The sequence below is a fragment of the Streptomyces sp. AV19 genome, assembly GCF_015999245.1.
Classification (GTDB): domain Bacteria; phylum Actinomycetota; class Actinomycetes; order Streptomycetales; family Streptomycetaceae; genus Streptomyces.
Genome location: NZ_JAEAMR010000007.1, coordinates 641,605 through 694,955, shown reverse-complemented (window position 1 = coordinate 694,955; position 53,351 = coordinate 641,605). Strand labels below are relative to the sequence as shown.

58 protein-coding genes, 4 tRNA genes and 1 pseudogene (1 of these 63 running past the window's edge) are annotated in these 53,351 nt (G+C 69.9%); 18 read left to right on the top strand and 45 right to left on the bottom strand.

Translation table 11 applies throughout. The features are described 5' to 3' along the window. The 7 genes in view from rplV to rpsJ are tightly spaced (at most 41 nt apart) and all read right to left on the bottom strand, a layout consistent with a single transcriptional unit that may run on beyond the window. Positions 1-179, bottom strand: the 5' portion of a protein-coding gene (gene rplV, locus I5Q34_RS12825; RefSeq protein ID WP_199892308.1) for a 50S ribosomal protein L22. 169 nt of this gene lie to the left of the window's left edge; 179 of the gene's 348 nt are visible here — the first part of the coding sequence; the start codon lies at positions 177-179; its stop codon lies beyond the left edge, outside the window. 41 nt (positions 180-220) lie between these two features. Continuing rightward, complete coding sequence (gene rpsS / locus I5Q34_RS12820; RefSeq protein ID WP_004950443.1) at positions 221-502, bottom strand: 30S ribosomal protein S19; 282 nt, start codon at positions 500-502, stop codon at positions 221-223. A gap of 12 nt (positions 503-514) precedes the next feature. Continuing rightward, positions 515-1,351: a 50S ribosomal protein L2 gene (gene rplB, locus I5Q34_RS12815; RefSeq protein WP_199892307.1), complete on the bottom strand. Its 837-nt coding sequence runs from the start codon at positions 1,349-1,351 to the stop codon at positions 515-517. A 39-nt stretch (positions 1,352-1,390) separates the two neighbouring features. Next, positions 1,391-1,714, bottom strand: coding sequence for a 50S ribosomal protein L23 (gene rplW, locus I5Q34_RS12810; RefSeq protein WP_058046827.1), 324 nt, complete (start codon positions 1,712-1,714; stop codon positions 1,391-1,393). After that, on the bottom strand, positions 1,714-2,364 hold the full coding sequence (gene rplD / locus I5Q34_RS12805) for a 50S ribosomal protein L4 (RefSeq protein ID WP_199892306.1): 651 nt from the start codon (positions 2,362-2,364) through the stop codon (positions 1,714-1,716). The genes rplW and rplD overlap by 1 nt, the downstream gene beginning before the upstream one ends. Before the next feature lie 8 nt (positions 2,365-2,372). Beyond that, positions 2,373-3,017 (bottom strand): 50S ribosomal protein L3, encoded by a 645-nt coding sequence (gene rplC, locus I5Q34_RS12800; protein ID WP_199892305.1) that lies wholly within the window; start codon positions 3,015-3,017, stop codon positions 2,373-2,375. A 13-nt stretch (positions 3,018-3,030) separates the two neighbouring features. After that, positions 3,031-3,339, bottom strand: a complete 309-nt coding sequence (gene rpsJ / locus I5Q34_RS12795; RefSeq protein WP_003948644.1) for a 30S ribosomal protein S10 — start codon at positions 3,337-3,339, stop codon at positions 3,031-3,033. Between the two features lie 681 nt (positions 3,340-4,020). Here rpsJ and I5Q34_RS12790 point away from each other — a divergent pair. Further along, positions 4,021-6,081, top strand: coding sequence for a PIG-L family deacetylase (locus I5Q34_RS12790; RefSeq protein WP_277965254.1), 2,061 nt, complete (start codon positions 4,021-4,023; stop codon positions 6,079-6,081). 308 nt (positions 6,082-6,389) lie between these two features. Here I5Q34_RS12790 and tuf read toward each other — a convergent pair whose 3' ends face one another. From tuf to I5Q34_RS12765, 5 genes are all read right to left on the bottom strand, one after another. Further along, positions 6,390-7,583 (bottom strand): elongation factor Tu, encoded by a 1,194-nt coding sequence (gene tuf / locus I5Q34_RS12785; protein WP_185943959.1) that lies wholly within the window; start codon positions 7,581-7,583, stop codon positions 6,390-6,392. A gap of 171 nt (positions 7,584-7,754) precedes the next feature. Next, positions 7,755-9,878, bottom strand: a complete 2,124-nt coding sequence (fusA, locus tag I5Q34_RS12780) for an elongation factor G (RefSeq protein WP_199892304.1) — start codon at positions 9,876-9,878, stop codon at positions 7,755-7,757. A gap of 39 nt (positions 9,879-9,917) precedes the next feature. Next, a complete protein-coding gene (gene rpsG, locus I5Q34_RS12775) occupies positions 9,918-10,388 on the bottom strand; it encodes a 30S ribosomal protein S7 (RefSeq protein WP_030368420.1) in 471 nt (156 codons plus the stop codon). Positions 10,389-10,390: 2 nt separating this feature from the next. Further along, a complete protein-coding gene (gene rpsL, locus I5Q34_RS12770; RefSeq protein WP_003948652.1) occupies positions 10,391-10,762 on the bottom strand; it encodes a 30S ribosomal protein S12 in 372 nt (123 codons plus the stop codon). Positions 10,763-11,077: 315 nt separating this feature from the next. Continuing rightward, positions 11,078-11,449, bottom strand: a complete 372-nt coding sequence (locus I5Q34_RS12765) for a hypothetical protein (RefSeq protein WP_199892303.1) — start codon at positions 11,447-11,449, stop codon at positions 11,078-11,080. Positions 11,450-11,469: 20 nt separating this feature from the next. Here I5Q34_RS12765 and I5Q34_RS12760 point away from each other — a divergent pair, with 20 nt between their 5' ends. From I5Q34_RS12760 to I5Q34_RS12745, 4 genes are all read left to right on the top strand, one after another. Next, entirely contained in the window at positions 11,470-11,682 is a 213-nt protein-coding gene (locus I5Q34_RS12760) for a hypothetical protein (protein WP_199892302.1), read from the top strand. A gap of 80 nt (positions 11,683-11,762) precedes the next feature. Next, positions 11,763-11,978, top strand: coding sequence for a hypothetical protein (locus I5Q34_RS12755; protein ID WP_199892301.1), 216 nt, complete (start codon positions 11,763-11,765; stop codon positions 11,976-11,978). A 181-nt stretch (positions 11,979-12,159) separates the two neighbouring features. Continuing rightward, positions 12,160-12,777 carry a hypothetical protein gene (locus tag I5Q34_RS12750; RefSeq protein ID WP_199892300.1) on the top strand — a complete coding sequence of 206 codons (618 nt, stop codon included), beginning with the start codon at positions 12,160-12,162 and terminating at the stop codon, positions 12,775-12,777. A gap of 109 nt (positions 12,778-12,886) precedes the next feature. Next, positions 12,887-13,522, top strand: a complete 636-nt coding sequence (locus tag I5Q34_RS12745; RefSeq protein WP_199892299.1) for a hypothetical protein — start codon at positions 12,887-12,889, stop codon at positions 13,520-13,522. Here the strand turns inward: I5Q34_RS12745 and I5Q34_RS12740 are convergent. Both I5Q34_RS12740 and I5Q34_RS12735 read right to left on the bottom strand, forming a co-directional pair. Beyond that, positions 13,494-13,709 carry a DUF397 domain-containing protein gene (locus tag I5Q34_RS12740; RefSeq protein ID WP_199892298.1) on the bottom strand — a complete coding sequence of 72 codons (216 nt, stop codon included), beginning with the start codon at positions 13,707-13,709 and terminating at the stop codon, positions 13,494-13,496. The two genes, I5Q34_RS12745 and I5Q34_RS12740, sit on opposite strands and share 29 nt — an antisense overlap. Beyond that, a complete protein-coding gene (locus tag I5Q34_RS12735; protein ID WP_199892297.1) occupies positions 13,624-14,544 on the bottom strand; it encodes a helix-turn-helix transcriptional regulator in 921 nt (306 codons plus the stop codon). Before I5Q34_RS12735 ends, I5Q34_RS12740 begins: the two co-directional genes overlap by 86 nt. A gap of 143 nt (positions 14,545-14,687) precedes the next feature. On the opposite strand from I5Q34_RS12735, the gene I5Q34_RS12730 reads away from it, so the two are divergent. The 5 genes and pseudogenes from I5Q34_RS12730 (at position 14,688) to I5Q34_RS12715 (ending at position 16,813) form a co-directional block, all read left to right on the top strand. Then, the gene (locus I5Q34_RS12730; protein ID WP_199892992.1) at positions 14,688-14,834 is read left to right on the top strand and encodes a hypothetical protein; all 147 of its coding nucleotides are present in this window, start codon (positions 14,688-14,690) and stop codon (positions 14,832-14,834) included. After that, a complete protein-coding gene (locus I5Q34_RS12725; RefSeq protein WP_199892296.1) occupies positions 14,831-15,085 on the top strand; it encodes a DUF6255 family natural product biosynthesis protein in 255 nt (84 codons plus the stop codon). Before I5Q34_RS12730 ends, I5Q34_RS12725 begins: the two co-directional genes overlap by 4 nt. Further along, a complete protein-coding gene (locus I5Q34_RS12720) occupies positions 15,082-15,642 on the top strand; it encodes a hypothetical protein (protein WP_199892295.1) in 561 nt (186 codons plus the stop codon). Before I5Q34_RS12725 ends, I5Q34_RS12720 begins: the two co-directional genes overlap by 4 nt. Positions 15,643-15,790: 148 nt before the next feature. Further along, positions 15,791-15,976: pseudogene (locus I5Q34_RS34635) on the top strand (hypothetical protein); the annotation flags it as partial. Positions 15,977-16,090: 114 nt separating this feature from the next. Then, entirely contained in the window at positions 16,091-16,813 is a 723-nt protein-coding gene (locus I5Q34_RS12715) for a fibronectin type III domain-containing protein (protein ID WP_199892294.1), read from the top strand. 79 nt (positions 16,814-16,892) lie between these two features. On the opposite strand, the gene I5Q34_RS12710 is transcribed toward I5Q34_RS12715, so the two are convergent. The 10 genes from I5Q34_RS12710 to I5Q34_RS12665 all read right to left on the bottom strand — a co-directional run bounded on the left by I5Q34_RS12710 (position 16,893) and on the right by I5Q34_RS12665 (position 30,269). After that, positions 16,893-20,792 carry a DNA-directed RNA polymerase subunit beta' gene (locus I5Q34_RS12710; protein ID WP_199892293.1) on the bottom strand — a complete coding sequence of 1,300 codons (3,900 nt, stop codon included), beginning with the start codon at positions 20,790-20,792 and terminating at the stop codon, positions 16,893-16,895. Between the two features lie 124 nt (positions 20,793-20,916). Beyond that, on the bottom strand, positions 20,917-24,399 hold the full coding sequence (rpoB, locus tag I5Q34_RS12705; RefSeq protein WP_199892292.1) for a DNA-directed RNA polymerase subunit beta: 3,483 nt from the start codon (positions 24,397-24,399) through the stop codon (positions 20,917-20,919). Positions 24,400-25,034: 635 nt separating this feature from the next. Beyond that, positions 25,035-25,421 carry a 50S ribosomal protein L7/L12 gene (gene rplL, locus I5Q34_RS12700; RefSeq protein WP_199892291.1) on the bottom strand — a complete coding sequence of 129 codons (387 nt, stop codon included), beginning with the start codon at positions 25,419-25,421 and terminating at the stop codon, positions 25,035-25,037. A 110-nt stretch (positions 25,422-25,531) separates the two neighbouring features. Beyond that, positions 25,532-26,062 (bottom strand): 50S ribosomal protein L10, encoded by a 531-nt coding sequence (gene rplJ, locus I5Q34_RS12695; RefSeq protein WP_199892290.1) that lies wholly within the window; start codon positions 26,060-26,062, stop codon positions 25,532-25,534. 292 nt (positions 26,063-26,354) lie between these two features. Further along, on the bottom strand, positions 26,355-27,320 hold the full coding sequence (locus I5Q34_RS12690; RefSeq protein WP_199892289.1) for a hypothetical protein: 966 nt from the start codon (positions 27,318-27,320) through the stop codon (positions 26,355-26,357). A 149-nt stretch (positions 27,321-27,469) separates the two neighbouring features. Further along, positions 27,470-28,186, bottom strand: a complete 717-nt coding sequence (gene rplA, locus I5Q34_RS12685) for a 50S ribosomal protein L1 (RefSeq protein WP_199892288.1) — start codon at positions 28,184-28,186, stop codon at positions 27,470-27,472. A 104-nt stretch (positions 28,187-28,290) separates the two neighbouring features. Beyond that, positions 28,291-28,725, bottom strand: a complete 435-nt coding sequence (gene rplK, locus I5Q34_RS12680) for a 50S ribosomal protein L11 (protein WP_016571043.1) — start codon at positions 28,723-28,725, stop codon at positions 28,291-28,293. A gap of 142 nt (positions 28,726-28,867) precedes the next feature. After that, a complete protein-coding gene (gene nusG / locus I5Q34_RS12675) occupies positions 28,868-29,707 on the bottom strand; it encodes a transcription termination/antitermination protein NusG (protein ID WP_199892287.1) in 840 nt (279 codons plus the stop codon). Between the two features lie 98 nt (positions 29,708-29,805). Next, positions 29,806-30,093: a preprotein translocase subunit SecE gene (secE, locus tag I5Q34_RS12670; protein WP_199892286.1), complete on the bottom strand. Its 288-nt coding sequence runs from the start codon at positions 30,091-30,093 to the stop codon at positions 29,806-29,808. A gap of 103 nt (positions 30,094-30,196) precedes the next feature. Next, positions 30,197-30,269 (bottom strand) — tRNA-Trp (locus tag I5Q34_RS12665). Between the two features lie 206 nt (positions 30,270-30,475). Here I5Q34_RS12665 and I5Q34_RS12660 point away from each other — a divergent pair. Next, positions 30,476-31,723: a pyridoxal phosphate-dependent aminotransferase gene (locus tag I5Q34_RS12660; protein ID WP_199892285.1), complete on the top strand. Its 1,248-nt coding sequence runs from the start codon at positions 30,476-30,478 to the stop codon at positions 31,721-31,723. A gap of 98 nt (positions 31,724-31,821) precedes the next feature. After that, positions 31,822-32,847: an adenosine deaminase gene (locus tag I5Q34_RS12655; RefSeq protein ID WP_199892284.1), complete on the top strand. Its 1,026-nt coding sequence runs from the start codon at positions 31,822-31,824 to the stop codon at positions 32,845-32,847. A gap of 326 nt (positions 32,848-33,173) precedes the next feature. Here I5Q34_RS12655 and I5Q34_RS12650 read toward each other — a convergent pair whose 3' ends face one another. The 8 genes from I5Q34_RS12650 to I5Q34_RS12615 form a co-directional block, all read right to left on the bottom strand. Continuing rightward, positions 33,174-34,229 carry a UDP-N-acetylmuramate dehydrogenase gene (locus tag I5Q34_RS12650; RefSeq protein WP_199892283.1) on the bottom strand — a complete coding sequence of 352 codons (1,056 nt, stop codon included), beginning with the start codon at positions 34,227-34,229 and terminating at the stop codon, positions 33,174-33,176. 24 nt (positions 34,230-34,253) lie between these two features. Next, complete coding sequence (locus tag I5Q34_RS12645; protein WP_277965253.1) at positions 34,254-35,669, bottom strand: DHA2 family efflux MFS transporter permease subunit; 1,416 nt, start codon at positions 35,667-35,669, stop codon at positions 34,254-34,256. 98 nt (positions 35,670-35,767) lie between these two features. Beyond that, positions 35,768-36,310, bottom strand: a complete 543-nt coding sequence (locus tag I5Q34_RS12640; RefSeq protein ID WP_199892282.1) for a TetR/AcrR family transcriptional regulator — start codon at positions 36,308-36,310, stop codon at positions 35,768-35,770. A 53-nt stretch (positions 36,311-36,363) separates the two neighbouring features. Further along, positions 36,364-36,798 carry a MaoC family dehydratase gene (locus I5Q34_RS12635; protein WP_199892281.1) on the bottom strand — a complete coding sequence of 145 codons (435 nt, stop codon included), beginning with the start codon at positions 36,796-36,798 and terminating at the stop codon, positions 36,364-36,366. Then, complete coding sequence (locus tag I5Q34_RS12630; protein WP_199892280.1) at positions 36,798-37,250, bottom strand: MaoC family dehydratase N-terminal domain-containing protein; 453 nt, start codon at positions 37,248-37,250, stop codon at positions 36,798-36,800. Before I5Q34_RS12630 ends, I5Q34_RS12635 begins: the two co-directional genes overlap by 1 nt. A gap of 97 nt (positions 37,251-37,347) precedes the next feature. After that, positions 37,348-37,512: a 50S ribosomal protein L33 gene (rpmG, locus tag I5Q34_RS12625; protein ID WP_004571794.1), complete on the bottom strand. Its 165-nt coding sequence runs from the start codon at positions 37,510-37,512 to the stop codon at positions 37,348-37,350. An 85-nt stretch (positions 37,513-37,597) separates the two neighbouring features. After that, positions 37,598-37,670: transfer RNA gene (locus I5Q34_RS12620), tRNA-Met, on the bottom strand. A gap of 51 nt (positions 37,671-37,721) precedes the next feature. Further along, positions 37,722-37,794: transfer RNA gene (locus I5Q34_RS12615), tRNA-Thr, on the bottom strand. A gap of 226 nt (positions 37,795-38,020) precedes the next feature. Between I5Q34_RS12615 and I5Q34_RS12610 the strand changes: the two genes are divergently transcribed. Together I5Q34_RS12610 and I5Q34_RS12605 are read left to right on the top strand one after the other, a co-directional pair. Next, entirely contained in the window at positions 38,021-39,298 is a 1,278-nt protein-coding gene (locus I5Q34_RS12610) for an amidohydrolase family protein (protein WP_199892279.1), read from the top strand. Between the two features lie 32 nt (positions 39,299-39,330). Further along, a complete protein-coding gene (locus I5Q34_RS12605) occupies positions 39,331-39,990 on the top strand; it encodes an NAD(P)H-binding protein (RefSeq protein ID WP_199892278.1) in 660 nt (219 codons plus the stop codon). 82 nt (positions 39,991-40,072) lie between these two features. Here the strand turns inward: I5Q34_RS12605 and I5Q34_RS12600 are convergent. Further along, a tRNA-Tyr gene (locus I5Q34_RS12600) sits at positions 40,073-40,154 on the bottom strand. Positions 40,155-40,388: 234 nt separating this feature from the next. On the opposite strand from I5Q34_RS12600, the gene I5Q34_RS12595 reads away from it, so the two are divergent. Further along, positions 40,389-40,877, top strand: a complete 489-nt coding sequence (locus I5Q34_RS12595; protein WP_199892277.1) for a YajQ family cyclic di-GMP-binding protein — start codon at positions 40,389-40,391, stop codon at positions 40,875-40,877. 98 nt (positions 40,878-40,975) lie between these two features. On the opposite strand, the gene I5Q34_RS12590 is transcribed toward I5Q34_RS12595, so the two are convergent. The 4 genes from I5Q34_RS12590 to I5Q34_RS12575 form a co-directional block, all read right to left on the bottom strand. Further along, positions 40,976-41,470: a cupin domain-containing protein gene (locus I5Q34_RS12590; RefSeq protein WP_199892276.1), complete on the bottom strand. Its 495-nt coding sequence runs from the start codon at positions 41,468-41,470 to the stop codon at positions 40,976-40,978. Positions 41,471-41,624: 154 nt separating this feature from the next. After that, complete coding sequence (locus I5Q34_RS12585; RefSeq protein WP_374193006.1) at positions 41,625-42,095, bottom strand: DUF3574 domain-containing protein; 471 nt, start codon at positions 42,093-42,095, stop codon at positions 41,625-41,627. 110 nt (positions 42,096-42,205) lie between these two features. Next, positions 42,206-42,844 carry a hypothetical protein gene (locus tag I5Q34_RS12580; protein ID WP_199892275.1) on the bottom strand — a complete coding sequence of 213 codons (639 nt, stop codon included), beginning with the start codon at positions 42,842-42,844 and terminating at the stop codon, positions 42,206-42,208. A 38-nt stretch (positions 42,845-42,882) separates the two neighbouring features. Continuing rightward, positions 42,883-43,275 (bottom strand): YccF domain-containing protein, encoded by a 393-nt coding sequence (locus tag I5Q34_RS12575; protein WP_199892274.1) that lies wholly within the window; start codon positions 43,273-43,275, stop codon positions 42,883-42,885. Between the two features lie 317 nt (positions 43,276-43,592). Here I5Q34_RS12575 and I5Q34_RS12570 point away from each other — a divergent pair, with 317 nt between their 5' ends. The 3 genes from I5Q34_RS12570 (at position 43,593) to I5Q34_RS12560 (ending at position 44,468) form a co-directional block, all read left to right on the top strand. Beyond that, the gene (locus I5Q34_RS12570) at positions 43,593-43,829 is read left to right on the top strand and encodes an alcohol dehydrogenase catalytic domain-containing protein (protein ID WP_307811669.1); all 237 of its coding nucleotides are present in this window, start codon (positions 43,593-43,595) and stop codon (positions 43,827-43,829) included. Further along, the gene (locus tag I5Q34_RS12565) at positions 43,801-44,151 is read left to right on the top strand and encodes a helix-turn-helix transcriptional regulator (RefSeq protein WP_374193005.1); all 351 of its coding nucleotides are present in this window, start codon (positions 43,801-43,803) and stop codon (positions 44,149-44,151) included. The genes I5Q34_RS12570 and I5Q34_RS12565 overlap by 29 nt, the downstream gene beginning before the upstream one ends. 110 nt (positions 44,152-44,261) lie before the next feature. Beyond that, complete coding sequence (locus I5Q34_RS12560) at positions 44,262-44,468, top strand: hypothetical protein (RefSeq protein ID WP_199892273.1); 207 nt, start codon at positions 44,262-44,264, stop codon at positions 44,466-44,468. On the opposite strand, the gene htpX is transcribed toward I5Q34_RS12560, so the two are convergent. The 8 genes from htpX to I5Q34_RS12520 form a co-directional block, all read right to left on the bottom strand. Then, entirely contained in the window at positions 44,465-45,334 is an 870-nt protein-coding gene (htpX, locus tag I5Q34_RS12555) for a zinc metalloprotease HtpX (protein ID WP_199892272.1), read from the bottom strand. The genes I5Q34_RS12560 and htpX overlap by 4 nt on opposite strands. A gap of 282 nt (positions 45,335-45,616) precedes the next feature. Next, positions 45,617-47,161: an NADH-quinone oxidoreductase subunit N gene (locus I5Q34_RS12550; RefSeq protein WP_199892271.1), complete on the bottom strand. Its 1,545-nt coding sequence runs from the start codon at positions 47,159-47,161 to the stop codon at positions 45,617-45,619. After that, positions 47,161-48,741 (bottom strand): NuoM family protein, encoded by a 1,581-nt coding sequence (locus I5Q34_RS12545; RefSeq protein ID WP_199892270.1) that lies wholly within the window; start codon positions 48,739-48,741, stop codon positions 47,161-47,163. The genes I5Q34_RS12550 and I5Q34_RS12545 overlap by 1 nt, the downstream gene beginning before the upstream one ends. 40 nt (positions 48,742-48,781) lie before the next feature. Further along, positions 48,782-50,773: an NADH-quinone oxidoreductase subunit L gene (locus I5Q34_RS12540; RefSeq protein WP_199892269.1), complete on the bottom strand. Its 1,992-nt coding sequence runs from the start codon at positions 50,771-50,773 to the stop codon at positions 48,782-48,784. Then, entirely contained in the window at positions 50,770-51,150 is a 381-nt protein-coding gene (nuoK, locus tag I5Q34_RS12535; protein ID WP_199892268.1) for an NADH-quinone oxidoreductase subunit NuoK, read from the bottom strand. Before nuoK ends, I5Q34_RS12540 begins: the two co-directional genes overlap by 4 nt. 5 nt (positions 51,151-51,155) lie before the next feature. Next, a complete protein-coding gene (locus I5Q34_RS12530) occupies positions 51,156-51,716 on the bottom strand; it encodes an NADH-quinone oxidoreductase subunit J (protein ID WP_199892267.1) in 561 nt (186 codons plus the stop codon). Further along, a complete protein-coding gene (locus tag I5Q34_RS12525; RefSeq protein ID WP_199892266.1) occupies positions 51,713-52,243 on the bottom strand; it encodes an NADH-quinone oxidoreductase subunit I in 531 nt (176 codons plus the stop codon). The genes I5Q34_RS12530 and I5Q34_RS12525 overlap by 4 nt, the downstream gene beginning before the upstream one ends. Then, positions 52,240-53,211 carry a complex I subunit 1 family protein gene (locus tag I5Q34_RS12520; protein WP_199892265.1) on the bottom strand — a complete coding sequence of 324 codons (972 nt, stop codon included), beginning with the start codon at positions 53,209-53,211 and terminating at the stop codon, positions 52,240-52,242. The genes I5Q34_RS12525 and I5Q34_RS12520 overlap by 4 nt, the downstream gene beginning before the upstream one ends. Positions 53,212-53,351 lie beyond the last annotated feature (140 nt).

Here is a 53,351-nt window from a genome sequence, read left to right as displayed (position 1 = left end):
TGCGCGGCGTTGGCAATGGCGCTGTCCAGCACCTTGCCCACCGGCACGCTCGCGGCCTGCGGGGCGAAACGCAGGACCGCCTGAGCCTCCGTGGCGTCCATGCCACGGATGAGGTCCACCACGCGGCGGGCCTTCATGGGCGTGACGCGGATGTACCGCGCCTGGGCCCTGGCTTCCATGGTTGTCCCTTCGGTGTCAGTCATAGTCGTTCGCACCCCGCTTAGCGGCGCTTCGACTTGCGGTCGTCCTTGACGTGGCCGCGGAAGGTGCGGGTCGGCGAGAACTCGCCGAGCTTGTGGCCGACCATCGACTCGGTGACGAACACCGGGACGTGCGTCTTGCCGTTGTGCACCGCGAGCGTGTGGCCGAGCATGGCCGGCACGATCATGGAGCGACGGGACCAGGTCTTGATGACGTTCTTGGTACCAGCCTCGTTCTGAGCGTCCACCTTCTTGATGAGGTGTCCGTCGACGAAGGGTCCCTTCTTGAGACTACGCGGCATCTAAACCCGCTCCTAGCGCTTCTTGTTCGTCTTGCGGCGGCGGACGATGTACTTGCTCGATGCCTTCTTCGGCGAGCGAGTACGACCCTCCTTCTGACCCCACGGGGAGACCGGGTGGCGACCACCGGAGGTCTTGCCCTCACCACCACCGTGCGGGTGGTCAACCGGGTTCATCGCGACACCGCGGACGGTCGGGCGAACGCCCTTCCAGCGCATACGGCCGGCCTTGCCCCAGTTGATGTTCGACTGCTCGGCGTTGCCGACCTCGCCGACGGTGGCGCGGCAGCGGACGTCGACCAGGCGGATCTCACCGGACGGCATGCGCAGGTGGGCCATGACGCCCTCCTTCGCCAGCAGCTGCACGGAGGAACCGGCGGAGCGGGCGATCTTCGCACCGCCGCCGGGACGCAGCTCGATGGCGTGGATGGTCGTACCCACGGGGATGTTGCGCAGCGGCAGGTTGTTGCCCGGCTTGATGTCGGCCCCGGGGCCGTTCTCAATACGGTCGCCCTGGCCGAGGCCGCGCGGAGCGATGATGTAGCGCTTCTCGCCGTCCACGTAGTGGAGCAGCGCGATGCGCGCGGTGCGGTTCGGGTCGTACTCGATGTGAGCGACCTTGGCCGGCACGCCGTCCTTGTCGTGACGACGGAAGTCGATCACACGGTAGGCGCGCTTGTGGCCACCGCCCTGGTGGCGAACGGTCACACGACCGGCGTTGTTACGGCCGCCCTTGCTGTGCAGCGGGCGGACCAGCGACTTCTCCGGCGTGGACCGCGTGATCTCGACAAAGTCGGCGACGCTGGAGCCACGACGGCCCGGGGTCGTCGGCTTGTACTTGCGGATACCCATTTCTCAGTCCTCGTCCGATTCCGGACGACTCGGACTCCGTTAGGAGACCGGGCCGCCGAAGATGTCGATTCGGTCGCCCTCGGCGAGGGTCACGATGGCGCGCTTGGTGTTGGCGCGCTTGCCGAAACCGGTCTTGGTGCGCTTGCGCTTACCCTGACGGTTGATCGTGTTGACCCCGGTGACCTTGACCGAGAAGACCGCCTCGACGGCCTGCTTGATCTGGGTCTTGTTGGCGCGCGGGTCGACGATGAACGTGTACTTGTTCTCGTCCAGCAGCGCGTAGCTCTTCTCGGAGACGACCGGCTTGACCAGGAGGTCGCGCGGGTCCGAGAACGTCTTGCTGGTGACGACGGCCTCAGTCATCAGGCCTCGCTCCCTTCGGTCTCAACGGCCTTGGGGCCAGACACGAAGGACTCGAAGGCGGCCTGGGTGAAGACCACGTCGTCGGAGACGAGCACGTCGTACGTGTTCAGCTGGCCCGGCTCCAGGATGTGCACCTGGGGCAGGTTGCGGGCGGACAGCCACGCGGCCTCGTCCGAGCGCTCGGCGACCAGGAGCAGGTTCTTGCGCTCCGAGATCTTGCCGAACAGGACCTTGGCGGCCTTGGTGGACGCCGCGCCGTCGATCACGCCGGAAACGACGTGGATGCGGGAGTGACGCGCCCGGTCGGTGAGGGCACCGCGGAGAGCGGCGGCCTTCATCTTCTTCGGGGTCCGCTGCGAGTAGTCACGCGGCACGGGACCGTGCACGACGCCACCACCGGCGAACTGCGGCGCGCGGGTCGAACCCTGACGGGCGCGACCGGTGCCCTTCTGGCGGTACGGCTTCTTGCCACCGCCGCGGACCTCGCCACGAGTCTTGGTCTTGTGCGTGCCCTGACGGGCAGCGGCCAGCTGCGCGACGACGACCTGGTGGATCAGCGGAACGCTGACCTTCGCGTCGAAGATCTCCGCGGGGAGCTCGACGGTCCCGGCCTTGTCGCCTGCCGGCGAAAGGATGTCAATGGTGCTCATCGGTTACCTCAGGCCCCCTTGGCCGCGGTACGGACCAGGACGAGGCCGCCGTTCGGACCAGGAACCGCGCCCTTGATGAGGAGCAGGCCCTTCTCCGCGTCAACGGCGTGGACGGTCAGGTTCTGGGTGGTGACCCGCTCGTTGCCCATGCGGCCCGCCATGCGGAGGCCCTTGAACACACGGCCCGGGGTGGCGCAGCCACCGATCGAACCGGGGGAGCGGTGCTTGCGCTGGGTGCCGTGCCCGGCGCCGAGGCCACGGAAGTTGTGGCGCTTCATGACACCGGCGAAGCCCTTGCCCTTGCTCTTGCCCGTGACGTCGACCTTGACGCCGGACTCGAACACGTCCGCGGTGATCTCCTGGCCGAGGGTGTACTCGGCGGCGTCGGAGGTGCGGATCTCCACCAGGTGGCGGCGGGGGGTCACGTCGGCCTTGGCGAAGTGGCCCTTGAGGGGCTTGTTCACCTTGCGCGGGTCGATCTCGCCGAAGGCGATCTGGACCGACTCGTAGCCGTCGGCGTCGTTGGTACGGACCTGCGTGACGACGCAGGGCCCGGCCTTGACGACGGTGACCGGGACGACACGGTTGTTCTCGTCCCAGACCTGCGTCATGCCGAGCTTCTCGCCCAGGACGCCCTTGATCTGCTTAGCCATCTCGCGCGTCACCTCAGAGCTTGATCTCGATGTCGACGCCAGCCGGCAGGTCGAGACGCATGAGCGAGTCAACCGTCTTCGGCGTGGGGTCGAGGATGTCGATGAGGCGCTTGTGCGTGCGCATCTCGAAGTGCTCGCGCGAGTCCTTGTACTTGTGCGGCGACTTGATGACGCAGTACACGTTCTTCTCAGTGGGCAGCGGCACCGGGCCCGCGACCGACGCACCAGTGCGGGTCACCGTCTCGACGATCTTCTTCGCCGAGGAGTCGATGACCTCGTGGTCGTAGGCCTTGAGCCGGATGCGGATCTTCTGTCCCGCCATGGCTACTTCGTAGTCCTGTCTCTCGTAACGCTCCGGAACTCGGTCGGCTGTGCGGCCGCACGGTTCCTCCCCACTCCACCTCCGACCCACGCGGTCGGGCGTGTCGCGCCCCTTCCAGCAGATCTCCCCGAAGGAAGATCCCTGCTCAAGGGGTTTGTGGGGGAAGAACACCCACCGAGTGCCTGGCTGGGGCCCCGCTGACACTTCCCGAAAGATTCCCGTACTTCCACCTCTGATGAGAGGTGACGAGTACTGCGGGACTCGCTTCCAGTCCTCCCGGCGGGAGGCGCGCAGCATCGGCACTCAACCGAGCAACCTGAACAGTGTGCCATACAGGCCCGAAGCGACGCCAATCGAAGCCGAAGACGGTACCCCGACCGGCGTGGATGTCAAACTGCCGGGCCGACATTCCAGGCAGAACGGCCATCCCTCCGCGGAGATCACCCTGCGCGCCGCGCCGCCACGCCATGGTGACCAATCCCGGGCCGTCCCCCATCGGGGGACCAGGCTTTGTCACGACTTGGGCAACCCGCCGGGCCTCTTCCCCGTCCCTTCACACAGCTGGGGGGCGCTGGACAACGAAGCGGAGTCAGGTAGTTGAACATCTCACAGCGCAGAGCCGTTCCGTCCGCGAACGCTCGTCCGGTCCCGCGCCGGGCTGTGCTCGCCGGGATCGCGGCCGTGACCGCCGCCACGGCCGCGGGGTGCAGCGACAGCGGCTCCGGCCGGGCCGCCGTCCACCCCTCCCCCGTCCGCGCCGTGGACCCCCGCTCCGTCCAGACGTTCGACTCCCCCCGTGGCCCGCTGCTGCTCCAGGTCATGGCCCACCCCGACGACGACCTGTTCTTCATGAACCCCGATGCCCAGCACCTGGTGCGCGCGGGCGTGCCGGTGGTCTCCGTGTACGTCACGGCCGGCGAGGCCATAGGGCAGAACTGGGTCGAGGGGATGTCCCCGGAGCGCAAGAAGCACCACGACAAGGCCGCCTACTCCTCCGCCCGCCACCAGGGCCTGCGCCAGGCGTACGCGGTGATGGTCGGCAAGGACCGCTTCACCCGGTGGAACAAGTCCGTCATGGACCTGCCGGGCGGCGTCAGGGCCGAGACCAACGAGCTCGTGGCCGGCGGCCGCCGGGTGCGGCTGGTCTTCCTCAACGTCGCGATGCTCTCCGAGCGCGGCGTCCGCCTCCCCCAGCTGTGGAACGGGGTGGGGGCGCAGATGGAGTCGCTGGTGGCCAAGGGCTCGCCGTGCACCACCGTGAGCACCTATGGGCACAGCACCCTGGTGGACGTCCTGGCCTCGATCATGGACCGCTTCCGCCCGACGGTGGTCCACACCATGGACCCGGACCCGGACTACCAGATCCACGACGCCACGCACCCCAAGGACAACGACTACGGGGCCTGCTCGGACCACCGCGACCACACCCCCACCGCGCTCTTCACCTGGAAGGCGCTCTCCCAGTGGGTCGCCGACGCGACGAAGCGGGACAGGCACCCGCCGCGCTTCGTCACCACGTCCTTCCGCGGCTACTACAACCAGCGCTGGCCGCACGGGCTCCCCGAGGAGATCGTCGAGCAGAAGCACCGGCTGGTGCGCGAGTACGGCGGCGAGCCGGCCTGGCACTGCGGCAACGACGGCGGCTGCGGCGACTACGGACAGGGCGGCGACCGCCCGCTGAGGAACCGCAAGGGCTGGATCCGCTCCACCCACTACCGGCACCCGGGCGCGACGCCCGTCGTCGACAGCGACAGGTCGGGGCGCCTGGAGGCGTACGGGGTGCTCGGCCTGCACGCCGTGCGCTGGCAGGAGTCCTCACCGGGCAGCGGCCGCTGGGGCGCCCCGCAGAACCTCGGCGGCGGCCCGCTGGCCCCCGCGCTGGCCACGGTCAAGGACGCGGCCGGGCGACGGCTGGTCTTCGCGATGCGCTTCTCCGCCCTGGAGGGCGAGGGACGGGCCGACACCCGCGAGATCGTCGTCCTGGAGCAGGGCTCGCCCGACGGCCCCTTCAGAGCCTGGACGGGCCTCGGCAACCCCGAGCACCATCCCGACCGCGGGCGCCGGGTCGGCATGCCGGCGGCGGTCACCGCCCCCGACGGCCGCGTCCACCTCTTCGTCCGCAACGCGGGCAAGGGCGTCTCCACGCGGGTCCGCGAGCCGAACGGCAAGTGGGGCAAGTGGCGCAACCTGGGCGGCCAGGAGATCCAGGAGGGTCTGACGGTGCTGCTGGACCGCGACCGCCGGATCCACGTCTTCGGCGTGGGCCGCGACACGGTGCACCACTGGAGCCAGGACGACTCCGGTGCGCCGATGCGCTTCCTGCCGCTGGACGACCTCCCGCAGCCGGCCGGCGACCCGGTCGCGGCGTCCGTCGGCCCCGACGGCCAGGTCACCGTCGCCTACCGCCGCCCGGCGTCCGCCGAGCCGGAGGCGTACCGCCTCACGGGCGGCGCCGGCACGGAGCCGCTGGACCGCTCGGCCGCCCGTGACCTGCGCGGCTACGGCGCCCTGTCCGCCGTCCCGCTGCCGCAGCGCGGCGGCGAGGACGCGCTGATGCTCCTGGGCCGTGCCCTGGACGGCCACGCGCAGATCGTCGACGCGGCGTCGGAGGACACCCACCCGACGGTCCTCCGCGACCGCCCGGTCCCGGTGGGCACCCCCGCTATCCACGCGGACGGCACCCAACGCCTGGCGGTGGTGGCGATGGGCGCGGACGCGTCGCCATGGCTCTGGCGCGAGTGATTGCGCCCCTGGCCCGCCCTTTCACCATTTCTCGCCGCGCTCCGCGCGGGTGGCAACGCGGCTGCGCCGCGTTCGTCCTCAAACGCCGGACGGGCTGATTTCAGCCCGTCCGGCGCTTGAGGACATCGCCCGAGAGGGCGATGCGGGGCCGAGGGGCGCAGCCCCGGAAGAAACGGTGAAAGGGCGGGCCAGGGGCAAATCCCACCCCCCACCGCCCCGCAGGCGGGAACGCACGCAAAAGGGCCCGCACACCCAAGGTGTACGGGCCCTTCGCTCGACCGCTAGGTCAGAACGACAAGCAAGCGAACTTACTTGTTGATCTTGGTGACCTGGCCGGCGCCGACGGTGCGACCGCCCTCACGGATGGTGAAGCGCAGGCCCTCCTCCATCGCGACCGGCTGGATCAGGGAGACGGACATCTCGGCGTTGTCGCCGGGCATGACCATCTCCGTGCCCTCCTTGAGGGTCACAACACCGGTCACGTCAGTCGTACGGAAGTAGAACTGCGGACGGTAGTTGTTGAAGAACGGGGTGTGACGGCCACCCTCGTCCTTCGACAGGATGTAGGCCGTGGCCTCGAACTCGGTGTGCGGGGTGACCGAACCCGGCTTGATGATGCACTGGCCGCGCTCGACGTCCTCGCGCTTGATGCCACGGAGGAGCAGACCGACGTTCTCACCGGCCTGGCCCTCGTCGAGCAGCTTGCGGAACATCTCGATGCCGGTGACCGTGGTGGTGGTCTTCTCGGTCTTGATGCCGATGATGTCGACGGTCTCGTTGACCTTCAGGACACCACGCTCGATACGACCGGTGACGACGGTGCCACGACCGGTGATCGTGAAGACGTCCTCGATCGGCATCAGGAACGGCTTGTCGACGTCACGCTCGGGCTGCGGGATGTTCTCGTCGACGGCGTTCATGAGGTTCATGACCGACTGGCCCCACTCGGCGTCGCCCTCGAGCGCCTTCAGCGCCGAGACCTTGACGACCGGAGCGTCGTCGCCCGGGAACTCGTACTCGTTGAGGAGCTCACGGACCTCGAGCTCGACGAGCTCCAGGATCTCCTCGTCGTCCACCATGTCGGCCTTGTTCAGGGCGACAACGATGTACGGAACGCCGGACTGGCGGGCCAGGAGCACGTGCTCCTTGGTCTGCGGCATCGGACCGTCGGTCGCGGCGACCACGAGGATCGCGCCGTCCATCTGGGCGGCACCGGTGATCATGTTCTTGATGTAGTCCGCGTGACCCGGGCAGTCAACGTGGGCGTAGTGACGCGACTCGGTCTGGTACTCGACGTGCGCGATGGAGATGGTGATACCGCGCTGCCGCTCCTCAGGCGCCTTGTCGATCTGGTCGAACGGCGTGAAGGGGTTCAGCTCCGGGTGAGCGTCGTGCAGCACCTTGGTGATGGCCGCGGTAAGGGTCGTCTTACCGTGGTCAACGTGACCGATGGTGCCGATGTTGACGTGCGGCTTAGTCCGCTCGAACTTCGCCTTCGCCACGGGTTCCTCCTGGGAGTGGTTCTGTACGCCTGCTTCACGGCGCCAGGGATCTTTGCTGGGAAGCCGCCCGCCGGGGCCACCGCCATCGAAATCTTGCGATTTGCAGCGGTATGCCCCGACGTTCGGTGTCAAGCCTAAAGCGTCAGCCTCGTCTGTGGAGACGGGAGCTGGTTACTCGCCCTTGGCCTTCGCGATGATCTCCTCGGCGACGTTCCGCGGAACCTCGGCGTAGGAGTCGAACTGCATCGAGTAGCTTGCGCGACCCGAGGTCTTGCTGCGGAGGTCTCCGACGTAGCCGAACATCTCCGACAGCGGAACCAGGCCCTTGACGAGCTTGGCGCCGTGACGGTCCTCCATGGCCTGGATCTGGCCACGGCGGGAGTTGATGTCACCGATCACATCGCCCATGTAGTCCTCGGGGGTGGTGACCTCGACGGACATCATCGGCTCGAGCAGAGCCGGGGACGCCTTGCGAGCACCCTCCTTGAACGCCATGGAACCGGCGATCTTGAAGGCGAGTTCGGACGAGTCGACGTCGTGGTAGGCACCGTCGAGCAGCGTCACCTTGACGCCGGTCAGCGGGTAGCCGGCCAGCACGCCGAACTCCATGGCCTCCTGGCAACCCGCGTCCACGGACGGGATGTACTCCCGCGGGATGCGGCCACCGGTGACCTTGTTCTCGAACTCGTAGCCATCGCCCTCGAGGGGCTCGATGGCCATCTGCACCTTGGCGAACTGGCCGGAACCACCAGTCTGCTTCTTGTGCGTGTAGTCGATACGCTCGACGGCCTTGCGGATCGTCTCGCGGTACGCGACCTGCGGCTTGCCGACGTTCGCCTCGACGCGGAACTCACGGCGCATACGGTCGACCAGCACGTCGAGGTGCAGCTCGCCCATACCCGCGATGATGGTCTGGCCCGTCTCCTCGTCCGTGTGGACCTGGAAGGACGGGTCCTCCTCGGCGAGACGCTGGATGGCGACACCCAGCTTCTCCTGGTCGCCCTTGGACTTGGGCTCGATGGCGACCTGAATCACCGGAGCCGGGAAGTCCATGGACTCGAGGATGACCGGCGCGGACGCGTCACAGAGGGTCTCACCGGTGGTGGTCTGCTTCAGACCCATGACGGCGACGATGTCACCGGCACCCACCGAGTCGATCTCCTCACGCTTGTTCGCGTGCATCCGGTAGATCTTGCCGATGCGCTCCTTCTTGCCCTTCACGGAGTTCTGCACCTGGGTGCCGGTCTCCATGCGGCCCGAGTAAACCCGGACGAAGGTGAGCTTGCCGAGGTGCGGGTCGCTCATGATCTTGAAGGCAAGGCCGGCGAACGGCTCGTCGTCGGACGGCTTGCGCTTCACGACCTCGTCGGCGTTGTTGACCGCGTGGCCCTCAACGGCCTCGACGTCCAGCGGCGACGGCAGGTAGCGCACGACCGCGTCGAGCAGGGGCTGAACGCCCTTGTTCTTGAACGCGGTACCGCAGAACACCGGGGTGACGGTGACGGAGTCGCCGCCGCCCTTCGACGCGAGCGTGATGCGGCGGATGGCCGCCATCAGCTGCTCCTGGGTGGGCTCCTGGCCCTCCAGGAAGAGCTCCATCATCTCTTCGTCGTTCTCGGCGACGCCCTCGAGGAGCTTGCCGCGCCATTCCTCGGCAGCCTCGATGTGGGTGTCCGGGATGTCGACGACGTCGTACATCTCGCCCTTGGCGGCCTCGGCGGACCAGACCAGAGCCTTCATCTGGACGAGGTCGACCACGCCCTTGAAGTCGGCCTCGGCACCGATCGGCAGCTGCATGACCAGCGGAACCGCGCCCAGGCGGTCGACGATCATGTCGACGCAGCGGTGGAACTCGGCGCCGGTGCGGTCCAGCTTGTTGACGAAGCAGATGCGCGGCACGCCGTAGCGGTCCGCCTGACGCCAAACGGTCTCGGACTGCGGCTCAACACCGGCAACGCCGTCGAACACCGTCACGGCACCGTCGAGCACGCGCAGCGAGCGCTCCACCTCGACGGTGAAGTCGACGTGGCCCGGGGTGTCGATGATGTTGATGGTGTGGTCGACGTTGTTCAGCGGCCAGTGGCAGGTCGTCGCGGCAGACGTGATCGTGATGCCACGCTCCTGCTCCTGCTCCATCCAGTCCATGGTGGCAGCGCCATCGTGGACCTCACCGATCTTGTACGAAACACCGGTGTAGAACAGGATCCGCTCGGTGGTGGTCGTCTTGCCCGCGTCGATGTGGGCCATGATCCCGATGTTGCGGACCTTGGCCAGGTCAAGCGAAGTGGTGGCCATATGGCTCAGTCTTCTCTCGGTTCTCGATGGGGGTAGCGACTACCAGCGGTAGTGCGCGAAGGCCTTGTTGGACTCGGCCATCTTGTGCGTGTCCTCACGCTTCTTGACCGCAGCGCCCAGACCGTTGGAGGCGTCCAGGAGCTCGTTCATGAGGCGCTCGGTCATCGTCTTCTCACGACGGGCGCGGGAGTAACCCACGACCCAGCGCAGCGCGAGGGTGGAGGCGCGGCCCGGACGGACCTCGACCGGCACCTGGTAGGTCGCGCCACCGACACGGCGGGACTTGACCTCAAGGGCGGGCTTGACGTTCTCGAGCGCGCGCTTCAGCGTGATGACCGGGTCGTTGCCGGTCTTCTCGCGCAGACCCTCCATGGCGCCGTACACGATGCGCTCGGCGGTGGAGCGCTTGCCGTGCAGGAGGATCTTGTTGATCAGCGACGTCACCAGAGGGGAGCCGTAAACCGGGTCGATGATGACCGGGCGCTTCGGGGCGGGGCCCTTACGAGGCATTCTTACTTCTCCTTCTTGGCGCCGTAGCGGCTGCGAGCCTGCTTACGGTTCTTGACGCCCTGCGTGTCGAGGGAGCCACGGATGATCTTGTAACGAACACCCGGCAGGTCCTTCACACGGCCACCGCGGACGAGCACGATCGAGTGCTCCTGCAGGTTGTGGCCCTCACCCGGAATGTAAGCGGTGACCTCGATGCCGCTGGTCAGACGCACACGCGCGACCTTACGCAGGGCCGAGTTCGGCTTCTTCGGGGTGGTCGTGAAAACACGCGTGCAGACGCCGCGGCGCTGGGGCGAACCCTCGAGTGCGGGCGTCTTGTTCTTCTCGACCTTGTCCTGCCGGCCCTTTCGGACCAGCTGCTGGATCGTAGGCACCGTTTCTCCGGTTTCTGTGTGCCGATCACGATAAAACTAACCTGGAACGCGGCTCCGACCCACGCGGTCGGGCGTGTCGAATCCTGCAGACTCCCGCCGCCGGCGGGTTCACGCAGATTTCGGTGTCTTTGAACCGTTCGGGCCCGTTCAGGACCGTTCCGGCCCGGCCTCTCATGCGGTCTGAAGGCACGCACAAGAGCCCAGGGACACCCCAGGCACAAGGTCAGAGCGTACCTACAGCATGGGCCACGGTCAAAACAAATGCACACGCGGAGGACGTACCGATGTGCAGCATATGTCCGGATTGCCGGTGCCTCAACGCCGGTTGGACACCCCCCGACGGCCCCCGTCCGTGGCCCTCCCCACAGTCGCGGCCCCGCCGCTCACCGCCAGGATCATCTCCGTCATCTCGATGAACTGCCGACGATGGCTGCCGGGGATCCCGAGCAAGGTGGCGGCCTCCTCGGGGGTGACCGGCCGAGCGGCCGCCTCCCCCTCGCCCGCCGCCCGGGCCGCGCCCGGCAGCGGCAGGTCCTGCTCCGTCACCCGGCCCGAGTGGATCAGCATGTCCCACAGGCTCACCCCCAGCACCGCCTCCCCCGACCCGACGCGCCCCTGGAGCAGCGACTCACCCGTCTCATCGGGCTGCTCGACCAGGTCGCCGCCCATCCCGCCCTCGCCGACCACGTCCGCACGAGGCCCGCCGCATGGTCCGGCGCTGCTCGCTCGCCCTCGGCGAGGCCGAATCGCCCGTCCGGGTGCGGGGCGGCCGCTGCCAGCACTGCGACTCCGTCTCCCTGCGTGTCTTCCCGCACCGCGAGACCGTCCTCTGCGTCATCCCCGGCTGCCGCTGCTCCGACCCGTCCTGTGCCTGCCGCACCGACAGCAAGCACCGGCACTCCTGGGTCCGCGCCGAATGACAGCAGCTCGCGGCCGCGACCGGTGTCGAGGAGGCACTGGACGCCCCGCCTCAACTCCCCGGCCAGGAGGGCACCAGCCGATGATCCCCTTGCTTCCCACGACGACCACCCTGATCACCGCCGCCATGGCCGCCCGCGAAGCGGGCGTCACCCCTGAGGCCGTACGCAAATGGGTCCAGCTGTGCCACTTGCCCCCGGCGGCCCGTCAGGGGCGGGCGAACCTCTTCCGCTCGGAAGACGTCTCCGCCGCCGAACGCGCCACCCGCCGGCCCCTCGAACTGCGCCCCCGCGCCTGACCGTCCATTCCCCACGCCCCCGGTCCCCAACGCCAACCCGCCCCTCCGACCCCCCGTCCGCCATGCGCTTCGAACATAGGATCGCGGTCGAGGGGCGGAACGAGGAATGCGGAGGGGCGCAGTCGGCATGTGGGGGCGGAGGCGCAAGCTCGCGCAGGCCAGGGTGTCCGTGGAAGAGGCCATGCGCACGGCGGAGGACGCGATCGAGCCGCTGGACCGGGCCTGCGGACGCCTCGAGGAGCTCCACCGGGAGATCCGTTCGTTCCTCGGGCACGGCGACGGCATGCCGTTCTTCACCGGGCAGACCGTCCTTGCCCAGCTGTGGGACGCCCTGGAGTCCTCCCGGCGGACCCTGGGCATCTACGCCCGGCAACGCGCCGACATCCAGCACGACTTGGCGCACGGGATCGACTTCGACGGCACGGCCCGCGCCCTGGAGCTCCTCGCCCACTGGGCCGAACAGGCGGAACACCTGACGGAGCTGGCGGACGAACCGATCTCGGCCTTCACCGAGGTCAGGAACCACCTGTGGGAGCTGCGCTTCTCCCTCCCGCCCGTCCGGCAGCGCACCTACGCGGCGCTGACCGAGGCCCGCAACGACCTCATCGCGGCCGGCCCCGCCCACCCGGGCCGGTTCGCGCTGGAGGCACAGCTCAACGCACTGGGCGACCGGCTGCGCGACCTGGACGCGGGCCGCGTGGAGCTGGTGAACGACGATGACGACGTCACGCGGTGGTACCAGGAGGTGGAGGGGCAGATCGCAAAGGTACGGGACGCGATGCCGCGGCCCTCGTTCTGAGGCCCGCCCGCCGCGCCGAGCCGAACATAGAATCGGGGCCGGGGCGGGGCAAGGTACGCGGAGGGTACGGCGCATGTGGGGGCGGCAGCGCGGGGAGAAGACCGCCGGATTGCGCGACGCGATTCGGGACCAAGTCCGCGAGTCGGATGCCCTGCACGTGGCGCTGGGCATCGCCTTCGACCGGTACACCGAGGTGCGCACGGCGATCGAAGCGATGCTGGACCGGGGCGACGGGCTCCCGGCCAAACCGGAGCGGGACTTCTTCGCCCGGCGAGGCGACATGTGGGACGCGTTCACCCACGCCTCGGCTCAATACGCCGAGGGACGCCGTCACTTCACGGAGGCGGGCCTCGAAGCGGAGGACGATCCGAAGGTCCTCGCCGATGTCCTCAAGGCTCAGGCATCCCTCATCAGGACCTGCGAACGCACGCTCAAGAACCTGAAGGACCTCGTGAGCCGGATCGAGAAGCGACACCGGCGGCTGCTGGAGCTGCGCACGACGCTCGAACCGATCCGCGCCCGCGTCCACACAGGACTGGCCGCCACGACCCGCGACCTCGCATGGGCACCGGTGACGCCCGGGCGATTCGCGCTGGAGGCACGTCTGAACGCTGCGGCGGACGATCTCCGTGAGCTCGACGCGGGAATCGTCACGTTCCTGCCCGCGATGATCATCCCGAGCCGGTACCGGGACATCGAGGAGGAGATCGCAAAGGTCAGAGACGAGGTGCTGCGGCTCGGGTGAAGCCCATGTGGGCCACGAAGGCGGCCCACGCGGGCGTGGGGAAGGTGAGGGATGGACGGTGGGGGGCCTTGGAGTCCCGGACGGGGACTATGCCGGATATGTCATCGGCGACTTCGACGCAGTTGTCGCCACCACTGCCGTCCCCACCAGTGCTGTGACTGCTCTTGCGCCACACTGCTGCGCTCATGCCCGTACTCCTTTGCCACCGCTTCGATCAATGCCAGTGAGTTCTTCGGCGACAGCGCCGCCGCCTTCGCGAACTCAAGGGCCCTGTTGTATCGAGCGACTCTTTCTGGCTTGTCATGCAGGGCGCCTGTCATGGCGCCTTCCGTGTAGACCACCGGCGGAGCGTCCTCGAACTCCATGAACTTCACATTCCCAGGCAATGCCGGAGCCCCCGCGCTGTACGGCACCACCTGCAACACGATGCGCCGCTTGCGCATCATCGCGGCCAAGCGCTTCAACTGCTCGCACATCACAGCGGCTCCGCCAACCGGCCGCCGAAGCACGCTCTCGTCGAGAACGACCCACAGCAACGGCCGTGCTGGGTCTTCAAGGAGATGCTGGCGCTTCACTCGTTGGGCAACCCACGAATCAAGGGTCTCTTCCCGCTCCAGGGGCCAGGCCCCGAGCATCACCGCCTTGGCATAAGCCTCCGTCTGCAGCAGGCCGGGCACAAACCCCATGCTGTACTCATGGATGGCCACGGCGAGCCCTTCAAGATACCGCGCCCCTTCGAAGTAGTCGGGATAGTCCGACTCCCCGTCGATCAGCTCCGTACAGATCCGCTCGAAGATCCCATCCGTCCCCAGCTCGGCGTCAATCCGCTTCGCGTAGTCGAGCTGCGGCTTCCGCACCGCCGACTCGAACTGCCCGAGGTACGAGCCGGAGCAGGTCACCCGATCCCCCAGCTCGTTCTGCGTGAGCCCGGCCTCCTCCCGCTTCCGCTTCAGCTCCTGCCCGAAGAACCGCCATCCGAACTTCGACGGCTTCGACCGACCCGGTCCAACACCCTTGGCCACAGGCTAACTCCCTGCCCCAGCACGGTAATTGCATCCAGAGATTGCTTGCCGAGCCTAGTTTCACGCGACCACGCTGGAAGCTCCTTCCACCCAGCACAACCCGAAGGGGACCTTCCGTGTCGTACCGCGAAGGGACATACGTCGTGGACACGCGTACCGCGACGCTCGCACAGGTCATGGCCACCATCGGCCGCAGCGTCTACGTAAGACCGCCCGGCGGCGGCCTCGAATGGGAAGCCCCGCCGGAGGCGCTCCGCTCCGCGACGCGCGAGGAGGAGCAGCCCCGGTGAACACCAACTGCCCCCACAGCGAAGGCTGGACACCGCTCGGCGGCGGAGCCCGCCGCTGCGACGCCTGCGGCGTCGAACGCCACGACTCGTACGGCCCCCTGCGCCTCCCGCCGGACGACGGCCTCGGCCGGAAGACCGGCACCGAGCGCGCCGTCGCCGCCGCGACCGCCATCGCCCTCCTGGGCACCCGCTTCCTGGAGGAGCGTGCCCGCCTGCTCCGGCGGCACCGGCACTGGGCGGTGGCCGCGTGAACGTCATCGCGGACGCCCGCCCGGGGACGGTCCTGCTCGCCCCCTGGCGGACGCGGTACAGCGACCAGGAGGCAACGGCGAAGCTGACCGTGTCGGAGGACGGCCGGCGGGCGGAGGGCCGCTTCACAGGACCGGCCGGACCGGCGAACGGGCCGGGCGCCCCTCCCCCGCCGCCGCAGGACCTCTCCGCAGAGGGCGACGTGTCGACGACGACGCTCACGGAGGCGGAATTCTGCCGAGCGGAGGTGGAGTTCGCCCTGGGGGTCCGGTTGAGCGGCTGCCGCCAGTACGCGGCGGACCGGGCGCGGTACGGCACGCGCCCGGTGTGGCTGCACGGCCTGGACGGCGATCCGTCCTGGGCGTGCGTCCTGTTCCGCGAGGACGAGACGCTGACGACGCTCGTCTGGCAGGGCGGCCCGCGCCGCCTGTGGGACGAGGCGGAGGCGGCGTACGCGTGGTGGCTGGGCCAGGGCGCGCCGCCGCTCGAGCGCTTCGGGCTGACGGTGGACGGCGACAGCAGTCGGGTCTGGCTGGACACCCCGGAGAACACCGTCTAATTGCGCATCCGTAACAACTGGTTGCGCTGTCGCGCAAACTCGTTCACCACAGACGCAGCGGCGGAGCTGTGCCCTCAACAGGGCCACGGCATCCGCCGCTTCGCGTTGAGCGGGCCGCGCCGGCCCCTTCCCTCCGCACGCCGAGCGCGCCGGTTTCGCCCGCGTCGACGGGGCGCTCGCCCTGCTCGTCCAGAGCAATGACCAGACCGCCCGTCAGCTCGCCGACCACGAGACCCGCCTCGATGCCCTGGAGTGGACCCGTTGGCCGCTCGCCAGCGTCGCAGCGCTGACAGCGCTCGCCGGCCTGATCGTCTCCCTCGTGCAGCTCCGCTGACCAGCGGGATCACGACGCCGCCCCGGCCTGGACAACTTTCTGACGATCCATAAGATCCATCACAGGCGTCCCCCCATGCTCACGCGCCGCACCGACCACACGACAGGAATCACCATGTTCCGACGCCAGGGGGGACTCCGCCCCATGAGCCGCGCCGCGATCGGCACGGCACTGGCCATCGTCACCACCGCCGGTCTCGCCCTCCCGGCTGCCGCCGACGAGGACGACACCAGCGCAGCGCCCATCAACGTCCAGGCCATCTCGTACAACGGCCGGGTCCGCCTCTACTGGGACCAGCCGACGGCCCCGGTCCCGGCCGACCACTGGATGGTGTACCGGTCCACGACTCCCACCCCCGTAGGGCAGCCGGACAGTGATGCCAGGTTCCTCTACGAGACCGGCGGTCGGAGAGCCGGCGACACCCTCCCCGACGACTCCTCCTACTACTACTCAATCTGCGTGGTCCCCCAGCGGCCCGTCGCCGACTGGTTCTGCTCCGCACCGGTGGCTCCGACCATCCTTGAGCGCAAGCCCGCACAGCCCGACACCCCGGTCGGCCTGTGGCACACCGAGGCCCTCGGAGCGATCACACTCCGCTGGCAGAAGCCCGAGAACGACGACGCGTCCCTCGCCGGCTACGTCGTCTACCGCTGGGACTCCGACTCCGCCGTACGCGGCAAGGACACCGCAACGCGGCTCAACAGCACGCCTCAGGACGGGCTGGAGTTCACCGACCGCACGGTCTCCGGCGGCAAGGACTACTCCTACGCCGTCGCGGCGGTGAGCAAGGACGGGGTCGAGTCCGAGCTGGTGGACTTCGAACGCGCCGGGGCCTGACTCCGCCCGGCACCCCGGAAACGCCGCAGGGCGGTCACCCCGGAACCCCGGGGCGACCGCCCTGCGAAAAGCCAACCGCTTACTGGTTGTACGGCCCGTAGTCGTAGTCCTCCAGCGGAACCGCCTGACCCGACCCCGTCCCGAAGGGCGAGTAGTCGATGTCGTCGTAACCGACGGCCGAGTACATCGCGGCCTTCGCCTCCTCGGTCGGCTCGACCCGGATGTTCCGGTAACGGGACAGACCCGTACCGGCCGGGATGAGCTTACCGATGATCACGTTCTCCTTGAGGCCGATGAGCGAGTCGGACTTGGCGTTGATCGCCGCGTCCGTCAGCACTCGGGTCGTCTCCTGGAAGGAGGCGGCCGACAGCCAGGACTCCGTGGCCAGCGAGGCCTTGGTGATACCCATCAGCTGCGGACGGCCGGAGGCCGGGTGACCGCCTTCCTGGACCACGCGACGGTTCTCGGCCTCGAAGCGCGAACGCTCCACGAGCTCGCCGGGCAGCAGCTCGGCGTCGCCGGACTCGATGATCGTCACGCGGCGCAGCATCTGCCGGATGATGATCTCGATGTGCTTGTCGTGGATCGACACGCCCTGCGAGTTGTAGACCTTCTGGACCTCGCCGACCAGGTGGACCTGGACGGCGCGCTGGCCGAGGATGCGGAGCACGTCGTGCGGGTTGGTGGCACCCACGGTGAGCTTCTGGCCCACCTCGACGTGGTCGCCCTCGCCCACCAGCAGACGGGCACGCTTCGAGATCGGGAACGCCGTCTCGTCGCTGCCGTCGTCCGGGGTGACGACGATCTTCTTGGTCTTCTCGGTCTCCTCGATCCGCACGCGGCCGGCGGCCTCGGAGATCGGGGCGACACCCTTGGGCGTACGGGCCTCGAAGAGCTCGACGACACGGGGCAGACCCTGGGTGATGTCGTCACCGGCCACACCACCGGTGTGGAAGGTACGCATCGTCAGCTGGGTACCGGGCTCACCGATCGACTGGGCGGCGATGATGCCCGCCGCCTCGCCGATGTCCACCAGCTTGCCGGTCGCCAGCGAGCGGCCGTAGCAGTAGGCACAGGTGCCGACCGCGGACTCGCAGGTGAGGACCGAACGGGTCTTGACCGTCTCGACGCCGTGGGCGACGAGCTGGTCGATGAGCACGTCACCGAGGTCGACGTTGGCCGGCGCGATGACCTTGCCGTCCACGACGACGTCCTCGGCCAGCATGCGGGCGTACACCGACGTCTCGACGTCGTCGGCCTTGCGCAGCACGCCGTCCTCGCCCCTGACGGCGATCGCCAGCTTGAGGCCGCGGTCGGTGCCGCAGTCCTCCTCGCGGATGATCACGTCCTGGGAGACGTCCACCAGACGACGGGTCAGGTAACCCGAGTCGGCGGTACGGAGGGCGGTGTCCGCGAGACCCTTACGGGCACCGTGGGTGGAGATGAAGTACTCCAGCACGGAGAGACCCTCACGGAACGACGCCTTAATGGGTCGCGGAATGGTCTCGTTCTTCGCGTTCGACACCAGACCACGCATACCGGCGATCTGCCGCATCTGCATCATGTTTCCTCGGGCACCCGAGTCAACCATCATGAAGATGGGGTTCGTCTTGGGGAAGTTCGCGTTCATCGCCTCGGCGACCTCGTTGGTCGCCTTGGTCCAGATCGCGATGAGCTCCTGCGTGCGCTCGTCCTTGGTGATCAGACCGCGCTCGTACTGCTTCTGGACCTTCTCGTCCTGGGCCTCGTAGCCCTTGACGATCTCCTTCTTGGCCTCGGGGACCACGACGTCGGAGATGGCCACGGTGACGCCGGAACGGGTCGCCCAGTGGAAGCCGGCCGCCTTCAGGTTGTCGAGCGTCGCCGCCACGATGACCTTGGGGTAGCGCTCGGCCAGGTCGTTGACGATCTCGGAGAGCTGCTTCTTGCCCACCGAGTAGTCGACGAACGGGTAGTCCTCGGGCAGCAGCTCGTTGAAGAGCGCGCGGCCCAGGGTGGTGCGCAGGCGGAACGAGTCGCCCGTCTGCCACTCCGGCTCGCCCTCCTCGGCGACCGGGGGAACCCAGCCGCGCGGCGGAACGGTGCCGATCGGGAAGCGGATGTCGACCTTCGCCTGGAGCGAGAGCTCACGGGCGTCGAACGCCATGATCGCCTCGGCGACCGACGCGAACGAACGGCCCTCACCCTTGACCTCGCGCTCCTCCTCGTCCGTCGTAAGGAAGAACAGACCGAGCACCATGTCCTGGGTCGGCATGGTGACCGGACGGCCGTCGGCCGGCTTGAGGATGTTGTTCGAGGACAGCATCAGGATGCGGGCCTCGGCCTGCGCCTCCGCGGAGAGCGGCAGGTGGACGGCCATCTGGTCACCGTCGAAGTCCGCGTTGAACGCGGTGCAGACGAGCGGGTGGATCTGGATGGCCTTGCCCTCGACCAGCTGCGGCTCGAAGGCCTGGATGCCGAGGCGGTGCAGCGTGGGCGCACGGTTCAGCAGAACCGGGTGCTCCGCGATGACCTCTTCCAGCACGTCGTACACGACCGTGCGGCCGCGCTCGACCATGCGCTTGGCGCTCTTGATGTTCTGTGCGTGGTTCAGGTCGACCAGGCGCTTCATCACGAACGGCTTGAAGAGCTCCAGCGCCATGGCCTTGGGCAGACCGCACTGGTGCAGCTTGAGCTGCGGGCCGACGACGATGACGGAACGCGCCGAGTAGTCGACTCGCTTGCCGAGCAGGTTCTGACGGAAGCGGCCCTGCTTGCCCTTGAGCATGTCGGACAGCGACTTCAGCGGACGGTTGCCGGGGCCCGTGACCGGGCGACCACGACGGCCGTTGTCGAAGAGCGCGTCGACGGCCTCCTGAAGCATGCGCTTCTCGTTGTTCACGATGATCTCGGGGGCACCGAGGTCAAGGAGTCGCTTGAGGCGGTTGTTGCGGTTGATGACGCGGCGGTACAGGTCGTTCAGGTCGGAGGTCGCGAAGCGGCCACCGTCCAGCTGCACCATCGGACGCAGGTCCGGCGGGATGACCGGGATGCAGTCCAGCACCATGCCGCTGGGGCTGTTGCGAGTCTGCAGGAAGGCGGAGACGACCTTGAGGCGCTTGAGCGCACGGGTCTTCTTCTGGCCCTTGCCGGTGCGGATGATCTCGCGGAGGCGCTCGGCCTCCTCCTCCAGGTCGAAGGACTCCAGGCGCTTCTGCAGCGCGGCGGCGCCCATCGCACCCATGAAGTAGGTGCCGAAGCGGTCGCGCAGCTCGCGGTAGAGCAGCTCGTCGCCCTCGAGGTCCTGGACCTTGAGGTTCTTGAAGCGGTTCCAGACCTCGTCGAGACGGTCGATCTCGCGCTGCGCACGGTCGCGCAGCTGCTTCATCTCGCGCTCGGCACCCTCGCGCACCTTGCGGCGCACGTCGGCCTTGGCGCCCTCGGCCTCCAGCTCGGCCAGGTCGGACTCGAGCTTCTTGGCGCGGGCCTCCAGGTCGGCGTCGCGGCGCTGCTCGATCTGCTGGCGCTCGACGGAGACGTGGGCCTCCAGCGACGGCAGATCGCGCGTACGGCGCTCCTCGTCCACCCACGTGATCATGTAGGCGGCGAAGTAGATGACCTTCTCGAGGTCCTTGGGCGCGAGGTCCAGCAGGTAACCCAGCCGGCTCGGAACGCCCTTGAAGTACCAGATGTGGGTGACGGGAGCGGCGAGCTCGATGTGGCCCATCCGCTCACGGCGCACCTTGGCGCGGGTGACCTCGACGCCACAGCGCTCACAGATGATGCCCTTGAAGCGGACACGCTTGTACTTGCCGCAGTAGCACTCCCAGTCCCGGGTGGGGCCGAAGATCTTCTCGCAGAAGAGCCCGTCCTTTTCCGGCTTCAGGGTGCGGTAGTTGATGGTCTCCGGCTTCTTGACCTCGCCGTGGGACCAGGTTCGGATGTCGTCCGCGGTCGCCAGGCCGATCCGCAGCTCGTCGAAGAAGTTGACGTCGAGCACTTTGTCGTCAATCCCTCTTTCAGGGTTCGTGCCCTCTCGCCTCAGCGAGGTATGGGCTCTACATCAGTGGTCTGGGGGTCCGGGGACGACCGGGGGATCCCATGAGATCCCCCGGTCAGACCCGTCAGACCTCTTCGACGCTGCTCGGCTCGCGCCGGGACAGGTCGATACCGAGCTCCTCCGCCGCGCGGAAGACGTCCTCGTCGGTGTCCCGCATCTCGATGGACATGCCGTCCGAGGACAGCACCTCCACGTTGAGGCAGAGGGACTGCATCTCCTTGATGAGCACCTTGAAGGACTCGGGGATGCCGGGCTCGGGGATGTTCTCGCCCTTGACGATCGCCTCGTAGACCTTCACGCGGCCGGTGACGTCGTCGGACTTGATGGTCAGCAGCTCCTGGAGGGCGTACGCGGCGCCGTAAGCCTCCAGCGCCCACACCTCCATCTCACCGAAGCGCTGGCCACCGAACTGAGCCTTACCACCCAGCGGCTGCTGGGTGATCATGGAGTACGGACCGGTCGAACGGGCGTGCAGCTTGTCGTCGACCAGGTGGTGGAGCTTGAGGATGTACATGTACCCGACCGAGATCGGGTCCGGGAACGGCTCGCCGGAGCGGCCGTCGAACAGCCGGGCCTTGCCGGACGGGAGCACCATGCGCTCGCCGTCGCGGTTGGGCACGGTGTGCTCGAAGAGACCGGCCAGCTCGTCCTCGCGGGCGCCGTCGAAGACCGGGGTCGCGACGTTGGTGCCCGGGGCGACCTCGTCGGCGCCGATCGCCTTGAGGCGCTCCATCCACTCCTCGCTGCCCTCGACGTTCCAGCCCTGGCTGGCGAGCCAGCCGAGGTGGATCTCGAGGACCTGTCCCGGGTTCATTCGGGACGGGACACCCAGCGGGTTGAGGATGATGTCGACCGGGGTGCCGTCCTCCAGGAACGGCATGTCCTCGACCGGCAGGATCTTGGAGATAACACCCTTGTTGCCGTGACGGCCGGCGAGCTTGTCACCATCGGTGATCTTGCGCTTCTGGGCGACGTAGACGCGGACCAGCTGGTTCACGCCCGGGGGCAGCTCGTCGCCCTCCTCGCGGTCGAAGACGCGGACGCCGATGACCTTGCCGATCTCGCCGTGCGGGACCTTGAGCGAGGTGTCACGGACCTCACGGGCCTTCTCACCGAAGATCGCGCGCAGCAGGCGCTCCTCGGGGGTCAGCTCGGTCTCACCCTTCGGGGTGACCTTGCCGACGAGGATGTCGCCGCCGATGACCTCGGCACCGATGCGGATGATGCCGCGCTCGTCGAGGTCGGAGAGGACCTCCTCGGAGACGTTCGGGATGTCCCGGGTGATCTCCTCGGGGCCCAGCTTGGTGTCACGGGCGTCGACCTCGTGCTCCTCGATGTGGATCGAGGAGAGGACGTCGTCCTGGACGAGGCGCTGCGACAGGATGATCGCGTCCTCGTAGTTGTGACCCTCCCACGGCATGAACGCCACGAGCAGGTTCTTGCCGAGCGCCATCTCGCCCTTGTCCGTGGACGGACCGTCGGCGAGCACCTGGCCGGCCACCACGCGGGCGCCCTCGTCCACGACGACCTTCTGGTTGAAGGACGTGCCCTGGTTCGAGCGGGAGAACTTGGCCACCCGGTAGGTGTTGTAGGTGCCGTCGTCGTTGGCGACGGTGACGTAGTCCGCGGAGATCTCCTGGACGACGCCGTCCTTCTCGGCCTTGATGACGTCGCCGGCGTCGACCGCGCAGCGGTACTCCATGCCGGTGCCGACCAGCGGGGACTCCGCCTTGATCAGCGGAACGGCCTGGCGCATCATGTTCGATCCCATGAGCGCGCGGTTGGCGTCGTCGTGCTCGAGGAACGGGATCATGGCGGTCGCGACCGACACCATCTGGCGCGGCGAGACGTCCATGTAGTCGACGTCGTCGCCGGCGATGTAGTCGATCTCGCCGCCACGGCGGCGGACCAGCACGCGGGCCTCGGCGTAGCGCATGTCCTCGGTGAGGGGCGCGTTCGCCTGGGCGATGACGAAGCGGTCTTCCTCGTCGGCCGTCAGGTAGTCGACCTCGTCGGTGACGACGCCGTCGACGACCTTGCGGTACGGGGTCTCGACGAAACCGAACGCGTTGACCCGGCCGTAGGAGGCGAGCGAGCCGATCAGACCGATGTTCGGGCCTTCGGGCGTCTCGATCGGGCACATGCGGCCGTAGTGCGACGGGTGGACGTCTCGGACCTCGAAGCCGGCCCGCTCACGGGAGAGACCGCCCGGACCCAGCGCCGACAGACGACGCTTGTGGGTCAGACCCGACAGCGGGTTGGTCTGGTCCATGAACTGGGACAGCTGGCTGGTGCCGAAGAACTCCTTGATGGAGGCGACGACCGGCCGGATGTTGATCAGGGTCTGCGGCGTGATCGCCTCGACGTCCTGCGTGGTCATGCGCTCACGCACGACGCGCTCCATGCGAGCCAGACCCGTGCGGACCTGGTTCTGGATGAGCTCGCCGACGTTGCGCAGACGACGGTTGCCGAAGTGGTCGATGTCGTCGGTCTCGACGACGATCGAGGTGCCGTTCTCGCCGACCGTCTCCTGCTCACCGGCGTGCAGCTTGACCAGGTACTTGATCGTCGCGATGACGTCGTCCGTGGTCAGCACGCCCGCGTCGAGCGGCTCGTCGCCGCCGAGCTTCTTGTTGACCTTGTAGCGGCCGACCTTCGCGAGGTCGTAGCGCTTCGGGTTGAAGTACAGGTTCTCCAGCAGCGTCTGCGCGGCCTCACGCGTCGGCGGCTCGCCCGGGCGCAGCTTGCGGTAGATGTCGAGCAGCGCGTCGTCCTGGCCCTGGGTGTGGTCCTTCTCCAGGGTGGCGCGCATCGACTCGTACTCGCCGAACTCCTCGAGGATCTGCTCGGTGGTCCAGCCGAGAGCCTTCAGGAGGACGGTGACGGACTGCTTGCGCTTGCGGTCGATGCGGACACCGACCATGTCCCGCTTGTCGACCTCCATCTCCAGCCAGGCACCCCGGGACGGGATGATCTTGGCCGTGAAGATGTCCTTGTCGGACGTCTTGTCGATCGAGGAGTCGAAGTAGACACCGGGCGAGCGGACCAGCTGCGACACGACGACACGCTCGGTGCCGTTGATGCAGAAGGTGCCCTTGGGCGTCATGAGCGGGAAGTCGCCCATGAAGACCGTCTGAGACTTGATCTCACCGGTCTCGTTGTTGGTGAACTCGGCCGTGACGAAGAGCGGGGCCGCGTACGTGAAGTCGCGCTCCTTGCACTCGTCGATCGAGTTCTTCGGGGGCTCGAAGCGGTGGTCACGGAAAGTCAGCGACATCGACCCGGAGAAGTCCTCGATCGGGGAGATCTCCTCGAAGATCTCCTCCAGACCGGACTTGGTGGGGACGTCCTGACCAGACTCCAGCGCAGCCTCGACGCGAGCCTTCCAGGCGGCATTGCCGAGCAGCCAGTCGAAGCTCTCGGTCTGCAGCGCAAGGAGGTTCGGAACCTCGAGAGGCTCCTTGATCTTCGCAAATGAGATGCGCAGCGGGGCAGTGCTGGCGCCGTTGTTCGTATTGGCGGTCGAGGCGTTGCGCGAGGCGGCCAAGAGGGGGTCCTTCCGAGGGCTCGGACTCACTACGCGCGTACCGGTCCCACTCCGTGCATCGATAAGAAATCCCAGGTCAGGGGGTTTCCATCAGCATTGCTCGACAGTGGGCATGCCCCTGGTGACGGGCAGGGAGCAGCTAACAGGCAGCGCAAAGGGTCAGTGTAGCCACTTGGCCCACTGATGTCCAGAGCGGATGTCCCGAGACCGGTGCGATACCAATCTCTCCCTCCGGGATCCTGTTGTCCTCGCCGTACTTGCCGGGCGCGGCCGCCCGGCTCCGCCCGGCAACCGCCTGGTGCCGGAAGCGCACGACGATACTTCCCTCTCCGCCGTCGATCCATGCCTCGGACGGTGAACCGAAGGCGGCGTTCGAGAGGTTCTGCATGTCACTGCGTCCTGAGAATTGCGCGCGACGTGCCGTTCGTCAAGGCCCTCCGGCCCCCGGGTGGCCCGCCGACGACCGCTCAAGGTGCCGCTCCGGGCCCCTGCGACGGGGCAACAAAGATCACCATACTCGCCCGGCGGCCGCTGCCGTGCAGCCGTCCCGGGTACGCCGAAGGGCGACCACCCGCATGGGTGATCGCCCTTCGTCGGTCTGACGTGTCAGACGGGAGCCTTCAGGCCCCGTGAGGTCACTTGACCTCGACGGAGGCGCCGGCGCCCTTGAGGGCCTCGGCGGCCTTCTCCGCGGCGTCCTTGGCGACCTTCTCGAGGACCGGCTTCGGGGTGCCGTCGACGAGGTCCTTGGCCTCCTTCAGACCCAGGGAGGTCAGCTCACGCACGACCTTGATGACCTGGATCTTCTTGTCACCGGCGGCGGTGAGGATGACGTCGAACTCGTCCTTCTCCTCGACGGCCTCGGCGGCGCCACCGGCGGCACCACCGGCGACGACGACCGGGGCGGCCGCAGCGGCGGTAACGTCGAACTTCTCCTCGAAGGCGGAGACGAACTCGGCCAGCTCGATGAGGGTCATCTCCTCGAACTGCGCGAGCAGCTCGTCCTTGGTCAGCTTCGCCATGAGGGCGGTCCTTCCACTAAATCGGCAGGTGCCGTGATGTACATGTCGGCGGGCGTACGGCCCGCTGCGACCAGTGCCTCGTCGAGGCACCGATCAATGCGCGAGCCGAATTACTCGGCACCGCCCTGCTCGGCGAGCTTGGCGCGCAGCGCGTCCGCGGTGCGGACGAACTTCGTCGGCAGCGCCTGGAAGAGCGAGGCAGCCTGGGACTGCTTGCCCTTCATGGCACCGGCCAGCTTGCTGAGCAGAACCTCGCGGGACTCGAGGTCCGCAAGCTTCTTGATCTCATCGGCGGTCATCGCCTTGCCATCAAGGACACCGCCCTTGATGATGAGATTCGGGTTCTCCTTGGCGAAGTCACGAAGACCCTTCGCCGACTCCACCGGGTCACCGGTGACGAAGGCAACCGCCGTCGGGCCAGCGAAGAGCTGGTCCTCCAGCGTGATCCCGGCCTCACGGGCCGCGATCTGGGTCAGCGTGTTCTTCACCACGGCGTACTGCGCGTTCTCACCGAGCGAACGGCGCAGCGTCTTCAGCTGCGCCACGGTGAGACCGCGGTACTCGGTCAGCACAGCGGCGTTGGAGCTGCGGAACTTGTCCGTCAGCTCGGCAACCGCGGCAGCCTTGTCGGGCCTCGCCATGAGCCTCGGCCTCCTTCCGGGTGATTCGGACCGCATAGGCGCGAGAAGGGACCTGGGCAAAACGAAACGCCCCGGCGCGGGCGCTCGGGGCGTGACTCGACCACGATGAACAGCTGGCATACAGCCGCCCAGTGGGAGTTCAACCACAATCACCTGCGCAGGTCGCCCGCAGCTAGCGGATCCTTCGGCCACCACGCCTTCAAGTGAAGGCACAGCAACGACCAGCGGTCTTTGGCTTCCGGAACACAATAAGTGAACGGCCTGCGCTCAGGCAAATCGGCTGTCGTCCGGCTCAGCTCTCGAGACCGGCGGGGCTCTTGCCGCCCGCGCCCATGCCCTTGAACATCTCGAAGAGGTCCAGGGTCTCGCCGGCCGGCGGGGCCGTCACCTCGGCCTTGACGCCGTACTCGGTGTAGTCGGCGGTGACGTTCATCTTGCCCTGCTTGGCGCTGTCGATGCCCATGACCACCCGGACCGGCAGGTCGTCGCCGTTGACCCAGATGTCGGTGTCGTAGCCCTTGATGCCGGCCTTCTTCACGCCGTCCAGGAACTTCTCGCGGTCCTTGGCGTCCATCAGCTCGGCCGACTTGTTGCCCTTGACCAGCTCGTCGACGGTCAGCGTGCCCTTGTAGTGCTGGGCCTTGACGCCGTTGACGTCCTCCTCGCCGACGCGCTTGAGGCTCGGGGAGTCGGTCAGGATGGCCATCTGCTTGGCCGGGTCCTGGTTCATGTCGCTCATCGAACCCGTCATGCCGCCCATCATCTGCTTCTGGGCGGCGGGGTCGCCGGACATCTTGGCGGCGGCCTCGAGGTCGAGCTTCATCCACTTCTTGCCCCGCATCTCCGCGGGGGCGTCCTTCATGGAGCCGGCCGGCATCTCCATGTAGGTGACGTTGTCCTTCATGAGCATGCGCATCTGGCCGGCGCCGCCCATCTTGGCGAGCGAGGGGCTCTTCATCGTCATATCCATGGCGACGGGGTTCCAGGCCATGACGCCGTCCATCTCGACCTTTTCGGCGGCCTTGTCGCCCGGCATCGTCATGGACATCCGGACCTTGGCCGACTTCACGTCGCTGGTCTTCTTGTACGCGGCCTGGAGGGCCTGGGCCGGGCTGCGGTCGTCACTGCCCTTCGACTGGCTCTGCGACGCGCTCTTGTCGTCCTTCTTGTTGTCGTCGGAGTCGCACGCGACAGCACCGACGAGAATCGCCGCCGCAGAGAGCGACATGCCTATGCGACGGACCGCGGTCCTGGCCATTTTCCCCGCCTTTTTTTGGAGATTGCTTTGCCTTTGGTTCGCCCGAACGATAACCCACGGTTCCGACAACAGGGCAACAAAAAGGGCCGGCCCCGCACCCAGGAGGGTGCGGGGCCGGCCCATGGGGCTCACACGCGGTGTGCCGGGTCTCAGACGGTCTCGTCCTCGACCAGCAGGTTGCGGGTGCGGTTCGGGTCCAGCGCGATGCCGGGGCCCATCGTGGTGGTCAGGGTCGCCTTCTTGACGTAGCGGCCCTTGGCGGCGGACGGCTTCAGACGGAGGATCTCCTCCAGCGCCGCGGCGTAGTTCTCCACCAGCTTGGTGTCGTCGAACGAGACCTTGCCGATGATGAAGTGCAGGTTCGAGTGCTTGTCGACGCGGAACTCGATCTTGCCGCCCTTGATGTCGGTCACGGCCTTGGCCGTGTCCGGGGTGACCGTGCCGGTCTTCGGGTTCGGCATCAGACCACGGGGACCGAGCACGCGGCCGAGGCGGCCGACCTTGCCCATGAGGTCCGGGGTGGCGACGACGGCGTCGAAGTCCAGACGGCCCTTGGCGACCTCGTCGATGAGCTCGTCGGCACCGACGATGTCGGCGCCGGCGGCACGCGCGGCCTCGGCACGGTCGCCGGTCGCGAAGACCAGGACCCGGGCGGTCTTACCGGTGCCGTGCGGAAGGTTCACGGTGCCGCGGACCATCTGGTCGGCCTTGCGCGGGTCGACACCCAGGCGGAAGGCAACCTCGACGGTCGCGTCGAACTTGGTGGCGGAGGTCTCCTTGGCGAGACGGACGGCCTCGAGCGGGGCGTACAGGCGCTCCGCCTCGACCTTGGCGTCCGCAGCGCGGAGAGTCTTGCTGCGCTTCACTTCTGCTCCTGAATAGTTGAGCGTGGAGTCGTGGTCCGGGCCAGCGCTTGGCCCTTCCACAAGGTCAACGGAGTCCGATGTGCGACTCCGTCATGTGGGGCTGATCAGCCCTCGACCGTGATGCCCATGGAGCGGGCGGTGCCGGCGATGATCTTCGACGCGGCGTCCAGGTCGTTGGCGTTCAGGTCGGGCATCTTGGTCGTGGCGATCTCGCGGACCTGCGCCTCGGTGATCTTGGCGACCTTGGTCTTGTGCGGCTCGCCGGAGCCCTTCTCCACGCCCGCGGCCTTGAGGATCAGCTTCGCGGCCGGCGGAGTCTTGGTCACGAAGGTGAAGGAACGGTCCTCGTAGACCGTGATCTCCACCGGCACGACCATGCCACGCTGCGACTCGGTCGCGGCGTTGTAGGCCTTGCAGAACTCCATGATGTTGACGCCGTGCTGACCCAGCGCGGGGCCGACCGGCGGAGCCGGGTTGGCGGCGCCGGCCTGGATCTGGAGCTTGATGAGCCCCGTGACCTTCTTCTTCTTGGGAGGCATTGCTCTCTCCGGGTCCTGGTGAGAATTTTTTGCCCGCGACACACTGCTCGCGGGCATACCGCACCACGATAGCGGGTAACGTGGCCGAGCCAAAAACCGAGGGGCCAGACCGTGACGGTCTGGCCCCTCGGAACGCCTGTGGCTAGTTCTTCTGGATCTGGTCGAAGCTCAGCTCGACCGGGGTCTCGCGACCGAAGATCTCGACGAGGCCCTTGACCTTCTTCGAGTCGGCGTTGATCTCGTTGATCGTGGCCTGGAGGGTGGCGAACGGACCGTCGGTGACGGTGACCGAGTCGCCGACCTCGAAGTCCAGCACCTGGACCTCGACCTTGCGGCTGGGGGCGGGACGGCCCTCGGCCTCGGCGGCCTCCTTGGCGGCCTTCGCCTCGGCCTCCGGGGCGAGCATCTTGACGATCTCGTCCAGGGTCAGCGGGTACGGGTCGTAGGCGTTGCCCACGAAGCCGGTGACGCCCGGGGTGTTGCGGACGACGCCCCACGACTCGTTCGTCAGGTCCATGCGCACCAGCACGTAGCCGGGGAGCTTGTTCTGGCGGACGGTGCGGCGGTCGCCGTTCTTGATCTGGACGACCTCTTCCTGCGGCACCTCGGCCTGGAAGATGTAGTCCTCGACGTTCAGCGAGACGGCGCGCTGCTCGAGGTTGGTCTTCACGCGGTTCTCGTAGCCCGCGTAGGTGTGGATGACGTACCACTCGCCGGGCAGCCCGCGCAGCTCCTCGCGGAGGGCGGCGACCGGGTCGGCGGCGGGGGCCTCTTCCTCGACGGCCTCGTCGGCCTCGACGATCTCGGCGGCCTCCTCGGCCTGGGCCGGGGCCTCCTCGTCGGTGCCCTCGGCGGCCTCGGCCGGCTCCTGCTCGGCGGCCGCGGTGTCGCCCTCGACCTCGGCCGAGACAGCCGCGTCCACGTCGGCCTCTGCCGCCTCGACGGGCTCGACGGCGTCGGGGTTCAGGTTCGGGTCAGACACGTGGCTGCTTCTTCCTGGTCTTCAAGGGTTGGAACGTGCAAAAAGGCGGCTCTCCGGAAGAGCCTCCCGGAAACTGCCGCCCCAGCGCGCGGACGGGCTCAGCCGAAGACGTACTTGACGGCGTTGCTGAACCCATAGTCAATCACGGTCACGAGACCAATGACGATGACGACGAAGACGATCACCACGGTGGTGTACGTCGAGAGCTGGCCACGAGTGGGCCAGACGACCTTGCGGAGCTCCGCCACGACCTGGCGGTAGAAAAGCGCGAGACGCCCCAGCGGGCCTTTCTTGCCTCGCTTGCCGCCACGGCGCTTCTTGACGGCGACCTCGTCCTCGGGACGACCACTTTCAGGCGTCGCGGTGGAGCCCAGGGCTTCCGTCACTACGTCCTCACCTGAATCCGGGTCGTGGCCGTGCCGCGCCCGGTGTGAGCCGCACGGCGGTGCATCTCTGCATACGCACGCACCTAGGTGACGATGCGTGTAGCAGGGCCGAAGGGACTTGAACCCCCAACCGCTGGTTTTGGAGACCAGTGCTCTACCAATTGAGCTACGACCCTTTGTGGTTCCCCCAACGTACCGCATCCGTCCGGAAGCACGGTGTGCCCGGTACTGATTCGCCGTGGAGGGGCCAACGACGAGTGAGTGTACGTGCTTCCCGCCTCCGCGTCGAACAGATAGCGCCACGACCTTCGGAAAGGGCCTCCCCGTACCGCTTCGTGGAACGCGGCCGCCCGGTTCGTCCCGGGTCTGGGACGATGCCTGTATGACCGATGCCACCGCTCCCTTCCCCGCCGCGCAGGCACCCACCGACCGCCGGGTCTCCACCCGCATCGGGTCGATCTCCGAGTCCGCGACCCTCGCCGTGGACGCCAAGGCCAAGGCCCTCAAGGCGGCCGGGCGCCCGGTGATCGGCTTCGGCGCGGGCGAGCCGGACTTCCCCACCCCGGGCTACATCGTCGACGCCGCCGTCGAGGCGTGCCGCGACCCGAAGAACCACCGCTACACCCCGGCCGGCGGCCTCCCCGAGCTGAAGGCGGCCATCGCGGCGAAGACGCTGCGCGACTCCGGCTATGAGGTCGAGGCGTCCCAGGTGCTCGTCACCAACGGCGGCAAGCAGGCGATCTACTCGGCCTTCGCGACCATCCTCGACCCGGGCGACGAGGTCATCGTCCCGGCTCCGTACTGGACCACGTACCCCGAGTCGATCCGCCTCGCGGGCGGCGTCCCGGTCGAGGTCGTCGCCGACGAGACCACCGGCTACCGGGTCTCCGTCGAGCAGCTGGAGGCCGCCCGCACCGAGCGCACCAAGGTGCTGCTCTTCGTCTCCCCGTCCAACCCGACCGGCGCCGTCTACACGCGCGCCCAGGTCGAGGAGATCGGCCGCTGGGCGGCGGAGCACGGGCTGTGGGTGCTCACCGACGAGATCTACGAGCACCTGGTCTACGGCGACGCGGAGTTCTCCTCGCTGCCGGTGGTGGTGCCGGAGCTGCGCGACAAGTGCGTCGTCGTCAACGGCGTGGCCAAGACGTACGCCATGACCGGCTGGCGCGTGGGGTGGATCGTCGGCCCGCAGGACGTGGTGAAGGCCGCGACCAACCTCCAGTCGCACGCCACGTCCAACGTCAGCAACGTGGCCCAGCGGGCCGCGCTGGCCGCCGTGTCCGGCGACCTGAAGGCCGTCGAGGAGATGAAGGTCGCCTTCGACCGCCGCCGGCGGAAGATCGTGCAGATGCTCAACGAGATCGACGGCGTCGTCTGCCCCGAGCCGGAGGGCGCGTTCTACGCGTACCCCTCGGTCAAGGCGCTGCTCGGCAAGGAGATCCGCGGGAAGCGGCCGGCCACGTCGGTGGAGCTGGCGGCGCTGATCCTGGAGGAGGCCGAAGTCGCGGTCGTCCCGGGCGAGGCGTTCGGCACGCCGGGCTATCTGCGGCTGTCCTACGCGCTGGGCGACGAGGACCTGGCCGAGGGCGTCTCCCGGATCCAGAAGCTGCTGGCCGAGGCGCGGGACTGAGGCCGTGGAAGGGCCGTGCGGGAACTTTCCCGTGCGGCCCTTCCCCCTTTGGGGAAAGCCCCTTCCGGTTGACGCGCACCATGCGGCAGGATCCCGGAATGGAGAACGTACGCGACGTCCGGCTGCTGCCGAAGGCGCATTTGCACCTGCACTTCACCGGTTCCATGCGCCCCTCGACCCTGCTCGAACTGGCCGACAAGTACGGGGTGCACCTCCCCGAGGCGCTGAGCAGCGGCGAGCCGCCCAGTCTGCGGGCGACGGACGAGCGCGGCTGGTTCCGCTTCCAGCGGCTGTACGACATCGCGCGCTCCTGCCTGCGCTCCCCCGAGGACATCCAGCGGCTGGTTTTCGAGGCGGCCGAGGAGGACGTCCGGGACGGCTCGGGGTGGCTGGAGATCCAGGTGGACCCGACGTCGTACGCGCCGCGGCTGGGCGGTCTGATCCCGGCCCTGGAGGTCATCACGGACGCCGTGGAACGGGCGTCCCGGGACACGGGCCTCGGCATACGCGTCCTGGTGGCCGCGAACCGGATGAAGCACCCGCTCGACGCCCGGACGCTGGCCCGCCTCGCGGTGCGCTACGCGGACCGGGGCGTGGTGGGGTTCGGGCTCTCCAACGACGAACGGCGCGGTCTCGCCCGGGACTTCGACCGCGCGTTCCAGATCGCCCGCGAGGGCGGGCTGCTGGCGGCCCCGCACGGCGGCGAGCTGTCCGGGCCGAGCAGCGTCCGGGACTGCCTGGACGACCTGCACGCGGGGCGGGTGGGGCACGGGGTGCGGGCCGCGGAGGACCCGCGGCTGCTGCGGCGGCTGGCGGAGCGGGGGGTGACCTGCGAGGTCTGCCCGTCGTCGAACGTCGCGCTCGGCGTCTACGAGAAGCCGTCGGACGTGCCGCTGCGGACGCTGTACGAGGCGGGTGTGCCGATAGCGCTGGGCGCGGACGACCCGCTGCTGTTCGGCTCGCGCTTGGCGGCGCAGTACGAGCTGGCGCGGGAGCACCACGGCTTCACCGACGTGGAGCTGGCGGAGCTGGCGCGGCAGTCGGTGCGGGGGTCCGTGGCGCCGGGGGATGTGAAGGGGCGGCTGCTGGCGGGGATCGACGCGTGGCTGGGTGCGGTGGGGTAGTTCTCCCCGCCCCGCCCTTTCACCGTTTCCCCCGGGCTCCGCCCGGGGGCGCCCGCCACGGCGCGGCAAGCGGGGGCTGCGCCCCCTGCACCCCGCTCCGGGGCTCCGCCCCGGGCCCCGAAAAGCGGCTTCACCGCTTTGTCCGCAAGCGCCCGATCCAGCCCGTCCGGCGCTTGAGGACAACCGCGCGGAGCGCGGTTTCGGGGGTCCAGGGGGCGGAGCCCCCGGAGGCCGCCCGAAGGGCGGACGGGGGCCGGGGTCTCCCCGGGAAACGGTGCAAGGGCGGGGCCGGGGCAAACCTCCCCGGGCCCCAGCCCCCACCCCCTCTACAGCGCCACGCCCACCGTCACCGGCTCGTTCACCAGCGTCACCCCGAACGCCTCCCGCACCCCGTCCCGCACCTCGCGCGCCAGCACCAGCAGGTCCTCCGTCGTCGCCGAGCCGCGGTTCGTCAGGGCCAGCGTGTGCTTCGTGGAGATCCGGGCGGGGCCGGAGCCGTAGCCCTTCGTGAAGCCGGCCTTGTCGATCAGCCAGGCGGCCGAGGTCTTCACCAGGCCGTCGCCCGCCGGGTACGCGGGCGGGACGACGTCGTCCCCGAGCCGCTCCGCCGCCCGCGCGAGGAACGCCGCGTGCTCGGCGGCCGTGAGGACGGGGTTGGTGAAGAACGACCCCGCCGACCAGGTGTCGTGGTCCTCCGGGTCGAGCACCATCCCCTTGCCGGCCCGCAGCCGCAGCACCGTCTCGCGGGCGGCGGCGAGGGGGACGCGGCCCCCGGCCGAGACGCCCAGGGCGCGGGCCGTCTCGGCGTAGCGCAGGGGCGCCGACAGCCCGTCCGCGTCCTCCAGCTCGAAGCGGACGCGCAGCACGACGTACCGCGAGGGGTCCTGCTTGAACCGGCTGTGCCGGTAGGAGAAGCCGCACTCGGCGTTCGGCAGGACGACGACCTCGCCGGCCCGGCGGTCGTACGCCACGACCTCGGTGATCGTGGCGGAGACCTCCTGGCCGTACGCGCCCACGTTCTGGATCGGCGTGGCACCGGCCGAGCCGGGGATGCCGGCCAGGCACTCGACGCCGGCGAGCCCGGCCTCGACGGTGCGGGCCACGGCGTCGGACCAGTTCTCGCCGGCGGCAAGCTCGAGGCGGGTGCCGTCGAGCGAGAAGCCGGTGGTGGCGATGCGCAAGGCCGTGCCCTCGAAACCCTTGTCGGAGATCACGAGGTTGCTGCCGCCGCCGATGATCAGCAGCGGCACACCGGTGTCGTCCGCCTCGCGCACGGCCGCGATCACCTCGTCGTCGGTGACGGCCGTGACCAGGCGGGTGACGGGGCCGCCGAGGCGGAAGGTGGTCAGGGGGGCGAGGGGGGTGTCGTGGAGTTCCTGCACGGCGACAAGGGTACGGGGCCGGCGCTAGACCCCGGCCGGCTCCCGTTCCCGGACCGCCGGGGCGGCGGTGCGCGCCCGGCGGGGCGCCAGCGCCGCCGCCACCGCCGCGAGGGCGACGCCCGCCGCGCCGATCCACAGCGCCGGGGTGATCCCGTCCACGAAGCGCTGCGGCGACCCGTAGCCGCCCTGCGCGGCGAAGACCGAGCCGAGCACGGCGACGCCGAACGCGCCGCCCAGCTCGCGCAGGGCGCTGCTGGCTCCGGAGGCGATGCCCTGATCGGCGGGCCGGACCGAGGACATGACCAGGGCGGACGCGGGGGCGAAGTACAGGGCCATGCCGGCCCCGCCGGCGATCAGCGCGGGCAGCTGGGCGGCGTACGAGACGTCGGCGGAGATCGTCAGCGCGTAGAGCGCGAGCCCGGCGGCCTGGAGGGCGAGTCCGCAGACCACCACGATCCGGCCGCCCACCCGGTCGGCGAGGTAGCCCGCGACGGGGGCGACGAGCATGGGCATGCCGGTCCACGGGAGCATGCGGAGCCCCGCCTCGGTGGGCGCGTAGCCGCCGACGTTCTGGAGGAACTGGCTGAGCATGAAGATCGAGCCGAACATCCCGAAGAACATCAGCAGCCCGGCCGCATTGATCCCGCTGAAGGCCCTGTCGCGGAAGAGTCGCAGAGGCAGCATGGGGTTCTCGTGGGCGGAGCAGTGCCAGATGAACGCGGCGAGCAGGAAGCCGCCGGCGATCAGCCCGGTGAGGACGCGGCCACCGGTCCAGCCGTGGGCGTTGACGTTCACGACCGCGAAGACGAGGCCGAAAAGCCCGGTGCTGACCAGGAGCGTGCCGCGGACGTCGAGGCGGGCGCCCGGCGCGTACGACTCGTCCATCCGCAGCCGGACGAGCGGCAGCAGCAACAGGCCGATGGGCACGTTGAGCCAGAAGATCCAGTGCCAGGAGATGTGCTCCGTCAGCCCGCCGCCGATGAGCGGGCCGGTGGCCACGGCGAGGCCGTTGACGGCCCCCCAGACGCCGAAGGCGGCGCCGCGCCGCTCGGGCGGGGTGGCGGCGGTGAGCAGGGTGAGGCTCAGCGGCGTCATGACCGCGGCGCCGGCGCCCTGGACGGCCCGGGCGGCGATCAGGCTCCCGGTCCCGGGGGCGAGGGCCGCCGCGGCGGAGGCGCCGGTGAAGACGAGCAGCCCGAGGGTGAACAGCCGGCGGCGGCCGAACCGGTCGCCGAGCGCGGCGCCGAACATCAGGAGCACGGCGTAGGTGAGCGTGTAGGCGCTGACCGTCCATTCGAGGTCCTCCAGCGAGCCGCCGAGGTCGGCGCGGACGGAGGGCAGCGCGGTGGTGACGACGAGGTTGTCGAGCGCGGCCATGAAGCCGGCGGCGCCGGAGATCACCAGGGCCCAGACGGCCCGGCGTGCGGCGTGGCGTTCCACATTCTCCCCCTGATTATTGAGTGGTCACTAACTTTTGTGGACAAAAAAAATTCGCGCCCGGGAACACACCGCCTGTGACAGGCACGGGCGGCCCCCGATCACTCCTGCGGCAGGCCGTCCCACACCCGGTGGTCGGTGGGGAACCCCAGCGAGACGAGGGCGTTGATGAGCATGCCGTGCCCCAGGAACCGGGACGAGGCCCCCGCGTCGCCGCCCAGGGCGGCGTGGACGTGATCCCGCAGCCGCTCCCAGCCGGCCCGGATCGGGCGCCCGAACTCCATGTCGCCCGCCGCCTCGGCGGCGGCGACCGCGGTGCACATCTGGAGCAGCATGAGCAGCGTGTCCCGGTCGCGGGCGATCAGCCGCTCGTACGCCAGACCCATGGTGCGCTTGGCGTCCTCGGGGGCGACCCCCTCGGACGCCTCCTGGAAGGTGCGCAGGATCTCCTCCTGGCAGCGCTCGACCGCGGCGAGGAAGATCGCCTGCTTGCCGGGGAAGAGGCGGAAGAGATAGGGCTGGGAGACTCCCACCCGGCGGGCGATCGTCTCGGTCGAGGTGCCGTGGTAGCCGCCCCTCGCGAACTCCGCGATCGCCGCCCGGACGACGCTCTCGCGCCGCTCCTCCGCACTCATCCTGGCCATGACGAGAAGATTAGTGTCTGCTAACTAACCTGCGCAAGGGCCTGTCGCGGCGCCTACGCCAGCCGCACCACGGCCCGCGACATGCCGAGCACGCGCTGACCGTCGCTGGTCGCCACCAGGTCCACCCGCACGGTCCGCGCCTCGTCGTCCAGCTTGGCCGCGACCTTGCCGCTGACCTCGATGACCGCGCCCTTCTCGTCGTTGGGCACGACGACCGGCTTGGTGAAGCGCACCCCGTACTCGGCGACGGCGCCCGGGTCGCCGGTCCAGTCGGTGACCACGCGGATCGCCTCGGCCATGGTGAACATGCCGTGCGCGATCACGTCCGGCAGCCCGACCTCCTTGGCGAACTTCTCGTTCCAGTGGATCGGGTTGAAGTCGCCCGAGGCACCGGCGTAGCGCACCAGGGTGTCGCGCGTCACAGGGAAGGTCCCGGCCGGCAGCTCCGTGCCGACCTCGACGTCGTCGTAGGAGATCCGGGCGGTCATCACGCCTCCTCGGCGGCGCGCGCCACCAGCATCGTGTGGGCGGTCACGACGTGCTCACCGTGCTCGTCGTGCACCTCGCCGCGAATGGTCAGAAGATCGTTGCCGGCCATCGACTTGATCGTCTCGATGGTGGAGGTGACCGTCAGCCGGTCCCCCGCGCGCACCGGGCGGGTGTAGGCGAAGCGCTGGTCGCCGTGGACGACCCGGCTGTAGTCCAGGCCCAGCTGCGGGTCCTGGATCACCTCGCCGGCGGCCTTGAAGGTGACGGCGAACACAAAGGTCGGCGGGGCGATCACGTCCGGATACCCGAGCGCCCGGGCGGCGGCGGGATCGGTGTACACCGCGCTGTCGTCGCCGACGGCCTCGGCGAACTCACGGATCTTCTCCCGGCCGACCTCGTACGGGGCGGTGGCCGGATAGGTCCGTCCGACGAAGGACTGATCGAGCGCCATCGGCTCGGCACCTCCTGGGTGGGGATACGCCGTGGGATATGCCATGAGGCCGCCCCCAGTGATCGGGGACGGCCTCATGAACGAGGGTGCTGCGTTTTTATCGCGTTTCGCGGTGCGCGGTGTGCGCGTTGCAACGCGGGCAGTGCTTCTTCATCTCCAGACGGTCCGGGTCGTTGCGCCGGTTCTTCTTGGTGATGTAGTTCCGCTCCTTGCACTCCACGCAGGCCAGCGTGATCTTCGGGCGGACGTCGGTGGCAGCCACGTGAAGTGCTCCTTGACGGATGGACGGATTAACGCAGACAAGAGTAGCCGATCGGAGGACCGACCCCGCAATCGGCTACTATGTGTAGCGGTGACCGGACTTGAACCGGTGACACAGCGATTATGAGCCGCTTGCTCTACCGACTGAGCTACACCGCTGTGATGCGGGAGAACTTCCCCGCCCGAAGGCGGGGAGACCTCTCACACCAGAGCCCCAAAACGGAATCGAACCGTTGACCTTCTCCTTACCATGGAGACGCTCTGCCGACTGAGCTATTGGGGCGAGCGAGGAAGACATTACACGGTCTGCGGCCGAAGGTGAAATCCGTATCCGGAGGCCCCCGGCCCGGCGGCCCGCAGGCCCCCGCGCACCGCGGTCCCGCCCGCCCCGCGAGCCGCTCCGGTACGACTATTGCCCGCCGGTCGCCGCCCTCCCCGAACCCGCTCCGTACGCGTCCTAGGCTCGGACCACGCTGCGTGAACGCCTGCCCCGGCCCGTAGGGAGCGCAATGCCCGACAACCAGCCGCAGCCCGCACGCAACCCCGACGGCGACGCCACGTCCCCGCCCGGCGGCGGCCCCGGCGAGAACCCCCTGGTGCTCTGTGACGCGCACCTCGCCGACGGCCGCGTGGTCGACGTCCGCCTCAGCGGCGGCCGCATCGAGGCCGTCGGCACGGCCGGCAGCCTCGCCCCGGGCGTGCGCTGCGACCTCTCCGGCTACCTGCTCCTGCCCGCCCCCGCCGACCCGCACGCGCACTGCGACACCGCGCTCACCGCCGATCTCGACGGTCCCGTCCCCGACGGCGTCGAGGACGTCCAGCGGCGCGTCACCGAGGCCGCCCTGCTCCAGCTCGGACACGGCGCCACCGCGCTGCGCTCCCACGTCCGCGTCGGCGACGTCCAGGGCCTGCGCTCGCTCGAAGGCTTCCTGGCCGCCCGCCGGGCCCTGCGCGAACTCACCGACCTGACCGCCGTCGCCGTCCCCCGGCTGCTCACCGGCGTCGCCGGGGCCGACGGCCTGGCCATGCTGCGGGACGCGGTCAAGATGGGCGCCACCGCGGTCGGCGGCTGCCCCGACCTCGACCCGGACCCCACCGGCTACGCCGAGACCGTCCTGCGGGTCGCCGCCGAGCACGGCTGCGCCGTGGACCTGCACACCGACGCCGACGACCCGCCCCGGCTGGCCCGGCTGGCCGCGATGGCCGGCGGGCTGCGCCCGGCCGTCACCCTCGGCCCCTGCGGCGGTCTCGCCCGGCTGCCGCGCGAGACCGCCGTGCGCGCCGCCGAACAACTCGCCGCCGCCGGGGTGACCGTGGCCTGCCTGCCGCAGGGCGACTGCGGGGTGGCCGCCCGGACCCGCTACCGCGTCTCCCACTCCGCGCCCGTCCGGCTGCTGCGCGCCGCGGGCGTCCGCGTCACCGCGGGCAGCGGGGCCGTCCGCGACGCGGCCAACCCCGTCGGCCGCGGCGATCCGCTGGAGGCCGCCTTCCTGCTCGCCTCGCGCGGCGAGCTGGACCCCGAGGAGGCGTACGAGGCCGTCAGCGGGCAGGCGCGGGCGGCGATGGGCCTGGCCGAGGTGCGGGTGGAGGCCGGCTTCCCGGCCGAGCTGCTGGCCGTCCGCGGCGGCGGGATCGCCGGGGTGCTCTCGCTCGGCTACAGCCGACTGGTGGTGCACCGCGGCCGGGTGGTCGCCCGCACCAGCGCGATCCGCGAGTTCCGGCACTGCGCGGGGACGACGGCGCTGGAGCTGCCCCGGCAGTCGCCGCGCGGCGGGGAGCCCTCCTGACCCCGTGCGGCGCCCCGGCGTACGGTCGGATCATGCGCATTGTGATCGCTGGTGGACATGGACAGATCGCGCTGCGGCTGGAGCGGTTGCTCGCCGCGCGCGGTGACGAGGTTTCCGGCGTCATCCGCCGGACCGAACAGGCGGGCGACCTGCTCGCCGCCGGGGCCGAACCCGTCGTCTGCGACCTGGAGTCGGCCTCCGTCGAGGACATCGCCCGGCACCTGGAGGGCGCCGACGCGGCCGTCTTCGCGGCCGGCGCGGGCCCCGGCAGCGGGACCGCCCGCAAGGACACCGTGGACCGCGCCGCCGCCGTGCTCTTCGCCGACGCGGCGGAGGCCGCCGGGGTGCGGCGCTTCGTCGTCGTCTCCGCGATGGGCGCCGACCGCGAGCCGCCCGCGGGCACCGACCCCGTCTTCGCCACCTACCTGCGCGCCAAGGGCGCGGCCGACGCGGACGTGCGCTCCCGGGCGGGCCTGGACTGGACGGTCCTGCGCCCCGGCCGGCTGACCGACGAGCCGGGCACCGGCCTGGTCGCCCTGGGCGAGACCGGGTACGGCGAGGTGACCCGGGACGACGTGGCGGCCGTCCTGGCCGCGCTGCTGGAGGAGCCGGGCACGGTCGGCCGCACGCTGGAACTGATCGGCGGCACGACGCCGGTGGGCGAGGCGGTACGGGCCGCCGCGGAAGGCTAGAACCGCATACGGCTGGAATCGCATACGGCTGAACCGCATACGGAAAGGCCCCCGTCCTCGAAAGGACGGGGGCCTCAACCGGTGGCGGCGCCAGGATTCGAACCTGGGTAGGCTAAGCCGACGGATTTACAGTCCGCTCCCATTGGCCACTCGGGCACACCGCCATGGGTTCGTCGCCTCGGATTCCCTTTCGAGTCCCCTGCGGCAACGACGTAAACCATACCCGATGACCAGGGGTGCTCCGCCACTCGGTTCGCAGCCGCCCGATCCGCCCCCGGGTGACTAGGCTTGCGGGGCGGCCGTCCCCGGCCCGGTCCGGCGGTACCGCCGGGCGGCGCTCCGCGGGACGCCCCACGCCGCGTCCCTGACGGAATCTACGCACGAGGAGCCAACTCAATATGGCCGACTCCAGTTTCGACATCGTCTCGAAGGTCGAGCGGCAGGAGGTCGACAACGCCCTCAACCAGGCCGCCAAGGAGATCTCGCAGCGCTACGACTTCAAGGGCGTCGGAGCGTCCATCGCCTGGTCCGGCGACAAGATCGAGATGCGTGCCAACGGCGAGGACCGCGTCAAGGCGGTCCTCGACATCTTCCAGACCAAGCTCGTCAAGCGGGGCATCTCGCTGAAGGCGCTGGAGGCGGGCGAGCCGCAGCTCTCCGGCAAGGAGTACAAGATCTTCGCCTCGCTCCAGGACGGCATCACCCAGGAGAACGCGAAGAAGGTCGCCAAGATCATCCGCGATGAGGGCCCCAAGGGCGTCAAGGCCCAGGTCCAGGGCGACGAGCTGCGCGTCTCCTCCAAGAGCCGCGACGACCTCCAGGCCGTCATCGCCCTGCTGAAGGGCAAGGACCTGGACTTCGCCCTCCAGTTCGTCAACTACCGCTAGTTGCCGCCGACTCGAGGCGACGGTACGAGGGCGCGCCGGGGAAGGTTCCCGACCTTCCGCGGCGCGCCCTCGTCCGCTTCAGGCCGTTCCGTGCCGCTTCAGGCCGTGCGCCCTTCGAGCTCGGCCCGCCAGGCCGGGCTGTCCACGTAGTGGTTGTCGAAGCGCTCGGAGGACTCCCGGATCTCGCGGGGGTCCGCCTCGCCGCGCATGACCCGGCCCAGGAGCCGCAGGTAGTCGAAGCGCGGCAGGCCGGGCGTGAAGACGAACAGCACGTCCGCCTCGTGCCCGGAGGCGGCGGCGAAGGCGTGCGGGGTGTGCGGCGGTACGACGAGGAAGTCGCCGGCGTTGAGCACGGTGACCTCCTCGCCCACCAGCACCCGCAGCGCGCCGTCGAGGACGTAGAAGAGCTCGGAGGCGCGGGTGTGGAAGTGCGCCGGGGCGCCGACGGCCCCCTCGGTGAACCGCGAGCGGTAGCTGGTCAGTTGCCCGCCGGTGGCGTCGGCGTCGGCCAGGAGGGTCATGACGCTGCTGGGGTCGCTCGCGGTCTCCGCCTCGGCGGCGCGGGTCAGTACGGCGTGGTTCGTGCCGGTCATGTCCGGGTCTCCCGTTGTCGTTCGGTCGTTTCGACCGTTCCGTCGTTCCTCGTTGCAAGAACAACTCTATGGAGCCCAAAGACCTTGACCGTGGTGCAATTCCACCCGGGAATCCGAGGTCAATCCGGGACCGGTCGGCGGTCCGGCCGGCCGGTCAGAAGTCGACGTTCGCCGGCTCGTCGGCCCGCATCACCGACTCCTGGCGGAACTCCTTCTTGTAGGCGGAGCGGATGGCCTCTATGCCCGTGTCCTTCGTCCGGGCCTGGGACTTCGGGTAGAGCAGCGTCAGTTCGTAGGAGCGCTCGCGGATGACCACGCCCTTCGCGTCGCGCCACTGGCCGCGGGCGTTCTCGATGGTCAGTCCGTCCGGGAATCTCGGCGTGACGACCTTGGTGACGAACGCCAGGAACTGCTTCTCCGTCACGTCCGGCCTGCCGTCGTTGCGCCCGGTGCCGAAGTAGAGGTGGGTGCCGACGTAGGGCTTGCCGCGCACGACCGCGGACCGGGTGGTGGTGGACGTGTCGCCGCCCGGATCGAGGGCCGCGTACGCCGTGGGCGCCCCCACGGCGAGGACGGCGGCGGTGGTCACGGCGGCTGCGCGCAGCCGCGGCTTGCTGATCGGCACTGAACGGTTCCCTTCCGTCGGGCCGCGCGGACGGTGCGCGGCTCCCCAACTCTGATGCGAGCCGGGGAGTTCGACAGGAAAAGGCGTGACGTTGGCCGAAAACGGACTGCTTACAGGGGCAGGTGGTACTCCACGGCCCGCTGCCGCGTCGGGGCGAAACCGGCGGCGGACAGCGCCGAGTTGAGGTGGTCGTCGTCCGGGGCGGCGTAGGCGAGGACCTCGCGCGTCCCGGGGTGCTCGGCGCGCAGCTTCTCCAGCGCGGCGGCGGTGAGCTCCGCGAGGGCGGCGGCGGTGCCCTCGTCCTCGCGGTCGTGCGCCAGGATCGCCGCGTCGCCGTCGAACTCGACGTCGAAGACGGCGTCTTCGCGCGTCACGCTGAAGGCGGCGGCGCCGTCGGGCGCGGGGCCGGAGGGCGTCAGTTCCAGCCGCCACCAGCGGTGGACCTCGTCGCCCTCGACGGCGCCGAGCTCCTCCAGGGCCGGCCGGTCCGCCTCCTCCGACTCCGTGACCCACCGCAGGACCGTTCCGCCGGCCTCGCGGGCGACCGCCGCCGCTTCCCGCATCAGCGGCACCAGGGCGTCGCCGGACGCCTCCGGCAGCGCGACGATCCTGAGGGCGGGGTCGTCGGCGCCCAGGTCGAGCAACGTCACCGATCCGGTGAGCGCGTTGGTCTCGTCGTCGTGCCCCAGGACGACCGCGAGGGTTCGTTCGTCGCCCGCGTCACGGACGATCTCGGTGGAAACAGCCATGAATCGATCCTCTCATCACGGCCGATGCCCTCCGGTCGTCAGCGCGTCGCGAAGGGCTGGTCCGTCGGCACGATCTCACGGCCGAGCGGCATCAGCGAGATCGGGATCAGCTTGAAGTTCGCGATGCCCAGCGGGATGCCGATGATCGAGACGCAGAGGGCGATGCCGGTGACGATGTGGCCGAGCGCCAGCCACCAGCCCGCGAAGACGATCCAGATGACGTTGCCGATCAACGACCCGGCACCGGCGTCCCGCCGCTCGACCGTCGTCCGGCCGAAGGGCCACAGCGCGTAGGAGGCGATGCGGAAGGAGGCGATGCCGAAGGGGATGGTGATGATGAGGAGGCAGCAGATCAGACCTGCGACGACGTAGCCGATCGCCATCCAGAAGCCACAGAGGACCAGCCAGATGACATTCAGGATGAGCCTCATGAATACAGCCTTCCACGCGAATGATTCATCGGCCACTGAGACGCCGGAGCGGTGGCGCATGGTTGCGTCTTTCCGCAGGTGGGGCGGTGGTCGGCGGACGCGTCACGGGTTGCTTACGGGTCGGTGCGCGACGGTCGGTGCCCGGTGTCGTGGTGCCCGGTGTCGTGGGTGCCCGATGCCGTGCGTGCCTCGCGAAACGGTGCCGGAAGACGCCGGGACATGTTTCCGGGACGGAAGGCCATTCGGACGCTCGCCCCGGCTCCCTGCGGTGCTCGCATCAAGCCGGCCGACCGGTTCGGAGTTCAGGGAGTGTCCCCATGCGTGCTGTGATCCAGAAGTCCTTCGGCGGTCCCGGGGTGCTCGAGGTCGTGGAGGCCGGGCGGCCCGTGCCGGGCGCCGGTGAGGTGCTCGTCAGGGTGCACGCGAGTGCCGTGAACCCGGTGGACGTGGCCGTGCGGTCGGGGGCGTTCCCGCTGCTGGGCGAGCCGCCGTTCGGGGTCGGGTGGGATGTGTCGGACGTGAGGGGTGGGCGGCGGCCCTCGGCGACCCCGTAGTCGTCCCGGCGCCGACGGCCGTCCACGAGGCGCCCGGGGCGGCGTGGACGGCGGAGTCGCCGGCCGAGCGGTCGGGGCTGTCCCGCGCGGCCTTCGCCGGCGGTTCACGACGCTGGTCGGGGAGCCGCCGGTGGCGTATCCGACGCGCTGGCGGATGACGGTGGCGGCGCAGTTGCCGCGCGAGTCCGACGCGCCGCTGGCGACGGTGGCGGAGCGGACGGCTTATGGATCCGAGTTCGCGTTCGCGAAAGCTTTCAAGAGGGCGTACGGGCAGGCGCCGGGCGGGTACCGGAGGGCGGCCCGGGAGCGGGCGGCGGCCTGACGCGGGTCGCCCGTTCGGCGTAGCGCAGCGCGCCGCGGGGCGGTGGGACGGCGATGGTGGGCGTGCCGCCGTTCGGCGGATGTCGTCACCCCCGTCAGCCGGGAGGAATCATGCGCAGAGCGATCGTTGCGGTGGCGCTGGCCGCTGTGAGTGTGCTCGGGACCATCACTGTCGCGCAGGCACAGCCGACCGATGTCGACTGGGACAAGTGCGTGGCCGGGGGTGGCACGCCCACCCCGGTCGACATCACGGACGACTGGGAGCTCAAGTTCATCTGCGACGGAGGCGATTACAACGGCCAGCCGGTCTCCGGCTAGCGGCCCCGGCCGCCGCCGGCCATCCGCTCCAGGCGGCTGATCCGCTCGGTCATCGGCGGGTGGGTGGAGAAGAGCTTGGACATGCCCTCGCCCGGGCGGAACGGGTTCGCGATCATCATGTGGCTCGCGGTTTCGAGGCGGGGCTCGGGCGGGAGTGGGAGCTGCCGGGTGCCGGCCTCCAGCTTGCGCAGGGCCGAGGCGAGGGCGAGCGGGTCGCCGGTGAGGCGGGCGCCGGACGCGTCGGCCTCGTACTCGCGGGAGCGGCTGACGGCGAGCTGGATGAGGGAGGCCGCGATGGGGCCCAGCAGCATGATCATGATCATGCCGATGATGCCCGGGCCCTCGTCGTCGTCCGACCGCCCGAAGGGGATCAGCCAGGCGAAGTTCACCAGGAACATCACCACCGAGGCGAGGGCGCCCGCGACGGAGGAGATGAGGATGTCCCGGTTGTAGACGTGGCTCAGCTCGTGGCCGATGACGCCGCGCAGCTCGCGCTCGTCGAGGAGGCGCAGGATGCCGTCGGTGCAGCAGACGGCGGCGTTGCGCGGGTTGCGGCCGGTCGCGAAGGCGTTGGGGGCCTCGGTCGGCGAGATGTAGAGGCGGGGCATGGGCTGGCGGGCGGCGGTGGAGAGCTCGCGGACCATGCGGTAGAGCTGCGGCGCCTCGAACTCGCTGACGGGGCGGGCGCGCATGGCGCGGAGGGCGAGCTTGTCGCTGTTCCAGTACGCGTAGGCGTTGGTGCCGAGGGCGAGGAGGACGGCGACGACCAGGCCGGTGCGGCCGAAGGCGCTGCCGATGACGATGATGAGCGCGGACAGCCCCCCGAGGAGCACGGCAGTCCTGAGCCCGTTGTGCCGGCGGTGCACGGTACGCCCTCCAAGTGGTGCGGCAGGGGAACCCTTGAACCAGTGGAACCTTTCGCTTTGGTCAACGCGAGGCGGGGGATGCTAGTTCCCTTGTGCACGGGGGTGGGCGTCGGCGTTCAGGTGAACGCCGGAGGGTTTTGCCCCGGCCCCGCCCTTTCACCGTTTCTCGTCGCGCTCCGCGCGGGGCAACGCGGCTTCGCGCTTGAGGACAGCGTCCGAAGGGCGCTTGGGGTCCGAGGTCTCCCCGGGAAACGGTGAAAGGGCGGGAGCGGGGCACAACCCCTACAGCAGCGTCCCCGACGCGAAGCGCAGGACCAGCTGCGGGGCGCCCGAGAGGACCACACCCGCCACGGCCGCCAGGCCGATCGCCGCGCCCAGCGGGGCGGGCACCCGCACCGCCTCCGGCGAGCCCTCCGGCGCGCGGAACAGCACCGCCGTCCACTGCAGGTAGTAGTACAGCGCGATCACGACGTTCACCGCCATGACCACCGCCAGCCACCCCAGCCCCGCGTCCACCGCCACCGAGAAGACCGTCACCTTCGCGAACAGGCCGATGACGCCCGGCGGCAGGCCCGCCAGGCAGAGCAGGAAGAAGGCCAGGCACAGGGCCGCGAGCGGGCGGCGGGCGTAGAGGCCGCGGTAGTCGGCGAGGCGCTGCGCCGGGTTCGTCCGGGCCACGAGGGCGGCGACCGCGAACGCGCCGAGGTTCACGGCCGCGTACATCAGCGCGTACGCGACGGTGGAGCCGATCGCCCGGCCGGGCTCCCGCGCGTACCCGGCCGCGGCCAGCGGGACGAGCAGGTATCCCGCCTGGCCGACGGAGGACCAGGCGAGCAGCCGGACCGCGCCGTGCCGCCGGTCGGGCCGCTGGCGCAGCGCCGCGACGTTGCCGGCGGTCATCGTGACGGCGGCGAGGACGGCCAGGGCCGGGCCCCACACGTTCGCGTACGACGGGAACGCGACGACCGTCACGAGGGCGATGCCGGTGAAGCCGACGGCCTTGCCGACCACCGAGAGGTACCCGGCGACGGGCAGCGGTGCCCCGACGTACGCCTCCGGGACCCAGAAGTGGAAGGGCACGGCGGCCGTCTTGAAGGCGAAGCCGACGAGGGTCAGCACGACGCCGGTGCGGGCGAGGACGGCCAGCCGCGGGTCGATGTCGCCGAGGCTGTGGGCGATGTCCGTCAGGTGGAGCGTGCCGGTGGCCGCGTAGACGAAGCTGACGCCGAGCAGCGTGACGGCGGTGGCGGTGACCGAGGAGAGGAAGAACTTCAGCGCCGCCTCGGAGGAGCGCCGGTCGCCGCGGCGCAGGCCGACGAGGGCGAAGGCGGGCAGCGAGGCGACCTCCAGGGCAACGACGAGGGTGGCGAGGTCGCGGGAGGCGGGCAGCAGGACGGCGCCGGCGGCGGAGGAGAGGAGCAGGAACCAGTACTCGCCGGCGGGCATCCGGTCGTCGCGGACGGCGTCGTGGGAGAGCAGCGCGGTCAGCAACGCGCCGGCGATGACCAGCAGTTGGATGACGAGGGTGAAGCGGTCGGCCTCGTAACTGCACGTGTGGCTGCCGGTGGTGAGGCAGAAGGTGCTGCGGGTGCCGCCGTGCAGCGGGAGCAGGGAGAGGCCGGCGAGGACGATGCCGCCGACGGTGACCGCGCCGAGGACGGGCTTGCGCGCGGCCGGCAGGAAGAGGTCGGCGACGAGCACCGCGAGCGCCGCGAGGGCGAGCAGCGTCGGCGGGGCGACGGCGAGCCAGTCGACGGACTGGACGACGCGCGAGGTCAGCGCGGCCACCGAGACGGGCGCTCCGGCGGATTCGGCGAGGAGAACCATCAGTTGCCCCCTCCGAGGAGCTGCTGCACGGCCGGGTCGGTGAGGCCCAGGAGGGCCGCGGGCCAGAGGCCGGCGAGGACGGTGAGGACGACGAGCGGCGTCCAGGCGGCGAACTCGTACGGGCGGACGTCGGGGAGCGCCGGGCCGACGGCCCCGGCCGGGTGCTGCTCGCCGTTGCCGCCCATGCAGACGCGGCGCACGACGACGAGCAGGTAGGCGGCGGTGAGCAGGGTGCCGAGGCCGGCGAGGACCAGGAAGACCAGGTACGCGGGGCGGCTCAGCCCGTCGGCGGGGCGGAAGGAGGCGAACATGGCGAGCATCTCGCCCCAGAATCCGGCGAGTCCGGGCAGGCCGAGCGAGGCGACGGCGCCGAAGGCCAGGAGGCCGCCGAGGCGGGGCGCCCGGCCGTAGAGGGCGGCGCCGGTGGGGCCGGAGAGGTGGTCGAGGTCCGTGGTGCCGCAGCGGTCCTTGATGCCGCCGACGAGGAAGAACAGCAGGCCGGTGACCAGGCCGTGGGCGACGTTGGCGAACAGCGCGCCGTTGACCCCGGTGGGGGTGAGCGTGGCGATGCCGAGCAGGACGAAGCCCATGTGGCCGACGGAGGAGTAGGCGATGAGGCGTTTCAGGTCGCCGTTCGCCCCGCGGCGGGCCAGTGCCAGGCAGACCAGCGAGCCGTAGACGATGCCGACGGCGGCGAGGGCGGCCAGGTACGGCGCCAGCGTGTGGGCGCCGTCCGGGGTGATGGGGAGCATGATGCGGACGAGGCCGTAGGTGCCCATCTTCAGCAGGACGCCGGCGAGCAGCACGGAGCCGGTGGTCGGCGCTGAGGTGTGCGCGTCGGGCAGCCAGCTGTGCAGGGGCCACACCGGGGCCTTGACGGCGAGTCCGGCGCCGATCGCCAAAGCGGCGATGACCTGCGTGGAGTGGCTCAGACCGGACCCGTTGTCAGTGGCGAGTGCCACCATGTCGAACGTGCCGCCCTTGATGCCGACGAGGAGGAGGCCCAGCAGCATCACGACGGACCCGAGCAGGGTGTAGAGGATGAAGCGCCAGGCGCCGCGCTCCCTTCCCTCGCCGCCCCAGCGGGAGATCAGGAAGTACATCGGGACGAGCACCGTCTCGAACGCCAGGAAGAACAGCACGAGGTCGAGGACGGCGAAGCTCGCGAGGGAGCCGCCTTCGAGCAGGAGCAGCAGCGCTACGTACGCCTTGGGTGACGGGCCCTCAGGCCGGCGGAAGTAGCTGTGGAGCGCGCAGAGGAAGGTGAGGAGCGAGGTCAGGACGAGGAGGGGGAGCGAGACCCCGTCGACGCCGAGGTGGATCCGGATACCGAGGGCAGGGATCCAGCCGATGTCGGTGGTGGCCTGCATCCTGGCCGGGTGGTCGTGGTCGAAGCCCGCGGCCAGGGCGACGGACAGGGCGAGCACGGCGCCTGTGACGGTGACGCCGTGCCGCAGGACGGCCTGTTCGGGGCTCCTGCCCTTGAGGCCGGGAGGGGCCGGGAGCAGGGCGGCGACGGATCCGAGGAGGGGGACGACGACGATCGCGGCGAGGAGGATCTGCAGGACGGTAGTGCTCACGGTCGGGCTCCGGAGGCTACGAGGACGGTAGTGCTCACGGTCAGGCTCCGGAGGCTACGAGGACGGCGGCGACGGCCAGGACGACGGAGCCCGCGAACAGGACGCCCAGGTAGGTCTGGGTGTTGCCGGTCTGGGCCCGGCGGACGGCCGCGCCCAGCAGCCCGGGCGCGGTGCCCGCGGCGCGCACGTAGCCCTCGACGACCTCGCGGTCGAGGAACCGGGCGAGCCGGGCGGCGCCGAGCACGGGCCGGACGGCGACGGCGCGGACGACGGCGTCGAGGTGGAAGCCGGCGGCGGCGTGCCGGTGGAGGGGGCCGAGCAGGAGCCGGCCGGGGTCGGCCGGGTCCTGGGCGCCGAAGACGCTGCCGTACGCCGCCTCGTGGGTGGCGATCGCCTCCTCCTCGGAGACGGCGGGGGCCGCCTCCGGGTCGGCGGCGACGGCGCCCATGGGGGTGCGGGCGGCGAGCGCGTGCGTGCGCCGCCAGGCGGCGAGGACGACGAGTACGCCCACGAGGGCGCAGCCGGTGCCGAGGAGGGAGGTGGTGAGGGTCGGGGTGAGGGAGTGCCCGTCGAACCAGTCGGGGAGCTTCCAGGCGGCGAGGCCCAGCCCGAGGGTGGGGACGAGGAGGACCCACAGGACGGCGGTCATGGCGCGGGGCTCCCGGCCGTGGTCGGCGGCCTCGGGGCCCCTGCCGTGGAAGCCCATGAGCCACAGGCGCGTGGCGTAGCCGGCGGTGAGGACGGCGGTGGCCAGCCCGGCGGCGAGGACGGTCCAGCCGACCGCGCCGGGGATGCCGTCGGCCTGTCCGCGGGCGGCGTGCTCGGCGGCGCCCAGGACGGCCTCCTTGGAGAAGAAGCCGCTGAAGGGCGGGACGGCGGCGAGCGCGAGAAGGGCGACGGTCATCGTCCAGTACGCGTCGGGGACGCGCCGTGCGAGCCCGCCGGTGCGGGATGTCGCGGCCAGCGAGTTGGTGCCGGCGGCGTGGATGACCACGCCCGCCGCGAGGAAGAGGAGGGCCTTGAACGCGCCGTGCGAGATGAGGTGGAAGACGGCCGCGCCGCGGTCGCCGACGGCCAGGGCGCCGGTCATGTAGCCGAGCTGGCCGACCGTCGAATAGGCCAGGACGCGCTTGATGTCGTCCTGGGCGAGCGCGGCCAGCGCCGAGCCGACCATGGTGACCGCGGCCATGACCGCGAGCACCGCCAGGGCCGCCGTGGAGGCGGCGAAGACGGGGAGGAGCCGGGCCACGAGGTAGACGCCGGCCGCGACCATCGTCGCGGCGTGGATCAGCGCCGAGACGGGCGTGGGACCGGCCATCGCGTCGGGCAGCCAGGTGTGCAGCGGGAACTGGGCGGACTTGCCCGCCACTCCGGCGAGCAGCAGCAGCGCGACGAGCGTGGGGTGGGCCAGGCCGCCGGACGCGGCGGTGGTCACGATCCCGTCGATCCGGAAGGTCCCGGCGTCGGCGGCGAGCGCGAAGACGCCGATCAGGAACGGGACGTCGCCGAGCTTGGTGACCAGGAACGCCTTGAGGGAGGCGGCCCGCGCGGCCTCGGTCTCCCAGTAGTGGCCGACGAGGAAGTACGAGCAGATGCCCATGACCTCCCAGCCGACCAGCAGCACCATCAGGTCGCCGGAGTAGACGACGAGCAGCATCGCGGAGGTGAACAGGGACACCAGCGCGGCGTAGGAGGGGTAGCGCGGGTCGTCGCGCAGGTACGCCGTCGAGTAGACCTGCACGCAGGTGGCGACGGCGCCGACGAGCACGGCGACGAGGACGGCGAAGCCGTCCAGGTGCAGGGCGAGGTCGATGGGGACGGAGCCGGTCGGGGTGAGCCGCGTCGCCGCGTCCAGCGGCCTGCCGCCGCCCTGCTGCCAGGCCACCACCACGGCCAGCACGGCGGCGACGGCGGTCGGCAGGACGGCGAGCGGGCGGACGAACCCGGGGGCGCGGCGGCCGGCCAGGATGCCGCCGACGGCGCCGAGGAACGGCAGCAGCGGGACGAGCGCGGCGGTGGTCGTGGTCGTCACGCGGCGGCCTCGGCCTTCTCCCCGCGCGCGGCGTCCTCGCCGGCCGACCGGGGTTCGTCTGGGGCGTCCGCGTCCTCGCGCAGGTCGCGGAGCCGGTCGATGTCGGCGGTGCCGCGGTTGCGGTGGACGAGCAGGACGATCGCCAGGCCGATGCCGATCTCGGCGGCGGCGATGGCGATGGTGAAGAGGGTGAGCGCCTGTCCGGCGTGGAGCTCGTCCTTCAGCCACACGTCGAAGGCGACGAGGTTGAGGTTGACGGCGTTGAGCATCAGCTCGACCGACAGCAGGACGAGGACCGCGTTGCGCCGGGCGAGGACGCCGTACAGACCGGTGCAGAAGAGGAGCGCGGCCAGGACCGCGGGGTAGACGAGGTGCATCGGCGTCAGTCCTTTTCCTTGCCCTTGCGGGACAGCACGATCGCCCCGACGAGCGCGGCGAGCAGCAGGACGGACAGCGCCTCGAAGGGCAGCACCCAGTACCGGAAGAGCATCTCGCCGGTGACCTTCGTCGAGCCCTGGACCTGCCCGCGGACCCCGATCCAGGTGGACCGGAAGGCGTCCGCGACCACCCACACCAGGGCGACCGCGGCGGCCCCGGCCACCGCGAGCGCCACCGGGCGGTTGCCCGAGTCGGCGTCCGGGGAACGGCCGATGGGTGCCTTGGTGAGCATCAGTCCGAACAGCAGGAGGACGACCACGGAGCCGACGTAGATCAGCACCTGCACCCAGGCGATGAACTCGGCCGTCAGCAGCAGGTACTCCACCGCCAGTCCGCCCAGCGCCACGACCAGCCACAGGGCGGCGTGCACCAGCTGCCTGGTGGTCACGGTCAGGACGGCGGCGCCGAGGGTGACGACGCCGACCAGGAGGAAGGCGATCTCGATGCCGCTCGGGGAGAGGAAGCCGCTCGCGGCGAGCGCCGCGGTACCGGTGTCCGTACTCATGCTTCCTTCTCCTTGGCCAGCTTCTCGGCCGCCTTGCGGGCCGCCGCGACCTCCTTCGGCTCCTCGGCCGCCGCGTCGAGCGCGGGCGGCTCGGGCACCGTCCACATCCACTCGCGGAGCCGGTCCCGTTCGTGGGTGAGGTCGCGGATGTCCGTCTCCGCGTACTCGAACTCCGGCGACCAGAAGAGGGCGTCGAACGGACACACCTCGACGCAGATGCCGCAGTACATGCACAGCGCGAAGTCGATCGCGAACCGGTCCAGCACGTTGCGGCTGCGCTCGCGGCCGCCGGGCGCGGCCGGCGGGACGGTCTCCTTGTGGGAGTCGATGTAGATGCACCAGTCCGGGCACTCGCGGGCGCACAGCATGCAGACCGTGCAGTTCTCCTCGAACAGGCCGATCACGCCGCGGGTGCGGGGGGCCAGCTCGGGCTGCGCGTCCGGGTACGGGACGGTCTCCGCGCGGCGGGTGAGTGTGCGGAGGGTGACGGCCAGCCCCTTGGCGAGGCCGCTGCCGGGGATGTTCATGAGATCGCCACCTTGACGACGCCGGTCAGCGCGATCTGCGCGAGGGCGAGCGGGATGAGCACGGTCCAGGCGAGCTTCTGCAGCTGGTCCTCGCGCAGCCGCGGATAGGTGACCCGCAGCCAGATCACGACGAACGCCAGCGCCGCCGACTTCAGCAGCATCCACACCCAGCCGAGCCCGTCGGCCCCGAACGGGCCGTGCCAGCCGCCGAGGAACAGCGCCGACGTCAGGGCGGACAGCACGACGATGCCCGCGTACTCGGACAGCAGGAACATCGCGAACCGCAGGCCGGTGTACTCGGTGTACGCGCCGAAGATGATCTCCGAGTCGGCCACCGGCATGTCGAACGGCGGCCGTTGCAGCTCCGCGAGGCCCGCGGTGAAGAACACCAGGCCGCCGACGATCTGCCAGGGCACCCACCACCAGTGGAACGCGTCCAGGATCCCCGGCAGCGAGACCGTGCCCGCGGCCATCGCCACGGACGCGGCGGCGAGCAGCATCGGCAGCTCGTACGCCATCAGCTGCGCGGCCGTCCGCAGGCCGCCCAGCAGCGAGAACTTGTTGGCCGACGCCCAGCCGCCCATGAGCGAGCCGAGCACGCCGACGCCCATCACCGCGAGCACGAAGAAGACGCCCGCGTCGATGTACCAGCCCACGGCCCGGCCCGGACCTATGGGGATCGCGACCAGGACGAGGAGGTACGGCAGCAGCGCGACGGCCGGCGCGAGCTGGAAGATCCGCCGGTCGGCGTCGGCCGGGACGATGTCCTCCTTCTGCGCGAACTTCACGCCGTCCGCGACGAGCTGCGCCCACCCGTGGAACCCGCCCGCGTACATCGGCCCGAGCCGCCCCTGCATATGGGCCATCACCTTGTGCTCCGCCTGCCCGACGAGCAGCGGGAACACCAGGAAGACGGCGAACAGGGCCAGGAGGCGCAGCACCACGTCGAGGGTGTCGCTGCTGCTCATGCGGGGTCGCCTCCGGCGGGGTCGTTGTCGTTCGGCGCGCGTTGCGCGCCGTCGGCGCGGGGTTCCGGTTAGCCGCCGGGGGCGGAGCCGCCCGGCCCGGCCCCCCGCCCCCAAAAAAAAAAAAAACACCACTGAACACC

Excerpts from the sequence above, each read along its gene's own strand:
- rpsS (WP_004950443.1), bottom strand. The coding sequence starts at position 502 with ATGCCGCGTAGTCTCAAGAAGGGACCCTTCGTCGACGGACACCTCATC.
- rplB (WP_199892307.1), bottom strand. The coding sequence starts at position 1,351 with ATGGGTATCCGCAAGTACAAGCCGACGACCCCGGGCCGTCGTGGCTCC.
- rplW (WP_058046827.1), bottom strand. The coding sequence starts at position 1,714 with ATGACTGAGGCCGTCGTCACCAGCAAGACGTTCTCGGACCCGCGCGAC.
- rplD (WP_199892306.1), bottom strand. The coding sequence starts at position 2,364 with ATGAGCACCATTGACATCCTTTCGCCGGCAGGCGACAAGGCCGGGACC.
- rplC (WP_199892305.1), bottom strand. The coding sequence starts at position 3,017 with ATGGCTAAGCAGATCAAGGGCGTCCTGGGCGAGAAGCTCGGCATGACG.
- rpsJ (WP_003948644.1), bottom strand. The coding sequence starts at position 3,339 with ATGGCGGGACAGAAGATCCGCATCCGGCTCAAGGCCTACGACCACGAG.
- fusA (WP_199892304.1), bottom strand. The coding sequence starts at position 9,878 with ATGGCCACCACTTCGCTTGACCTGGCCAAGGTCCGCAACATCGGGATC.
- rpsG (WP_030368420.1), bottom strand. The coding sequence starts at position 10,388 with ATGCCTCGTAAGGGCCCCGCCCCGAAGCGCCCGGTCATCATCGACCCG.
- I5Q34_RS12760 (WP_199892302.1), top strand. The coding sequence starts at position 11,470 with ATGGTCCGGCGCTGCTCGCTCGCCCTCGGCGAGGCCGAATCGCCCGTC.
- I5Q34_RS12755 (WP_199892301.1), top strand. The coding sequence starts at position 11,763 with ATGATCCCCTTGCTTCCCACGACGACCACCCTGATCACCGCCGCCATG.
- I5Q34_RS12750 (WP_199892300.1), top strand. The coding sequence starts at position 12,160 with ATGCGCACGGCGGAGGACGCGATCGAGCCGCTGGACCGGGCCTGCGGA.
- I5Q34_RS12740 (WP_199892298.1), bottom strand. The coding sequence starts at position 13,709 with ATGAGCGCAGCAGTGTGGCGCAAGAGCAGTCACAGCACTGGTGGGGAC.
- I5Q34_RS12715 (WP_199892294.1), top strand. The coding sequence starts at position 16,091 with ATGTTCCGACGCCAGGGGGGACTCCGCCCCATGAGCCGCGCCGCGATC.
- rplL (WP_199892291.1), bottom strand. The coding sequence starts at position 25,421 with ATGGCGAAGCTGACCAAGGACGAGCTGCTCGCGCAGTTCGAGGAGATG.
- rplJ (WP_199892290.1), bottom strand. The coding sequence starts at position 26,062 with ATGGCGAGGCCCGACAAGGCTGCCGCGGTTGCCGAGCTGACGGACAAG.
- I5Q34_RS12690 (WP_199892289.1), bottom strand. The coding sequence starts at position 27,320 with ATGGCCAGGACCGCGGTCCGTCGCATAGGCATGTCGCTCTCTGCGGCG.
- rplK (WP_016571043.1), bottom strand. The coding sequence starts at position 28,725 with ATGCCTCCCAAGAAGAAGAAGGTCACGGGGCTCATCAAGCTCCAGATC.
- I5Q34_RS12660 (WP_199892285.1), top strand. The coding sequence starts at position 30,476 with ATGACCGATGCCACCGCTCCCTTCCCCGCCGCGCAGGCACCCACCGAC.
- I5Q34_RS12655 (WP_199892284.1), top strand. The coding sequence starts at position 31,822 with ATGGAGAACGTACGCGACGTCCGGCTGCTGCCGAAGGCGCATTTGCAC.
- I5Q34_RS12640 (WP_199892282.1), bottom strand. The coding sequence starts at position 36,310 with ATGGCCAGGATGAGTGCGGAGGAGCGGCGCGAGAGCGTCGTCCGGGCG.
- I5Q34_RS12635 (WP_199892281.1), bottom strand. The coding sequence starts at position 36,798 with ATGACCGCCCGGATCTCCTACGACGACGTCGAGGTCGGCACGGAGCTG.
- I5Q34_RS12630 (WP_199892280.1), bottom strand. The coding sequence starts at position 37,250 with ATGGCGCTCGATCAGTCCTTCGTCGGACGGACCTATCCGGCCACCGCC.
- I5Q34_RS12610 (WP_199892279.1), top strand. The coding sequence starts at position 38,021 with ATGCCCGACAACCAGCCGCAGCCCGCACGCAACCCCGACGGCGACGCC.
- I5Q34_RS12605 (WP_199892278.1), top strand. The coding sequence starts at position 39,331 with ATGCGCATTGTGATCGCTGGTGGACATGGACAGATCGCGCTGCGGCTG.
- I5Q34_RS12595 (WP_199892277.1), top strand. The coding sequence starts at position 40,389 with ATGGCCGACTCCAGTTTCGACATCGTCTCGAAGGTCGAGCGGCAGGAG.
- I5Q34_RS12590 (WP_199892276.1), bottom strand. The coding sequence starts at position 41,470 with ATGACCGGCACGAACCACGCCGTACTGACCCGCGCCGCCGAGGCGGAG.
- I5Q34_RS12580 (WP_199892275.1), bottom strand. The coding sequence starts at position 42,844 with ATGGCTGTTTCCACCGAGATCGTCCGTGACGCGGGCGACGAACGAACC.
- I5Q34_RS12575 (WP_199892274.1), bottom strand. The coding sequence starts at position 43,275 with ATGAGGCTCATCCTGAATGTCATCTGGCTGGTCCTCTGTGGCTTCTGG.
- I5Q34_RS12570 (WP_307811669.1), top strand. The coding sequence starts at position 43,593 with ATGCGTGCTGTGATCCAGAAGTCCTTCGGCGGTCCCGGGGTGCTCGAG.
- I5Q34_RS12560 (WP_199892273.1), top strand. The coding sequence starts at position 44,262 with ATGCGCAGAGCGATCGTTGCGGTGGCGCTGGCCGCTGTGAGTGTGCTC.
- I5Q34_RS12550 (WP_199892271.1), bottom strand. The coding sequence starts at position 47,161 with ATGGTTCTCCTCGCCGAATCCGCCGGAGCGCCCGTCTCGGTGGCCGCG.
- nuoK (WP_199892268.1), bottom strand. The coding sequence starts at position 51,150 with ATGCACCTCGTCTACCCCGCGGTCCTGGCCGCGCTCCTCTTCTGCACC.
- I5Q34_RS12530 (WP_199892267.1), bottom strand. The coding sequence starts at position 51,716 with ATGAGTACGGACACCGGTACCGCGGCGCTCGCCGCGAGCGGCTTCCTC.
- I5Q34_RS12525 (WP_199892266.1), bottom strand. The coding sequence starts at position 52,243 with ATGAACATCCCCGGCAGCGGCCTCGCCAAGGGGCTGGCCGTCACCCTC.
- I5Q34_RS12520 (WP_199892265.1), bottom strand. The coding sequence starts at position 53,211 with ATGAGCAGCAGCGACACCCTCGACGTGGTGCTGCGCCTCCTGGCCCTG.